General features: G+C 61.1%; 53 protein-coding genes and 2 pseudogenes (1 of these 55 cut by a window edge). 31 read left to right on the top strand and 24 right to left on the bottom strand.

All coding sequences use genetic code 11. The features are described from left to right. Together ACZYOF_RS13625 and ACZYOF_RS13620 are read left to right on the top strand one after the other, a co-directional pair. On the top strand, positions 1–437 hold the 3' portion of the coding sequence (locus tag ACZYOF_RS13625; RefSeq protein WP_463716076.1) for a flavin monoamine oxidase family protein. Its footprint begins 1,039 nt before the window's first position; only the last 437 of its 1,476 coding nucleotides appear in the window; its start codon lies off the left edge, out of view; it ends in the stop codon at positions 435–437. 171 nt (positions 438–608) lie between these two features. After that, the gene (locus ACZYOF_RS13620; protein WP_463716075.1) at positions 609–2,300 is read left to right on the top strand and encodes an arylsulfatase; all 1,692 of its coding nucleotides are present in this window, start codon (positions 609–611) and stop codon (positions 2,298–2,300) included. Positions 2,301–2,522: 222 nt separating this feature from the next. Here ACZYOF_RS13620 and ACZYOF_RS13615 read toward each other — a convergent pair whose 3' ends face one another. The 3 genes from ACZYOF_RS13615 to ACZYOF_RS13605 all read right to left on the bottom strand — a co-directional run bounded on the left by ACZYOF_RS13615 (position 2,523) and on the right by ACZYOF_RS13605 (position 5,436). After that, positions 2,523–3,452: a 5'-methylthioadenosine/S-adenosylhomocysteine nucleosidase gene (locus tag ACZYOF_RS13615; protein ID WP_463716074.1), complete on the bottom strand. Its 930-nt coding sequence runs from the start codon at positions 3,450–3,452 to the stop codon at positions 2,523–2,525. Positions 3,453–3,656: 204 nt separating this feature from the next. Beyond that, on the bottom strand, positions 3,657–4,427 hold the full coding sequence (gene mddA / locus ACZYOF_RS13610; protein WP_463716073.1) for a methanethiol S-methyltransferase: 771 nt from the start codon (positions 4,425–4,427) through the stop codon (positions 3,657–3,659). Positions 4,428–4,770: 343 nt separating this feature from the next. Next, positions 4,771–5,436, bottom strand: coding sequence for a TetR/AcrR family transcriptional regulator (locus tag ACZYOF_RS13605; RefSeq protein WP_463716072.1), 666 nt, complete (start codon positions 5,434–5,436; stop codon positions 4,771–4,773). 97 nt (positions 5,437–5,533) lie between these two features. Here ACZYOF_RS13605 and ACZYOF_RS13600 point away from each other — a divergent pair, with 97 nt between their 5' ends. After that, positions 5,534–6,178, top strand: a complete 645-nt coding sequence (locus ACZYOF_RS13600; protein ID WP_463716071.1) for a glutathione binding-like protein — start codon at positions 5,534–5,536, stop codon at positions 6,176–6,178. 113 nt (positions 6,179–6,291) lie between these two features. Here ACZYOF_RS13600 and ACZYOF_RS13595 read toward each other — a convergent pair whose 3' ends face one another. From ACZYOF_RS13595 to ACZYOF_RS13575, 5 genes are all read right to left on the bottom strand, one after another. After that, positions 6,292–6,702 carry a YbgC/FadM family acyl-CoA thioesterase gene (locus ACZYOF_RS13595; RefSeq protein WP_463716070.1) on the bottom strand — a complete coding sequence of 137 codons (411 nt, stop codon included), beginning with the start codon at positions 6,700–6,702 and terminating at the stop codon, positions 6,292–6,294. A 20-nt stretch (positions 6,703–6,722) separates the two neighbouring features. Beyond that, positions 6,723–7,298, bottom strand: a complete 576-nt coding sequence (ybgC, locus tag ACZYOF_RS13590) for a tol-pal system-associated acyl-CoA thioesterase (protein WP_463716069.1) — start codon at positions 7,296–7,298, stop codon at positions 6,723–6,725. 175 nt (positions 7,299–7,473) lie between these two features. Further along, positions 7,474–7,617, bottom strand: coding sequence for a hypothetical protein (locus ACZYOF_RS13585; RefSeq protein ID WP_165421032.1), 144 nt, complete (start codon positions 7,615–7,617; stop codon positions 7,474–7,476). A 413-nt stretch (positions 7,618–8,030) separates the two neighbouring features. Beyond that, complete coding sequence (locus tag ACZYOF_RS13580; RefSeq protein ID WP_283813513.1) at positions 8,031–8,267, bottom strand: NYN domain-containing protein; 237 nt, start codon at positions 8,265–8,267, stop codon at positions 8,031–8,033. A 104-nt stretch (positions 8,268–8,371) separates the two neighbouring features. Further along, positions 8,372–8,857: a helix-turn-helix domain-containing protein gene (locus tag ACZYOF_RS13575; RefSeq protein ID WP_463716068.1), complete on the bottom strand. Its 486-nt coding sequence runs from the start codon at positions 8,855–8,857 to the stop codon at positions 8,372–8,374. A gap of 436 nt (positions 8,858–9,293) precedes the next feature. Between ACZYOF_RS13575 and ACZYOF_RS13570 the strand changes: the two genes are divergently transcribed. Continuing rightward, a complete protein-coding gene (locus ACZYOF_RS13570; RefSeq protein ID WP_130577851.1) occupies positions 9,294–9,923 on the top strand; it encodes a response regulator transcription factor in 630 nt (209 codons plus the stop codon). An 83-nt stretch (positions 9,924–10,006) separates the two neighbouring features. Further along, a complete protein-coding gene (locus ACZYOF_RS13565) occupies positions 10,007–10,390 on the top strand; it encodes a response regulator transcription factor (RefSeq protein WP_130577844.1) in 384 nt (127 codons plus the stop codon). A 23-nt stretch (positions 10,391–10,413) separates the two neighbouring features. Here ACZYOF_RS13565 and ACZYOF_RS13560 read toward each other — a convergent pair whose 3' ends face one another. After that, entirely contained in the window at positions 10,414–13,101 is a 2,688-nt protein-coding gene (locus ACZYOF_RS13560) for a LuxR C-terminal-related transcriptional regulator (RefSeq protein WP_463716067.1), read from the bottom strand. 323 nt (positions 13,102–13,424) lie between these two features. Between ACZYOF_RS13560 and ACZYOF_RS13555 the strand changes: the two genes are divergently transcribed. From ACZYOF_RS13555 to ACZYOF_RS13505, 11 genes are all read left to right on the top strand, one after another. Beyond that, positions 13,425–13,721 carry a helix-turn-helix domain-containing protein gene (locus ACZYOF_RS13555; protein ID WP_165421029.1) on the top strand — a complete coding sequence of 99 codons (297 nt, stop codon included), beginning with the start codon at positions 13,425–13,427 and terminating at the stop codon, positions 13,719–13,721. 170 nt (positions 13,722–13,891) lie between these two features. Beyond that, complete coding sequence (locus ACZYOF_RS13550) at positions 13,892–14,794, top strand: helix-turn-helix transcriptional regulator (RefSeq protein ID WP_463716066.1); 903 nt, start codon at positions 13,892–13,894, stop codon at positions 14,792–14,794. A gap of 153 nt (positions 14,795–14,947) precedes the next feature. Continuing rightward, positions 14,948–15,853 carry a helix-turn-helix domain-containing protein gene (locus ACZYOF_RS13545; RefSeq protein WP_463716065.1) on the top strand — a complete coding sequence of 302 codons (906 nt, stop codon included), beginning with the start codon at positions 14,948–14,950 and terminating at the stop codon, positions 15,851–15,853. A gap of 106 nt (positions 15,854–15,959) precedes the next feature. After that, positions 15,960–16,868: a helix-turn-helix domain-containing protein gene (locus tag ACZYOF_RS13540; RefSeq protein ID WP_463716064.1), complete on the top strand. Its 909-nt coding sequence runs from the start codon at positions 15,960–15,962 to the stop codon at positions 16,866–16,868. 74 nt (positions 16,869–16,942) lie between these two features. Continuing rightward, positions 16,943–19,375, top strand: a complete 2,433-nt coding sequence (locus tag ACZYOF_RS13535; RefSeq protein ID WP_463716063.1) for a PAS domain-containing protein — start codon at positions 16,943–16,945, stop codon at positions 19,373–19,375. A 175-nt stretch (positions 19,376–19,550) separates the two neighbouring features. Next, positions 19,551–20,480, top strand: coding sequence for a 3-hydroxyacyl-CoA dehydrogenase (locus ACZYOF_RS13530; RefSeq protein ID WP_463716062.1), 930 nt, complete (start codon positions 19,551–19,553; stop codon positions 20,478–20,480). Then, entirely contained in the window at positions 20,368–21,447 is a 1,080-nt protein-coding gene (locus ACZYOF_RS13525) for a 3-hydroxyacyl-CoA dehydrogenase NAD-binding domain-containing protein (protein ID WP_463716061.1), read from the top strand. The genes ACZYOF_RS13530 and ACZYOF_RS13525 overlap by 113 nt, the downstream gene beginning before the upstream one ends. Before the next feature lie 250 nt (positions 21,448–21,697). Continuing rightward, the gene (locus ACZYOF_RS13520) at positions 21,698–22,915 is read left to right on the top strand and encodes an acyl-CoA dehydrogenase family protein (RefSeq protein ID WP_282527484.1); all 1,218 of its coding nucleotides are present in this window, start codon (positions 21,698–21,700) and stop codon (positions 22,913–22,915) included. A 65-nt stretch (positions 22,916–22,980) separates the two neighbouring features. Continuing rightward, complete coding sequence (locus ACZYOF_RS13515; protein WP_463716060.1) at positions 22,981–23,775, top strand: enoyl-CoA hydratase-related protein; 795 nt, start codon at positions 22,981–22,983, stop codon at positions 23,773–23,775. A gap of 25 nt (positions 23,776–23,800) precedes the next feature. After that, positions 23,801–24,742: an alpha/beta fold hydrolase gene (locus tag ACZYOF_RS13510; RefSeq protein WP_463716059.1), complete on the top strand. Its 942-nt coding sequence runs from the start codon at positions 23,801–23,803 to the stop codon at positions 24,740–24,742. 11 nt (positions 24,743–24,753) lie between these two features. Next, entirely contained in the window at positions 24,754–25,989 is a 1,236-nt protein-coding gene (locus ACZYOF_RS13505) for a CaiB/BaiF CoA transferase family protein (RefSeq protein WP_463716058.1), read from the top strand. Positions 25,990–26,104: 115 nt separating this feature from the next. Here the strand turns inward: ACZYOF_RS13505 and ACZYOF_RS13500 are convergent, their stop codons facing one another. From ACZYOF_RS13500 to ACZYOF_RS13480, 5 genes are read right to left on the bottom strand one after another with little or no spacing between them, the layout of a single operon-like run. Beyond that, positions 26,105–26,554 carry a hypothetical protein gene (locus tag ACZYOF_RS13500; RefSeq protein ID WP_130577832.1) on the bottom strand — a complete coding sequence of 150 codons (450 nt, stop codon included), beginning with the start codon at positions 26,552–26,554 and terminating at the stop codon, positions 26,105–26,107. A 10-nt stretch (positions 26,555–26,564) separates the two neighbouring features. Further along, the gene (locus tag ACZYOF_RS13495; RefSeq protein WP_463716057.1) at positions 26,565–27,746 is read right to left on the bottom strand and encodes an ABC transporter permease; all 1,182 of its coding nucleotides are present in this window, start codon (positions 27,744–27,746) and stop codon (positions 26,565–26,567) included. Next, positions 27,743–28,930, bottom strand: coding sequence for an ABC transporter permease (locus ACZYOF_RS13490; protein ID WP_463716056.1), 1,188 nt, complete (start codon positions 28,928–28,930; stop codon positions 27,743–27,745). Before ACZYOF_RS13490 ends, ACZYOF_RS13495 begins: the two co-directional genes overlap by 4 nt. Before the next feature lies 1 nt (position 28,931). Further along, complete coding sequence (locus ACZYOF_RS13485; RefSeq protein WP_463716055.1) at positions 28,932–29,930, bottom strand: HlyD family secretion protein; 999 nt, start codon at positions 29,928–29,930, stop codon at positions 28,932–28,934. Then, the gene (locus ACZYOF_RS13480) at positions 29,927–31,282 is read right to left on the bottom strand and encodes an NAD(P)/FAD-dependent oxidoreductase (RefSeq protein ID WP_463716054.1); all 1,356 of its coding nucleotides are present in this window, start codon (positions 31,280–31,282) and stop codon (positions 29,927–29,929) included. Before ACZYOF_RS13480 ends, ACZYOF_RS13485 begins: the two co-directional genes overlap by 4 nt. Positions 31,283–31,606: 324 nt before the next feature. Here ACZYOF_RS13480 and ACZYOF_RS13475 point away from each other — a divergent pair, with 324 nt between their 5' ends. After that, the gene (locus ACZYOF_RS13475; protein WP_463716053.1) at positions 31,607–32,950 is read left to right on the top strand and encodes an adenylate/guanylate cyclase domain-containing protein; all 1,344 of its coding nucleotides are present in this window, start codon (positions 31,607–31,609) and stop codon (positions 32,948–32,950) included. Positions 32,951–32,979: 29 nt separating this feature from the next. Here ACZYOF_RS13475 and ACZYOF_RS13470 read toward each other — a convergent pair whose 3' ends face one another. From ACZYOF_RS13470 to ACZYOF_RS13450, 5 genes are all read right to left on the bottom strand, one after another. Further along, the gene (locus tag ACZYOF_RS13470) at positions 32,980–34,197 is read right to left on the bottom strand and encodes an acyl-CoA dehydrogenase family protein (protein WP_463716052.1); all 1,218 of its coding nucleotides are present in this window, start codon (positions 34,195–34,197) and stop codon (positions 32,980–32,982) included. Between the two features lie 107 nt (positions 34,198–34,304). Further along, on the bottom strand, positions 34,305–35,225 hold the full coding sequence (gene phaZ / locus ACZYOF_RS13465; RefSeq protein WP_463716051.1) for a poly(3-hydroxyalkanoate) depolymerase: 921 nt from the start codon (positions 35,223–35,225) through the stop codon (positions 34,305–34,307). After that, positions 35,218–36,921 carry an alpha/beta fold hydrolase gene (locus tag ACZYOF_RS13460; RefSeq protein ID WP_463716050.1) on the bottom strand — a complete coding sequence of 568 codons (1,704 nt, stop codon included), beginning with the start codon at positions 36,919–36,921 and terminating at the stop codon, positions 35,218–35,220. The genes phaZ and ACZYOF_RS13460 overlap by 8 nt, the downstream gene beginning before the upstream one ends. Beyond that, a complete protein-coding gene (locus ACZYOF_RS13455) occupies positions 36,918–37,397 on the bottom strand; it encodes a MaoC family dehydratase (protein WP_130577824.1) in 480 nt (159 codons plus the stop codon). The genes ACZYOF_RS13460 and ACZYOF_RS13455 overlap by 4 nt, the downstream gene beginning before the upstream one ends. Before the next feature lie 37 nt (positions 37,398–37,434). Beyond that, complete coding sequence (locus ACZYOF_RS13450; RefSeq protein ID WP_463716049.1) at positions 37,435–39,087, bottom strand: fatty acid--CoA ligase; 1,653 nt, start codon at positions 39,085–39,087, stop codon at positions 37,435–37,437. A gap of 271 nt (positions 39,088–39,358) precedes the next feature. Here ACZYOF_RS13450 and ACZYOF_RS13445 point away from each other — a divergent pair, with 271 nt between their 5' ends. The 9 genes from ACZYOF_RS13445 to ccoS are packed head-to-tail and all read left to right on the top strand — an operon-like array spanning position 39,359 to position 46,547. Continuing rightward, the gene (locus tag ACZYOF_RS13445; RefSeq protein ID WP_463716048.1) at positions 39,359–39,619 is read left to right on the top strand and encodes a hypothetical protein; all 261 of its coding nucleotides are present in this window, start codon (positions 39,359–39,361) and stop codon (positions 39,617–39,619) included. After that, positions 39,616–41,271, top strand: a complete 1,656-nt coding sequence (gene ccoN / locus ACZYOF_RS13440) for a cytochrome-c oxidase, cbb3-type subunit I (protein ID WP_463716047.1) — start codon at positions 39,616–39,618, stop codon at positions 41,269–41,271. Before ACZYOF_RS13445 ends, ccoN begins: the two co-directional genes overlap by 4 nt. A 6-nt stretch (positions 41,272–41,277) precedes the next feature. Continuing rightward, entirely contained in the window at positions 41,278–42,021 is a 744-nt protein-coding gene (gene ccoO, locus ACZYOF_RS13435) for a cytochrome-c oxidase, cbb3-type subunit II (RefSeq protein WP_282527469.1), read from the top strand. Next, complete coding sequence (locus ACZYOF_RS13430; protein WP_130577820.1) at positions 42,018–42,188, top strand: cbb3-type cytochrome c oxidase subunit 3; 171 nt, start codon at positions 42,018–42,020, stop codon at positions 42,186–42,188. Before ccoO ends, ACZYOF_RS13430 begins: the two co-directional genes overlap by 4 nt. Continuing rightward, positions 42,179–43,063, top strand: a complete 885-nt coding sequence (gene ccoP, locus ACZYOF_RS13425; RefSeq protein ID WP_463716046.1) for a cytochrome-c oxidase, cbb3-type subunit III — start codon at positions 42,179–42,181, stop codon at positions 43,061–43,063. Before ACZYOF_RS13430 ends, ccoP begins: the two co-directional genes overlap by 10 nt. Then, positions 43,060–43,314 (top strand): hypothetical protein, encoded by a 255-nt coding sequence (locus tag ACZYOF_RS13420; RefSeq protein ID WP_130577819.1) that lies wholly within the window; start codon positions 43,060–43,062, stop codon positions 43,312–43,314. Before ccoP ends, ACZYOF_RS13420 begins: the two co-directional genes overlap by 4 nt. Further along, a complete protein-coding gene (locus tag ACZYOF_RS13415) occupies positions 43,311–44,105 on the top strand; it encodes a DUF2189 domain-containing protein (protein ID WP_463716045.1) in 795 nt (264 codons plus the stop codon). Before ACZYOF_RS13420 ends, ACZYOF_RS13415 begins: the two co-directional genes overlap by 4 nt. 28 nt (positions 44,106–44,133) lie before the next feature. Further along, on the top strand, positions 44,134–46,395 hold the full coding sequence (locus ACZYOF_RS13410) for a heavy metal translocating P-type ATPase (protein ID WP_463716044.1): 2,262 nt from the start codon (positions 44,134–44,136) through the stop codon (positions 46,393–46,395). Then, entirely contained in the window at positions 46,392–46,547 is a 156-nt protein-coding gene (gene ccoS, locus ACZYOF_RS13405; protein WP_130577816.1) for a cbb3-type cytochrome oxidase assembly protein CcoS, read from the top strand. Before ACZYOF_RS13410 ends, ccoS begins: the two co-directional genes overlap by 4 nt. 115 nt (positions 46,548–46,662) lie before the next feature. Here the strand turns inward: ccoS and ACZYOF_RS13400 are convergent. Continuing rightward, a pseudogene (locus tag ACZYOF_RS13400) lies at positions 46,663–47,001 on the bottom strand (efflux RND transporter permease subunit); the annotation flags it as partial. Here ACZYOF_RS13400 and ACZYOF_RS13395 point away from each other — a divergent pair. Next, the gene (locus ACZYOF_RS13395) at positions 46,996–47,625 is read left to right on the top strand and encodes a TolC family protein (RefSeq protein WP_463716043.1); all 630 of its coding nucleotides are present in this window, start codon (positions 46,996–46,998) and stop codon (positions 47,623–47,625) included. The pseudogene ACZYOF_RS13400 and the gene ACZYOF_RS13395 sit on opposite strands and share 6 nt — an antisense overlap. Positions 47,626–48,531: 906 nt before the next feature. Next, positions 48,532–49,584 carry an MBL fold metallo-hydrolase gene (locus ACZYOF_RS13390; protein WP_463716042.1) on the top strand — a complete coding sequence of 351 codons (1,053 nt, stop codon included), beginning with the start codon at positions 48,532–48,534 and terminating at the stop codon, positions 49,582–49,584. A gap of 376 nt (positions 49,585–49,960) precedes the next feature. On the opposite strand, the gene ACZYOF_RS13385 is transcribed toward ACZYOF_RS13390, so the two are convergent. The 4 genes and pseudogenes from ACZYOF_RS13385 to ACZYOF_RS13370 form a co-directional block, all read right to left on the bottom strand. After that, on the bottom strand, positions 49,961–50,560 hold the full coding sequence (locus ACZYOF_RS13385; RefSeq protein ID WP_245475776.1) for a HoxN/HupN/NixA family nickel/cobalt transporter: 600 nt from the start codon (positions 50,558–50,560) through the stop codon (positions 49,961–49,963). A gap of 217 nt (positions 50,561–50,777) precedes the next feature. Continuing rightward, positions 50,778–51,005 (bottom strand): annotated as a pseudogene (locus tag ACZYOF_RS13380) (DUF1007 family protein); the annotation flags it as partial. A 565-nt stretch (positions 51,006–51,570) separates the two neighbouring features. After that, positions 51,571–51,783 (bottom strand): hypothetical protein, encoded by a 213-nt coding sequence (locus ACZYOF_RS13375; RefSeq protein WP_130577811.1) that lies wholly within the window; start codon positions 51,781–51,783, stop codon positions 51,571–51,573. Positions 51,784–51,794: 11 nt separating this feature from the next. After that, positions 51,795–52,766 carry a CobW family GTP-binding protein gene (locus ACZYOF_RS13370; RefSeq protein ID WP_130577847.1) on the bottom strand — a complete coding sequence of 324 codons (972 nt, stop codon included), beginning with the start codon at positions 52,764–52,766 and terminating at the stop codon, positions 51,795–51,797. 306 nt (positions 52,767–53,072) lie between these two features. Here ACZYOF_RS13370 and ACZYOF_RS13365 point away from each other — a divergent pair, with 306 nt between their 5' ends. The 3 genes from ACZYOF_RS13365 to ACZYOF_RS13355 form a co-directional block, all read left to right on the top strand. Continuing rightward, on the top strand, positions 53,073–54,068 hold the full coding sequence (locus ACZYOF_RS13365) for a hypothetical protein (RefSeq protein ID WP_463716041.1): 996 nt from the start codon (positions 53,073–53,075) through the stop codon (positions 54,066–54,068). 331 nt (positions 54,069–54,399) lie between these two features. Continuing rightward, complete coding sequence (locus ACZYOF_RS13360; protein WP_394567286.1) at positions 54,400–54,828, top strand: DUF2946 family protein; 429 nt, start codon at positions 54,400–54,402, stop codon at positions 54,826–54,828. Positions 54,829–54,952: 124 nt separating this feature from the next. After that, the coding region (locus ACZYOF_RS13355; RefSeq protein WP_463716040.1) for a TonB-dependent receptor at positions 54,953–57,310 on the top strand (2,358 nt) is incomplete at its 3' end.

The following is a 57,310-nucleotide window of genomic DNA, read 5'->3' as shown; positions in this document are numbered from 1 at the left end:
AGCCTGACCGGCCAGCAGGCGCGACAGGCCACCTGACCATGGGCTATTTCGATCGTCCGCAGCTCGATTACTGGGCCGGCTTGCGGCGCCTGGAGCAGCCGGCCGCCAGCGGATTCACCGTGCTCGATCCTGATGGCCCCGTGGCGACAGAAGTCCGCCGCCAGATCGGTGTCGTGCACGGGCTCGATCAGCCCATGCCAGCACCGCTGTCGGTCGGCTTCATGAACTGGGAAGAAGATCCGTACGGTGGCGCCTGGCACACCTGGAATCAGGGCGTGAAGAGCTGGGAGCTCATGAAGACAATCGCGGCGCCGGTGCCGGGAATGGCGCTGCACATCGTCGGCGAGGCCTGGTCGACCAACCAGGGATGGGTGGAGGGAGCGCTGGAGACTGCGGAGGCCGTGGTGGGCGCCTTGACGCGCATACCCGCAAACTGAGGCCCCTACCTCGGGATGCGATCTGCCGGAAGTGCATAGTCGCGGTCAGGCCACCTTTAATAGGCTGAAGAGCAAGAGGCGGAAGGCTCGCTCGGATGCGCTCGCTGCACGGTGCGCTCCGAGAGGTGTTATGTATTGCAATCGACATCAGTTCGAGGAAGGGAACAGGTCATGAGTATCCGAAGGACCCTTTGGATCGGCGTACTTGCGCTGTTCGCAGCCGTGTTGGTGGCGGCCGCACCACCGGCGGCCGCGCAGCAGCAACGGCCGCCGAACATTCTTGTCATCATGGGAGACGATGTCGGCTGGTTCAACGTCGGCGCGTATCACCGCGGAATGATGTCCGGCAAGACGCCAAACCTCGACAAGCTGGCGTCCGAAGGCATGATGTTCACCGACTACTACGCCGAAGCGAGCTGCACAGCAGGGCGCGCCAACTTCATCACTGGCGAGTTACCAATCCGCACGGGGCTAACGACTGTCGGTCAGGCTGGTGCCGATGTTGGCATCCCGGACCAAGCCGTGACACTCGCCACCGTGCTCAAATCGCTCGGCTACGCAACGGGGCAGTTCGGCAAGAACCACCTCGGCGATCTCAACAAATATCTGCCGACGGTGCACGGCTTCGACGAATTCTTCGGATATCTATATCACCTCGACGCGATGTCTGATCCGTACTGGTACTCGTTCCCCGCCAACCAGGACTACTACGACAAGTATGGCCCGCGCAGCCTGATCCACAGCTACGCGACGGATAATGACGACCCCACCGAGATGCCGCGCTGGGGCAAGATCGGCAAGCAAAGGATCGTCGACGAGGGGCCGCTGCCGCCGTTCCCCGACATGTCGAACGTCCCGAATATGCATGATCTGCCGTTCCTGAAGCCGAAGTACGACATGACCACCTTCGACGAGGTGTTGGTCAAATCGTCCAGTGACTTCATGGATAAGGCCAAGCGCGACGGCAAACCTTTCTTCGTCTGGCACAACACGACGCGCATGCACGTCTGGACGTTCCTGTCGAAGAAGTACAGCGCGATGCAGAACAACGACACGAACTACGGTCTCGAGGAAGCCGGCATGGCGCAGCTCGACGACAGCGTGGGCGCCCTGCTCAAGCATATCGATGACATCGGCGAAACCAACAACACCATTGTCATCTTCACAACGGACAACGGCGCCGAGGTGTTCACCTGGCCGGATGGCGGCATGACCCCGTTCAAGGCCACCAAGGGGACCAGCTATGAGGGCGGCTTCCGCGTGCCGGCCATCATTCGCTGGCCGGGCCGCATCAAGCCGGGGTTGGTCGAGAATGGAATCGTCTCTGGGCTCGACTGGTTCCCGACACTTACCGCTGCGGCGGGAAACCCGAACATTACCGACCAGCTTCTCAAGGGCGTGACGCTGGAAGGCCGCACCTACAAGAACCACCTCGACGGTTACAATCAGATGGATCTGCTGACGGGCAGGGGTCCCTCCGTCCGCCATGAGATCTTCTATTTCGCCGGTCCGCTTCTCGGTGCGCTTCGCCACGATAACTTCAAGTTTCAGTTCTTCCAGCAGCCACACGGGTGGCCGGGCGAGAAGGACACCACCGATATGCCGACCATGGTCAACATCCGCCAAGACCCGTTTGAGCGGACGCCGTCAATCCGCGGCGAAAGCCTGAACAATATGGGCGGAGGTTACATGAATGATTTCATGGCCCGCGAATTCTGGCGCTTCGTGCTTGTTCAGCAAGAGGTTGCCAAATTGGCGCAAACGGCCATCGACTACCCTCCGATGCAGGCGCCGGCGAGCTTCAACCTTGAGGCCGTGAAGAGAGAGGTCGAAGAAAAGATTAAGGCTTATCGGGGCCAGTAGTCGGCCCTATTCTTCAACACGCGGGCGCTCTCCAGAGAGCGCCCGATAGGTCTGCAGGTATCACCACCACGACGTTGCGCGGCAGGCCTGGCTTCTGGGTAAAGGTCGGCGATGCCGAAGTCATGATGCGGTCATGAGAAAAAAATGAGATGAGACCGCGAGCACGTCTCGCGCATGGTTGGCGAGAGCCCGCATTCCTCCCTGCGCAGCTACAGGTCTATGTTATTTGCTCGCTTCGCCAGGGCGGCGCTCAGAAGGCTCTTGAGCTGGGAGAGCGTGGAGAAATGCTTTGACCACGGTGGCGGCGTTGTCCGAAGCCAGGTGTTCGAGCTCATTCTCCGTGTTTTCGCCGGCATCGCCGCCGGCCAGATCCGACAAGCCTCGGAAGGCTATGAAGGGGATGTGGTTCGAATAGGCCACGTGGGCGACTGGCGCACTTTCATTGTCGACGAGGTTGGCCTTGAAGGTGTCATAGATCCACTTGCGGAATTCGGCATTGTCAATGAACGCCGGGCCGGAGACGCCGGCGCCTCCGATGACGACACGGGGATGTGTGGCTCCGCAGACAGCCGGCTTTAAGCAGGCCTTCAGCTCGACTTTCGTCGCGACCGAACGCGCGGTCTCCAGCATGGTCGGATCGACGTCAAACCAGAAGCGCTTTTCCGGCTCGCGCTCACCCGGATGAGCAATTCCTACCGCACGGGGGAAGATCATGCCGTAGTTCGGCAGCGTCTTGCCGAGCCAGTTCGGTATCGACCAGCCGGCCCCGGCTTTCCGGGCAAAGACGGATTCGAGATATTCAGACCAGCGGTCGGCCACGACGACATCCCCTGCTGAAAGACTGGGGTTGATGCCGCCGGCAATTCCGGAGAAGACGATGCGCCTGATCTTGAAATGATCAATTGCGCCCTGCGTGGTCATGGCAGCGTTGACCATTGACACGCCGCTGAGGAAAAGAACGACATCTTTGCCCTCGAGTTGACCCACGATGTAAGTCACATCCGCTATGATCTCCGTCCGGGTCGCGCTCATTGCATTTTTGAGCGCGAGCCATTCGGGGGTATATGCCGAAATGATGGCGATCCGCGGCGTAGGATCCACCTGTTCCGCCGCGGCTGCACGATCCGTCAGCAGAGTCAATGAGGCCAGCAAGAGTGGTGCAAGCCATAAAGCATTCCGCCATCGTGGCCGACTGGTGGATGCTTTCCTATCCGATCTCGAAGAGAGTTTTTTCACGGGAGCGCTACGGACAAGTCTGGAGGCAGCATGAAGGGAGAATGACGACCCGCGGCGGCTCTCACATCGAGCGACGCGGGTACGTCTTGTTCTGCTTTGGTCGCGGATATCTCCGGGGCCTCAGCGGTCGCTGGCGTTAGGCTCGGTTGTATAGCGATCGGCTTTGAAGGAGCGAGGCCAGGGCACCAGCATCGCGACTCGCCCCCGGTACTGCCGATACTGATCGCCAAACAACGCAATCAGATCGCGCTCCTCCAGGCTGGCGCCAATGAAGATGTAGGCTGTTGCGACGGCTGCGAATAGAAAGTGCCCAGCCGTCATTGTTGGCGTCGACCAGAACGCGATGATGAAGCCTAGATAGAGTGGATGGCGTACCAGTCTGTACAAAAATGGAGTCTTGAAACGAGAGCCGACAGCGCTGGCGGCTGGATTTGCGAACACCTGTTTCAGTCCGAACAGCTCAAAGTGGTTTATCTGGAAGCTGGCGAACAGCACGATGAACCAGCCGAACAGTGCCAGCCCTTGCAGCCCCATGGCGGCGGTCGGATCCGCAACGCTCCAGATTATCGCGGGAATCGGGCGCCATTGCCAAGCCAGCAAGATCAGGGCCAGACTGGCGAGAAGGACATACACGCTTCGCTCGATTGCATTTGGAATGAACCGGGTCCACCACTGCTTGAATGACCTGCGGGCCATCACGCTGTGCTGGAGAGCGAAGAGCGACAAGAGCAGAAGATTGATGATCACCGCCTCGAGCGTTGGCGTGGCGGGCCCTGAGTCGATGCCTTTCGGCACGACCGCGCCGAAGACGAAGCCGATCATATAAAGAATTGTGCCCACGAAGATTGCATAGGCGATCAGTCCGAAACAGATTGAGACAATTCGGGCCATTTTTGCTCCTTTTTCAGAGGGGGAGATGTTCGATCATCTCGCACCGTGACCGAGTAATCAGCGCAAGCAGGAGTGTTCTGACCGGGTAGCTCGTCATCTTCACCTGCTCGCATCGCCAACGATGGAGAGGTGCGGTGACGGCGCTGTTTCATTTCTGTTTTAAAGGGTTGCAGACGTAATATTGGTCGTCGCACACCTTCTATTCTAACACGTTTTCTGCGCAATAAGTCTACGCGATCTACGTAAACTTGATCGCTATGCGAACCGGCGTCCACCCTCGGATCAGGTCCGAGGGCATGCCTCGCTCGAAAACACTCTGGGACGACGATGGACTATGCGACGCTTAGCGGCACATCACGTCGATGGCACCGTTGACGAGGGCTTCCAATTCCTTGCGCGAGACACGAGCGCGCGCGCGCAGCGCGATGGTGTGGAGCGTGGCGGAGGCGAGTTGCGCGAGCGCGGTAACGTCAGCCGCCGGCGATAGCTCGCCCTTTTCCTTACCGCGGCGGAAGCACGAGGCAAAAGCCTTGTCGAGCTCGACGAAGCCGTCGAGCGCCAAAGCGCGGATCTCGGGATCGGCGACCGCGTCGGAGGCTGCCGTCACCACCGTGAAGCAGCCGCGCGGAGAATCGCCGGAAAGATAGATATCGAGCGCCACCGCATAGATGCGCATCAGCCTTTCGCGGATCGGCAACTCCTCCCGGAAGATGTCGACCATCGCAGCGCGCGCATCATCGCGGTAGCGCCGATAGCTCTTGATGTAGAGCTCGCGCTTGTCGCCGAATGCTCCATAGAGGCTCGGCCGGTTCATGCCGGTCGCGGCACTGAGGTCGTCGAGCGAGGTTGCGGCAAAGCCGCGCTTGCGGAACAGGTCGAGCGCCTTGCCGAGCGCGACATCGGGCTCATAGGCGCGCGGCCGGCCGCGCCGCTTCGGCTCCGCGGCATCAGCCTTTTTGTCAGCCGATGGTTTGGCAGCAGATGGCAGCTTCTTCTTTTTTTGTACCATTTCACAGAAAATTCCTTGACCGAAACTATACTATGCAGAACAGTACAAAAATCAACACGAGGCCCGGCTGCCGGGCCGACCCGCCAAGGAGGCACCCATGGAGCTTTATTTCTCGCCGCTCGCCTGCTCGATGGCGACCCGCATCGCGCTGTATGAAGCGGGCGCAAGCGCCGACTATCTCGAGGTCGATCCGAAAACCAAGGCGGTGCTGAAGGACGGCTCGGATTTCACAGAGGTCAATCCGCTTGGCCTGGTGCCGACGCTCCGCACCGATGACGGCGCAGTGCTGACCGAGAACGCCGCGATCCTGCAATATGTCGCGGACCGCTTCCCGCAGGCGAATCTCGGCAGCGGCGCCGGCATGGAGCGCAGCCGGCTGCATCAGTGGCTCTGCTTCATCGGCACTGAACTGCACAAGGGCCTGTTCGTGACGCTGTTGGACACGAAGGCGCCGCAGGACGCGAAGACCTATGTGGTGGAGAAGAACCTTTCGCGGCTCGACTATCTCGAGAACTATCTGAAGGGGCGCGAATACCTGCTCGACCATTTCAGCGTGGCGGATGCCTATCTCGTCACCGTCATCAACTGGACCATGGCGACGCCGCCGGTCGAACTGGCAAAATGGCCGGCGTTGAAGGCCTACTATGAGCGCCTGCGCGCACGGCCTTCCGTGGCAAAAGCAATCGCGGAGGAGTTCGAGCTCTACAAGGCCGAGATCGCGCGCCACAAGGCGGCGGCGTAACACGCACCCGTAGCCCGGATGGAGCGAAGCGTAATCCGGGGTTGTCGCAAACGCGGATACGGCAGTCCCGGATTGCGCTTCGCTCCATCCGGGCTGCAAGGTTGGTGCTGCGATCAAGCCACATCGGCCTTCAACAACAGCCGCAGCGCTTTCGAAATCGGCTGCGCCTTGCCCTCACTAATGAAGGCGACGCGCACCTGCGCTTTGACCAGCACGTCCTCGCCGCGCCGCACTTCCTGCGCCAGCGTGATCGAGGCGCCCTTCACCGCGACCGGCCAGGTCACGACGTCGAGCACATCGTCCATCCGCGCGGGCCTTAGGAAGTCGAGCTCCATCGAGCGCACGACGAACACAAAGCCCGGCGTCTCCACCTCGGTCTCCGCGAACAGCGCATGCTGCTCGGCGCCCATCAGCCGCAAATGGTTGGTACGGCCGCGCTCCATGAAGCGCAGATAATTGGCGTGATAGACGATGCCGGAAAACACTGGTTTGACGATGTCGCAATTGGGTCGATGGACGGCCAACGCGTGAACGAGGAGCAGATTTATCTATGCCCCTCCATAGCAAGCCGCAGCGCCTTGGGAATGCGCTGCGCTTTTCCGCCTGCGATAAACGCCACGCGTACACGCGCCGTGACTAGGAGATCGTCTCCGCGCCTGCATTCCTGCAGCAAGGCAATTGACGCGCCTCTCACTTCTTGTGGGAGCGTGACGACATCAAGCACGTCGTCCAAAACCGCAGGCTTTAGAAAATCGATTGTCATCGAACGGACGACGAAGGCAAAGCCGGGAGCATCGTTCCACGCTTCTTCGAGCAGCGCTTGCTGATTGGTTCCGAGCAGGCGCAAGTAATTCGTTCTGCCGCGTTCCATGAACCGCAAAAAATTTGCATGATAAACAATCTTGCCAGAATCGGTATCTTCAAAATAGACGCGGACCTGCATGTGATGGCGTCCGCCACGAATTTCGCCGTCAAGAGAGGCTGTCACGGTGCGGTTCCTTTGTTGCGCTTTCGGGAACAATTGTCTTGCACAGAGGTGCTTTTCTGAGCAAGCGCCAAAAATCTTGAACTTGGCTCCTGCAGCCGGAAGCTCCAGCGCCCCGCCGGGTGAATGCAGCATGCAGTGCGCCCGTCATTAATAGCGTCGCCGGGCTGCTCCCGCACCACAAGAAGAACCGTCTGAACGGCACGCACTACCAAAGTCCCCGCTGTCTGGGTTAATGCTCTGGATTGCTGCGTGGGCCCCGTAGCGTCGAACCACGAAGGATCGACACATCCCTTGCCGGCTCCGCTGCTCAATCAGGCGAAACGCCACTCGCCTGCCCTGCGAGCTCGGCCTTGTCGATCTCGGCCTCGCTCACCGCGGCCGCTCCTTGGGAGTGCGCAGCGTCCTGGTAGCCGGCGAGCTCTGCCGCACTCCCACCGTCTAGCGGCAACACCTCACAGTTGTCTATATCGCTGACGGGCAAGACCATAGTCGAAGCGGATTGCGCACGAGGGCAACTGTGTTGAGGCGAAGCTGCTTGCCCCCGATCGATACCGCGCCAAATCGGCGGCGAAGGTGTGACCCCCGTCTTCAAAGGTCTACGGGAAGATCTGTGATGAGATGGTGTTACTACAGCGTCGCCATTAATCCTAACGATCGCGTCGCGAGCGTCGCAGCGAAGAAAGAACGCCGCCCCACTCAGCGAACCAAGATAGCTCGCAAGGTCCAAACGGTTCACTTCACCCTTAGGGAGTGGACCCATCACCAGCGACCGGCTAGATTTCGCAGTCGGCTTGCCGGTTGGTAATCGTATGCGGGTCGCCGACCTATACCTTGATCACGTTAAGCAATAATCATCCGCACGCACTAACAGCGAAGGTTTTCGAGATGCGGGTCGAGGTTGATGAAATTTGACGCCGCGTCTCGAAGCTCTCGCGCACAATGCCCCCAGAACACGACTTCGACCTTAAATCCATCCTCAGCGAGTTCAAGCAGCGTCGGCACATAATCCCTGTCACCAGCAACGAGAACGAAAAGATCCTCGTCCTTTTCTCCTTGCTTGTAGGCATCCTTCGTCATCTTGGTCGCTATGGCGGTATCGATCCGTCCGGGAGTATCTCGACACTCTGGAAGCCGGGATCATGCTCAAATGGAGGGTCAAGCGGGATAACGATCCGAAGTCATCACGCTCTAACGACGGCAAGGCCTCACGGTATCGACCAGCGATAGTCGCGCGGTGACATGCCGACGTGCTGGCGAAAGCGCCGCGCACAATGGCTTTGGTCGGAAAAGCCGGCCGCCAGCGCGATCTCAGAGAGTGACAGATCCGTCTCCGACAAGAGCTCCATCGTCCGCTCCACTCGGCGGCGAACCAGATAGTCGTGTGGAGTAAGGCCCACGGACTGCTTAAAGGCGCGGACGAAATAGCAAACTGAAAGATTTGCGAGTTTGGCCAGCGCTTCGACGCTGATCCGCTGCTCGATGTGCGCATCAATGTATTCGCGCACCCTCCGCAACACCCTTGGGGGCAGGCCGCCCCGGACATGGGGACCGGAAGGAAGGGCGATTGCCATGTCAGCCGAGCCAACCGTGAAAAGTCGCAACGACGAGACCTCCGGACATCCATCTGTAGCCGGCGCTTGCAACCTCCACACTGAAGACTCGTTTCTTCGTTCATCCAGCGCTTTGAACATCTCGCGTTCCCCTGTTAGATCTTTTCTTGCCACTTCTGTAGCGAATACGAGAGACCAGCCGTTCTGCGAAGGTCGGCCCATTGTTGAGCGTGTGGGCGAGGATGATTAACTCGCCACCCGGCGCCAATCGTGCATGGGTCTGATTGTCTCACACCTTGGTGTGAGTACGGGTGATCCTGCCACCCTCGTTCTTGCAAACGATCGGGGCGGTGGCGCCAATCGAATGATCAATTCGAACAAGACTTGCATGTTTCATACAAAATGCTTGCGGAGCGATCGGGCGATGCCCTCGCTGGTCGCCCCCTCATTGTGGACGGGCGGCCGGAGATTCGATGACGCCGCACGCTTTTCTGGCCATCGATCATACTTTCGTGTGATGATGCCGATGGCCGGCATCATGGTATTGAGTGTGATCCTCCTGCCGGGTGGATTTGAGATGCCCCAGGTGTCAGACGAGCCCCCTCTCGTTCACATCGTCGATGACGACGACTCGCTGCGCGCTGGACTTGCCAGCCTGCTTCGCACGGTCGGGTTGACTGCACGGACCTATGGTTCAACCCAGGAATTTCTGAGCGCGGAGCGACCGGAACAACCCGGCTGCATTGTGCTCGATATCCGCCTGCCGGGGGCGAGCGGACTGGATTTCCAGGAAGAGCTTACGACGCTCGGGATACGCTTGCCGGTGGTACTGATGACCGGCCATGGCGACATTCCAATGACCGTCCGCGCCATGAAGGCGGGCGCGGTCGATTTCCTTCCAAAACCGTTCCGTGACCAGGACATGATCGACGCGGTAACCGCCGCCATCAATCGCAATCGGTTGCAGCGCGCGAGCGAAAGCCAAGCGGTTGCCGTCGTCGATCGCTATGCGATGCTTTCGCCACGGGAGCGCGAAGTCATGGCATTGGTCACCGCCGGCAAGATGAACAAGCAAATCGCCGCAGATCTCCGTCTGAGCGAAGTGACGGTCAAGATCCATCGCGGCGCCGCAATGCGAAAGATGGGCGCCCGTTCGCTGGCCGACCTTGTTCGAATGGCGGACGCACTGAAGAGCCGATCAGATTGAGGGAAGCTCCGGAGAACGATCAAGCAACAGCGCGCAATGCCGGGTGGAGATTGGCTTGAGGTCGGCTCGATAGGGGCTGCAGCATGGCGAACGGACATCTCATTTCGATCGTGGACGATGATCCGTCCATGCGCGACGCACTCGCGAGCCTCATCCGATCGCTTGGCCACGATGTTCGTGCGTTCGCCTCCGCCGAAGAGTTCCTCGCGTCCCACGAGCTCGAGCGGTTTTCCTGCGCAATCACCGACATCCAGATGCCCGGGATGAATGGCTTCGAACTCAAACGGCAGCTCAGCTTACATCATGGCGCCGTGCCCGTCATTATGATCACCGCGCGCGCCGAGCCGGATCTCGAAGAAAGGGCGATGTCGAGCGGGGCCGCCTCTTTCCTCCGCAAGCCTTTTGAAGCAGAAACTCTGGTCGGTTGCCTCGCACAGGCGCTGGAAGGTTGGCCTAACGCGCATTAGAGCATGATGACTTTTCTTCTGCACTAAATCGCACCGGCTTCACGCGCAATGGCCGCAGCCTGCGTACGCTTGCGCGTTCCGAGCTTCTCGTAGATGCGCCGCAGGTGCGTTTCGATTGTGTTTTCGGTCAAGAACAGGTCTCGGGCGATCGCCTTGTTCGAGCTTCCTTTCCAGATCAATCGCAAAATCTGTACCTCGCGGGTGGTAAGCCGAACCGCGTTTCCCGTTACCTCAGCCCTGCGATCTCGAAGCGCCGTCGTCGTCATCGCGGCAATTGGCTCCTTGAGCTCGCGCAACAAACCGACCGTGCGCGGCTCCCTCATGACGGCAGAACGAACCACAAGCGGCTCAGTCGCCCAGCTCTCGTCGGCGAGTACCCGCACCATCCCGCCGTCCGCAGCGCGCATCACCGCCTCATCGAACGCCGCGCTGGCCTCACGTCGTCGGCCGCCTGATTCGAGCGCTTGCGCCTCAAGAAACAACAGCCGCAACGCCCGGCGTCGACGTCCGGCTGCCTCGGCGCGCTGCCGCTCGGCGCGGATTTCCGGAACCGTCTCATTGCTATCGCCTGTCGCCTGCCGAAGGCGCAGTCCGGCAATCATGACGTCGTCGATTTCGCCGGCGTGCGGATTGAACGCGCCAAGGCTGTCCCAGAGAGCCGCGTCGCTGCCGGCGGCGAGCGCGCGGCGCGCACCTTCATTATTGTTGCTCCGCAACGATGCGTAGGAGCGCTCGAGCCATGCAGCGGCAGTCAGGCGGCGAAGGCCGCGGCGAGCACCGATCTCACCGAGCTGCACCAGCAGCGACTGGCCGTCATCGCCGTGTCCGCGTAAGAAGTGCAGTCGCGCCGCAATACGATGCAGCACGATCAAGTGATCCGGCATGCCGGTCTCGATCACGATCGGCATGTAGTCATCGACAAGCGCCTGACAGGCGTCGAGCGCATTGGCTTCATAGAGACACTCCGCAAGGTAGGTCGCGACGACGGCGCCGGCGCCGCCATAGCGTTCGCCGCCCGCGATGGCCCGGTTGAACGCACGTTCAAGTGTTGCGCGCGCGGCCGCGACCTGCCCGAGATTAAGTTCGATGGCCGCGGCGAAGCACGCGCTATAACTCAAGACATACAGCGCATCGATCGGTTCGCAGGCCTCGCGCGCCTGCGCGAGCGCGCGCTGCGCCTCATCGTAGCGCCCGAGCGCAAGATGGCAGAAAGCGCTCGCATTGCTGGCGAGCCCCGCCGTGAACCGGCCGAAATGCGACGATCTGTTGCGCAATTCATCAACGGCTCGAAGCAAGTCGGGAATGCCGTCGGTCCAGCCGAGCATCATGAGGCGCATGGCAACGATCTCATCATCGCCATCCGTTCCAACCTCATCAGCCCGTTCAATGACGTCCATGTATCGTCTGGCAGCATCATAGCGATGGGCAAAGATCGCCGCGAAGGCCGCGGCCCGCAGCAGCGCCGGCCGGCGGTAGACTTCGGCGTCGGGCAGCAGTGCAATGGCGTGTGCGGTGTCCGCCACCCGGCCGGAATGAAGATTGTCCATGGCCGATGCTGCGAGCAGATCGGCGGCGAACATGTGATCCTTTGCCGACAGCGCATGTGTAATGGCTTCGTTCATGAAACCATGGGCGGAGGTCCAGCAGGCCGCGCGCCGATGCAACGGCTGCAACTCGCCCTGTCTCTCCTGCGCCATGCGAACACGCAGGAAATCCGCAAATAACGGATGATAGCGATACCAGCGCTCCTCCGCGTCGATCGGAACGAGGAGAAGATTGTCGCGCACGATCTGCGCGATCATCTCATTGCTATCGCCTCGCTCCAGCGCAGCGTCACACAACTCAGCACAAAATTGGCCAAGAACGGCGGAACGCAGCAGGAAATCGCGTTGCGGGCCCGGTCGACTGTCGAGCACTTCCTGCGCCAGATACTCGGCGACACTTGCGCTCGCGCCCGAAATAGCCCGCAGCGCATCGGATCCGTATCTGCCGTTCACAGCAATTGCCGCGAGCTGCAGCGCGGCGGGCCACCCTTCCGTGTGCTGTTGCAGCGCCCGGATTGCTGCAACGCCGATGTTTTGACGTTCAAGAAACGTCTGGGTCTCCTCCGGTGTAAAACGCAATTCCGCCTGGTCAAGTTCAAGAAGCTGGCCATACGCGCGCAGCCGGCCGAGCGCCAAAGGCGGCTTCGTGCGGCTGGCGAGAACGACGCGATGATGCATGTCAAGATCAGCCAGCAGACGCTGCAAGAAGGCCCAGACGCTCTCATCAACGATTAGTTCGAGATCGTCAAAAAACAGGGCGATTGGAGCGTCGGAGAGCGATAGTCGTTCGATCAGGTCAGCTGCCCTGCCCTGTACCGGATTCGCATTTGTCGCGGGCGTTTCCATGGACGGGCTGGCGACAGGCTCCCCGAACGCCGTCTGAATTGCCCCCTTCAACGATTGCAGGAAGCGACCGAGCTGATTGTCAGCCCGCTCCACCTGCAGCCAGACCGTAGCGATGCCACGCGCCTGGAAGCGCCGCCGCAATTGCTGCATCAGCGTGCTTTTTCCAAAACCGGTCGGGGCGCAGATCAGCGTCAGCTGCGCGACGCTTTCGCCAATCAGGCCCAGCAGGTGCGCCCGCTCGACCATCGTGGCCGGCGCTCGCGGGGGCGAAAAGCGAGCGCCTCGCAGGCCTGTCGTGTGACTTGCCTGGGGTAACGACATCCGGCGCTCCCAGCTTGATGCAGAGGAGCCTTGATGCTGCGATGGCAGATTTCCGCTGTCAATACAGACGCTTGCGTCCGTGACTGCACAATTCACGGTTCTCCGTGATGTTTGCGCTGCACCCTGGTCGCTACCTCCCGCCCCGGTGCCCCGCAAAGCGGGGGCAGCCGACGGGAGATAATGGAAAATGGTCCGCCACCACGCGACCGCGCAGCAACCTTTGAACAACGCGATTCGCAACGCCGAACGGAATAGCCATGCCTGCGCGCCGCGATAGATCGTCTGCGTCGCGAGCGCTCGACGACCGCCGTTTGCGGCGCGTCATGCAATTCATCGCGGCCAACCTGCATAACACTATCCGTCTCAAGGACTTGGCGGAGGTTGCGAGCCTGAGCCCGTTTCACTTCTCCAGGGCTTTTCGCAAAGCCACAGGAGAATCCCCGCATCGCTTCCTGCGCGAATGCCGCCTCGAGAAGGCAAAGGAATTGCTGGCCGACGGAGCCGCAACGATTGCGGAAATCTCCCTGATCTGCAGCTTTTCCTCACAGTCGAGCTTTACCCGCGCTTTCACCCGCGCCTTCGGCCTGGCGCCGGGCAAATATCGCCGAAAGACCCAGTAACCAAGGGCAGCGAAAATCAGCAAGATCGGTAAAGACACCAATGGTATAAAACTGCCTAAATGGTGGATGCCGTCGCGCGTCCGCCGGGACGGAGCTTGGCTCACGGGGCTTCGCTCATGGTCCGTAAATCAGCGGCTCTGAACGCCTGACGACAACTCGGTTGGTCGAGCATGGAAGAGAGCAGCGCTTACGGCCAATCTTTCGGAGAACGCCTGAGGGCGCAAGCCACCTCGTTTGTTCGCTCGTTGCGCAACACCAATATCGCCGCAACCGAGGTCCGCGCCGACAATCCGCCACATGGCCTGTCCGCGCCCCTTACGCGCGAAGATGCGTTCTTGGTGGCGGTTATACTGCGGGACTATCCAGTCCATGAGTATTTCGAGGACGGCCGAATTGCGGGAGTAACATCGCTCAGGACCGGTGAGACGGTACTGTACGATGTGAAGCGCAACCCGCAGTTCTATATCAATAATCCATTCCACAGCATTCATTTCTATTTTCCGCGTGTCGCGTTGAACCTGATCGCGGAAGGTGAGGACGCGCAGAAGGTCGAGGAATTGCGGTATCAACCCGGTGCCGGTGTCGACGATCCCATTCTGCGGGCATTGGTCGGCTCTCTGGTGCCGGCTTTCGAGCATCCCGAACAAGCAAGCCGCCTTTTTGTCGAGCATGTCACATTGGCGGTTGGCATTCATGTCGCCAAGACATATGGGGATGTGCGTTCAGTCGCCACGACCTCGCGCGGCGGATTGGCGCCTTGGCAGATGAAGCGCGCCGAGGACACGCTGGGGGCTAACTTGGAGGGCGACGTCTCTCTGGCCGACCTGGCAAACGATTGCGGCTTGTCGGCAAGTCATTTTTCCCGGGCGTTTCGGCAATCCACCGGCCTCTCGCCACATCGGTGGCTCCTGCAGCGCCGCGTCAACCAGGCAAAAAGTTTGCTGTCCGAGCGCAAAATGTCGCTCTCAGAGATCGCGCTCGCCTGCGGATTCGCCGATCAGAGTCACTTCACGCGCGTCTTTACACGTCTTGTCGGAATTGGTCCTGGTGCCTGGCGTCGAAACCGCGACTAATGTCTATTAGAACGACAAAGATCGTTGTCGTTCGCCGTCGCAGGCAGTATCGTGCGCCCTACAAGAATCCGTACGCCTATTTCAAACAGAGCGCCTTGCCGCGCAAGCTTAACCTTCTAGCCGGCAAAGCAACTCAAGCAGCTGAGACTTGGGATGCAAAAGAGCAGCGGTTACGGGGACAGATTTGGTGAGCGCTTGCGGGCCAAGGCTACCGCATTCGTTTCGCGTTCACTGCGCAATACCAGTATCGCGGTTACAGAGCTGCGCTCGGACAACCCTGAACATGGCATATCTGCACCGCTTGTTCGTGAAGATGCCTATTTGATCGGCTATCATTTTGTCGACTATCCCATTCACGAATATTTTGAAGACGAGCGCACCACTCCCCTCACCTCTCTCAGAGCCGGCCAGACCACGCTGTACGATCTCAAGCGCAGTCCGCAATTCACCATCAACAAGGCCTGCCACTGCGTTCATTTCTATTTTCCACGTAGTGCACTCAACATCATTGCCGATAACGCAGAGGCGCGGCGCATTCACGAACTTCACTATCAGCCCGGCGTCGGGGTCGATGATCCCATCATACGCGCGCTGACTTCCTCGCTCGTTCCGGCTTTCGAGCATCCTGATCAAGCCAGCCGTATCTTTGTGGATCACGTCACGCTCGCGGTCGGCATTCACGTGGCCAAGATGTATGGCGGCATGGTTTCGCAAATCCGGCCAACGCGCGGCGGATTGGCACCCTGGCAGTTGAAACGGGCCGAAGAGACGCTCGCCGCTAGTCTTCAGGGCGACATCTCGTTGGCGGATTTGGCAAATGATTGCGGCATATCGGCAAGTCATTTTGCCCGCGCATTTCGGCAATCGACCGGTCTATCACCCCACCAATGGCTTCAGCAGAAACGCGTGGACGAGGCCAAGGTCCTGCTGCGCGAGAGACGGCTGTCACTGTCGGAAGTCGCCCTTGCCTGCGGTTTCGCTGATCAAAGCCACTTTACCCGGGTCTTCTCCCGCTTGACCGGTGTCAGCCCCGGCGTGTGGCGCCGAAATCTAGACTAACGTCTTAGATTTCTCATGGTCGAAACGGTCAAAGCCTGCACGAATCTGACAATCGTTTTTCTGCAGGGCGGTGCAAATAGCGGCATCGCTTGCAGAAAGGTCTCACATGACGGACCAAGGCGGCGCCTATGGCCAGCGGCTCGCAGATGCCTTCCAGCTCAAGCGAGCGCCCGCATTCGTGACGCGCTCCCTCCAAAAGTCGAAGATCGCCGTCACCGAGATCAAGTGTGATATCGCCAACCACGGCCTCACAGCGCCGATCCCCTATGAGGACGCCTTTCTGATCACGGTGCAGCTTCAGGACTGCCCACAACACGATCTCTTCATCGACAACCGGCAGGTGCCGACCAGCTATTTGCGAGCGGGAAGCGTCAGCATCTACGACTTGCGCTCCAATCCGATCGCCAACGGCATCAGCACCTTTCATTCACTGCATTTCTACGTCCCGCGGGCCGCTCTCGATGTCATCGCCGATATGGAAGGCTGTGGTCGGGTAGACGAATTCGCCAATGAGCCCGGCGTTGGCGTGGAGGATGCCGTGCTCAGCGGACTGGGGACAGCCCTGCTGCCGGCATTCCAGCGCCCCAAGGAAGCCAACCAAGTTTTCATCGACCATCTGGCGATTGCGGCGACGGCGCATACGCTGAAGACCTATGGCGTCGGCAGCTGTGTAATTCCTTGCACGCTCGCGGGTCTGGCGCCATGGCAAGAGCGGCGCGCCAAGGAGGTTCTAAGCTCCCGATTGGACGGCGAGATCTTTGTGTCCGACCTTGCCAGCGAGTGCGGACTTCCCACCGGCGCTTTTCTGCGAGCCTTCCGTCAAACCACCGGGGTCAGCCCATACCGCTGGCTGCTCCAGCATCAGGTCGAGCACGCCAAGTTCCTGCTGCGGAGAAATCGGCAAGCCGATCTGGATCAACTGGCTCTCGCGTGCGGGTTCGCCAGCGAAGCTCACCTGGTGCGCGTATTCAAGGGCGTAACCGGTGTGCATCCCGAGGCATGGAGGCAGGGATAGGACGTCGACGGAGCTGACCAGCGTGCATCGCCGGTAGTCTCCGGGATTCCGTCGAACATTGATGAGCAACAGCCATGCAGCATCTAAGGCAGTCAGACACAGCGGTCGAGTACGAGCCGACGAGCGCCGAGCATAGGCCTGTGCCAACAAGCTTCCTCTCGGAATTCATAGCGGCTCTCCTCAACACGAAGCCAAATCCTGACGTCATCCTCCCGAGAACAAGACCTACGTTCAACGAGCATATTCGCTACCTTGCGAGGCTCTGGACGGTCGGCATCGTGCTGATGACCGCGGCAACCTGGGGAATGGTGCGGCTCCAGATTTTCGACCGCCCGGGAACCGCAATACTCGCCTATTTGCTCATCATCATCGTACTTTCGCTGATGGACAGTTTCGTCACTTCCGCGCTCTTCTCGCTGATTGCGGTCGGCTGCCTAAACTACTTCTTCATGGTACCCCTCTATTCCTTCGAGATCACGAGTACGCAGGACGCGGTGGCCCTTGTCGCATTCGTGGTGACGTCGTTTGCGATCACCACGCTCGTCAGGAGAGCACGCCGCTTCGGCGAGGCACAGCACGCGCAGGCGCATCTCCTCGACCTGACACCGGACGCCATCCTGGTCGTCGATGTCAATCGCGTCATCACTTACTGGAACCGCGGCGCCGAACGGCTGTTCGGCTGGACCCGGGAGGAAGCGCTCGGCAAGACCGTGCACTTGCTCTTGAAGACCGTCTATCCTGCCCCCTTGCAGGAGATCGTCGAGACCGCCAACCGCGACGGCCGTTGGGAGGGCGAATTGGTGCAGTTGACGCGCGACGGCGCCGAGGTCGTGGTTTCCAGCAAATGGACAGTGCGGCGTGACACACGGGGAAACTTGATCGGCACGCTCCAAAGCAATACCGATATCACAGCCCGCAAGCGCGCCGAGGAAGCGCTCTTGAAAAGTCAGGCGGCCTATCTATCGGAAGCGCAGCGATTGAGCCACACCGGCAGTTTCGGCTGGAACGTCACGACCGGCGAACTGACCTGGTCGGCGGAGAGTTTCAGGATATTCGGATTTGATAGCGAAGCAAAACCGACCCTCGAGCTCGTCTTCCAGCGCGTCCATCCCGACGACCGTATACTGGTCCGCACGCAGCTTGAGCGAGCGGCCACCCACGAGGAGCCGCTCGATTTCGAACATCGGCTGCTGATGCCGAATGGCTCAGTGAAGACGCTGCATGTCGTCGCCCGCCCCTCACTGGAGGAACGCGGACATCCGAAGCTGGTCGGCGCCGTCATGGACGTAACTTCGCACAAGGTCGCCTATTCGGCCTTGGAGCAAAGCGAGCAACGCTATCGCCTTCTTTTCAAATTCATGCCGATCTCATTATGGAGGGTTGATGCCGGGGCCGCGTGCGAGATGCTTGATGAACTCAGGGCCGCCGGCGTCACTGACTTCCCGGCGTACCTGGACGCACATCCCGAATGGATAATGAAAGCGATGCACGCATTCAAAACCGAGGAAGTTAACGACGCATGCGTACGTTTGCTGGGCGCCAACGACGCACAGGACTTGTTGGGACCAATAACCCCATTTTGGCAGCCCAAATACTTGCGGCGCCTTCTCGAGAGCCGATTTCGAAATGAATCATTCTTCGAGGAAAAAATGCAGTTCGTCACGCTGGACGGCCGGCTAATCGACGTGCTTTTCACTGCAGTGCGCACCGGTTTCGGCTTCTCAATTTCGGGACTGGTCGATTTGACCGAGCTCGTCAAAGCGCAGGAGACACTTGAGCGATTGCAGATCGAGTTCGCGCATGCCGCCCGGGTCTCGACGCTTGGCGAATTGACCGCCTCGATCGCCCATGAGCTCAACCAGCCGCTCGGAGCGATAGCGACCAATTGCTCGGCGGGTCTCAGATGGCTCAACCGCCCCCAGCCGGATTTGGACGAGGTCCGTACGTTGATCCAACGCAGTCTTTCGGATGCCCGGCGGGCGGCCGACATTATCGCCCGCGTGCGCGAGATGGCCGCGCGCCGCGCGCCCGCGCGCGTGCTCGTATCCCCGCACGCCATTATCCTGGAAGCGCTGCAGTTCCTTCGGCATGAAGTCGAGTGGCGCGGCGTTACCGTGTCACACAGCTTCTTGCCCGCGGCGCCGCATGTGCTGGCGGATCGGACCTTGCTGCATCAGGTCATTGTCAATCTTGCCGTCAACGCCATGCAGGCCATGGCGCAGGTCGGCGCAGCAGAGCGCAGGATCACCGTGCGGACCGCCTCGCTTGACGGCGCGTCGCTGTGCTGCAGCGTCGAGGACAGCGGTCCCGGAATCGAACCGGATCACCAGCCCCGCTTGTTCGAGAGCTTCTTCACGACCAAGGAGGGAGGCATGGGAATGGGATTGTCCATCTGCCGCTCGATCATTGAGGCCCATGGCGGGCGAATCGAAGCCGACAATGGCAGCATCCACGGTGGCGCCCGATTCTCCTTCACGTTGCCGGCGGCGAATGGAACCCTGCAATAGGGTTTCGGTAAGCCGCGAGCATTCAGTACGCAAGGCTGTGGTCCAGAGAAAAAGCAAAACCATTCCAGAGGTGGCAATCCCATCCAATAAGGCGAGCGGCACTTGAGCCATTGTAGCCGCCGACAACCGGTCGAACCCGATCGGTTGTCGGACGCATTAGCTGCAGAGGTGACACATGCCCGACGCCGTCTCGAAACCAGTGCCACACCCCGGCGCGCAGGCCGCCACCCCTCGGTTGTTTGTGCTCGAATTGAATGCCGGCTGCATTCATTCGATGAACGTAGATGGTTCGAACAAGAAGACCATTGTGACTGGCTGCCGGTTTCCGGACGGCATTGTCGTAGATGTCGAAGCGGGCCACATCTACTGGACCAACATGGGCGTTCCAAGCCTGAACGACGGCTCGATCGAGCGCGCTGATCTCGATGGCAGGAACCGCAAGACCATCGTCGCCGAAGGCGACACTCATACCCCCAAGCAGATCATTCTCGACAAGCAAGCCGGCAAACTATACTGGTGCGATCGCGAGGGCATGCGCGTCATGCGGGCCAATCTCGACGGCTCGCAATTGGAGACGCTGATCGAAGCGGGCCACGGCGACGCGGACCGGCGTGACCAGACCCGGTGGTGCGTCGGGCTCACCATCGACCCCAGGCACAACAATATCTACTGGACGCAGAAGGGCCCAGACAATGGCGGCCAGGGCCGCATCTTCTGCGCCAACGTGGAAATTCCGAAAGGCGAGACGGCCGAGAAGCGTTCCGACGTCAAGGTGTTCTTCGATGGCCTGCCGGAGCCGATCGACCTCGAGCTCGATCTGAAGAGCCGCCTCCTGTACTGGACCGATCGTGGCGACGCGCCGCGTGGCAACACCGTCAGTCGGGCCTCGATCGACCACAAGCCCGCCGAGCCCGAGATCGTGTTGAATCATCTGATGGAAGCGATCGGCATTGCGCTGGACGTCCCGCACGATCGGATCTTCGTGACCGATTTTGCCGGATCGCTCTACTCGTCTCGGCTCGACGGCTCGGCCGAGCGAAATTTCCTCTACGCCCAGGGCAATCTCACCGGCATCGCCTATGCCGAAATCCCCCAGGAGAATTGATATGCCGGAGCACAAGCCCATTCGCCGGGTGGCCATCATAGGAACGGGCGTCATTGGCGCGAGCTGGACCGCCCTCTTCCTTGCGAACGGCCTCGAGGTTGTGGCGACCGACGTTGCCCCGGACGCGGAAGCGGCTCTCAGGCGCTTTGTTGCAACGGCCTGGCCGGCGCTGCAGCGATTAGGCCTTGCGCCCGGCGCAACGGAGAGCAGGCTGACTTTCACCGCAGCACTCGCGAACGCGGTGAGGGACGCTGATCTCGTTCAGGAGAACGGCCCGGAAAAAATCGATTTCAAACGAACGCTGTATAAGCAGCTCGACGAGCTCCTGCCCGCCGATGCGATCATCGCCTCGAGCTCGTCGGGGCTGACCATGAGCGAGATCCAGTCGGCCTGCGAGTTGCATCCAGAGCGCTGCGTGATCGGGCATCCCTTCAATCCGCCTCATCTAGTCCCGCTCGTTGAGATCGTTGGCGGCGTCAGGACTTCAGAGGACACCATACGCCGCGCCGCGGAGTTCTATACGTCCATCGGCAAGCGGACGATCCGTCTCAACAAAGAAGTGCCCGGCCACGTCGCGAACCGACTGCAAGCCGCGCTGGCGCGGGAGGTCTATCACCTTGTTGCTGACGGGGTCGTCAGCGTCGCCGACGTCGACACCGCGTTGAGCTGGGGGCCAGGCCTGCGTTGGGGCATTATGGGCCAAGTGCTTCTCAATCATCTCGGCGGCGGCCAGGGTGGCATCGAGCATTTCTTCAAACAGTTCACCGGTCCGATGACGGCCTGGTGGAAGGTGCTGGGCTCGCCGGAGCTTACCCCTGAGGTTCAGCAAAAGCTGATCGACGGCGTTCACGCCGAAGTCGGTTCACGCTCTATCGACGAGCTGGCTGCGGAGCGCGACGAAATCCTGCTCGGGCTTATCGAAATGCGCAACAAGGCCAGCAAGGCAAATCAGGCAAAGGTCGCCTAATCGCCAAACGTTCGATCGGACCGCACGCGCCTCCAAAACCTCAGTCCTTGGAGGCGAATTCACGACGGCGCGGCGACGAATTCGCACTTCGCCGCTCCCGCTACAACGAAGCAAAAACGTCCCTGGAACGGCAAGCGGCTTCAAGAACGCGGACGGCGCTCCCGGCAAATTCGGCGGCGAGACCAATCAGCGCGCTCGACGCTTCGCTCAGGCTTTCGCGCTTCAAACCGTCCCGCCAAGGAGATTCAACATGGCCACAGCCACTGCAGCCCGCAAACCGGACGCGAAGGCACTGCCAGTGCCGGACGGCGATTTCTACCAACTTGTCGAGCTCCTGAACGCCGACGAGTTGGCGCTTGTCAAGAAGGTGCGGGCCTACATGGATACGAAGGTCAAGCCGATCATCAACAAATATTGGTCCGACGACGCCTTCCCGTTCGAACTGTTGCCGTCATTCAAGGAGCTCGGCATCGGCGGGCTTGGCTACGAAGGCTATGGATGCGCCGGCGGCAGCCAGAAGCAGTTCGGCTTCGTGGCAATGGAGTTGGCACGGGTCGATCCGTCGATCTGTACCTTCTTCGGTGTCCACAGTGGCCTTGCGATGGGCTCGATCTATCTCGACGGTTCCGAAGAGCAGAAGCAGAAATGGCTGCCGCAGATGGCTCGTTTCGAGAAGATCGGCTGCTTCGGCCTGACCGAGCCCTTGATCGGCTCCGGTGCGAGCGGCGGCCTGACCACGACCGCGAAGCGCGACGGCGATTCCTGGGTCCTGAACGGCCAGAAGCGCTGGATCGGCAACGCGCCATGGTGCGATCTCTCCATCATCTGGGCCCGCGACCTCGGCGATAACCAGGTGAAGGGCTTTATCGTGGAGAACAAGAGCTCGCCCGGCTTCAGCGTCGAGAAGATCGAACACAAGGTCGCGCTCAAGGTTGTCCAGAACGGCCAGATCACGCTGACGGACGTGCGCGTGCCAGAAGCTAGCCGGCTGCAGGGCGGCAACTCCTTCCGCGACACCGCCCGCGTATTGCGCATGACCCGCTACATGGTCGGGTGGGCATCGACCGGTGCGCAGATGGGCGCATTTGAGAACACCCTCGCCTACACCCAGAGCCGTCTCCAGTTCGGCAAGCCCATCGCCTCGTTCCAGCTGGTGCAGGATCTGCTGGCCAAGATGCTCGGCAACCTTACCGCTTGCCAATGCATGATGCTCCGGCTGGCCCAGCTCGACGACGAAGGCAAGCTCGGCGACCACCATGCGGCGCTGGCCAAAGCCTTCTGCACGGCGAAAGCTCGCGAAACCGTCGCGTGGGGGCGCGAACTTTTGGGCGGCAACGGCATCGTCGCGGACTACAACGTGGCGCGCTTCTTTGCCGACGTCGAGGCGCTCTACTCCTACGAAGGAACCTACCAGATGCAGAATCTGATCGTCGGCAAGGCGATCACCGGCATCAGCGCCTTCATCTAACCGCGCCGCAGAACGGGCGAGAGGTCACGCCCTCCGCCCATCCCGTTCCGGACGAGGAGACAGTAATGGCAGATACGTTGGCGCTGGCGAACGTGCTCTACGACAAGAAGAACGGCATCGCCTACGTGACCCTCAATCGCCCAAAAGTGCTCAATGCCCTGAACATGCCGACCTGGATCGACCTGCAGAGAGCGTTTGAGGACGCAAAGGCTGACGCATCCGTGCACGGCGTGATCCTCACAGGCGCCGGCGACAAGGCCTTCATCGCCGGGGCCGATATCAGCGAACTCGCCCATGTCGACGCCTATGAGGCGGAGGAATCCAGCCGCTTCGGTCAGGATGTGCTGAACCTGATCGAAAATCTCGGCAAGCCCGTGATCGCGGCGATCAATGGCTTCGCGCTTGGCGGTGGTTGCGAAACAGCGATGGCCTGCACCATCCGGATCGCGGCCGAGCATGCCAAGTTCGGACAACCCGAAGTCAAGCTCGGCCTGTTACCCGGCGGCGGCGGCACGCAACGTTTGCCCCGGCTGGTCGGCAAGGGCCGGGCTCTGCAGCTCATCCTGACCGGGGAAACGATTTCGGCGCAGGAAGCATACCGCATCGGGTTGGTGAACGAGGTTGTGCCGGCGACTGAGGTGATCGCGCGCGCCGAAGCGATCTTGAAGCAGATCGCCGCCAACGCGCCGATCGCCGTGAAATTCTCACTGGAAGCAGCTCACAAGGGCCTCGAGACAAGCCAGAGGGAGGGATTTGCGCTGGAGGCCTCCTATTTCGGCATCTGCGCCGCGACCGAGGACAAGAAGGAAGGCACTGCCGCTTTCCTCGAGAAGCGCGTGCCGCAGTTTCATGGTCGTTGAAGCGCGAGTGGCTGAAAGGCGTGTCATGGCAGTCTCCAAAACATCCGCGAGTCCAAGCGCCGAATTTCAGCTCACCAGTGCCGACGGATTATGCGTAGCCTGCGCGCGCTGGGACAGCCGCGGGCCGACCCGGGGTGTGATCCAGATCGCGCACGGCATGGGCGAACATCTGAGGCGCTACGTCGACACCATCGATGTTCTGGTTTCGATGGGCCTTACAGTCTACGGCAACGATCACCGCGGTCATGGACTCACCGCCCGCTCGGCCGCACAGTTAGGAGATTTTGGCGAAGGCGGCTTCGAGCTGCTGGTGGCGGATATGGTGCGCCTCAGCGAGGTTGCCAGGAACGAGCATCCCGACCTGCCCCTGCTCCTGTTTGGCCACAGCATGGGCTCCTTCGCGGCGCAGCGCTATACGATCGATCACAGCCATAAAATCGATGGTCTCATCCTTTCGGGGTCAGGGGCGCTCGACGGGCTGGCGCGACTGGCGAGTTCGGCGCCACCCGGAGCGAACCTGCTCAACGCCGCATTTGAGCCGGCGCGCACGCCGTTCGACTGGCTGAGCCGCGATGAGCTCGTTGTCGACGCGTTCATCGATGACCCCCTGTGTTTTGCGGCCCTACAGCCAGATTCGCTTGCGTCCTTTCTTGGTTCGGCTCCCACGCTCTGCGATCCCGTCGCCTTGTCAAAGATACGCTGCGACCTACCGGTGTACCTGTTTTCCGGCAGCGAAGATCCCGTCGGCCAACACCTCGATGGCGTCAGACTCCTGGTGGAGCGCTACCGCGCCGCCGGCCTGCACGACATCGCCTTCGATGCCTATCCGGGCGGACGCCACGAGATGCTCAACGAAACCAATCGCCGCGAAGTCCAGACGCGGCTAACCGGATGGATTTCCCGCGTGCTGGACCGCCCGGCCGCCGATGACACCCGTCATTCGATCGCGCACGAACTGCAACGCTGAGGAGACAGCAAATGTCCACTGACAACATTTTCTCGGGACTGAAGGTTGTGGATCTGGCGAGTTTCATCGCCGGCCCGGGAGCCGCCGTCATCCTCTCCGACTTCGGCGCTGACGTCATCAAGGTCGAGCCGCCAGGCGGCGATACCTGGCGCATCGGCTACAAGATCCCGCCGCAGCCGCGTGCCAAGGACAACTATCCCTGGCATCTGAACAATCGCAACAAGCGGAGCGTGACGCTGGACCTGAAATCACCGCACGCGGCTGAGATTCTCGAGCGGCTGGTCAAATGGGCTGACGTGCTGATCGTCAACACCCCTCACCCCGCGCGCAAACGGTTGAAGCTCAACTATGAGGATGTCACGGCGTGGAATCCCCGCCTGATCTATGCCGACATTACCGGCTATGGTGACAAAGGGCCGGACGCCGACCTGCCCGGATTTGACATCACCGCCTATTGGGCGCGAAGCGGCCTGCTCTCCCTCACCCGCGATGCCGGCGCGCCGCCGACCTTGCCGGTCTCCGGCAGCGGCGATCACACCACCGCCGTGAGCCTCTACTCGGCTATCGTGACTGCGCTGTACCGACGTGAGCGGACGGGGCAAGGCTCCTACGTGACGACGTCGCTGCTCGCCTCGGGTGTCTGGGCCTGCGGTGTCTCGGTCCAGGCGGCACTGTGTGATGCCCAGTTCTATCCGTTGCACGATCGCAAGAGCCCACCGAACGCGATCTTCAATGTCTATCAGGCCTCCGACGAGGCCTGGTTCCTGATCGTGCTGACGCCTGACAAATGGCCTGCCTTCGCGACCGCTGTCGGCCGCCCCGATCTTTTGTCCGACGCCCGCTTCTCGGATGCCGCAAAGCTGGTGGCAAATGCGGCACAGCTTTCGGCAATCCTCGACGAGGTGTTCCGTTCGCAACCGATGTCGCATTGGCACGACGTTTTCGATCACAGCCACATCACTTTCGGTGTGGTGCGGGCGCCTTACGAGGTCGTCAAGGATCCGCAGCTGCACGAGAACGACATCGTCGTTCCGCTCGAGGGCGCTGGCGGCAATCTGACGTTCACCGTCAGCAGTCCGCTGCAGATCCACGGCGTGACGAAGGTCGCGGCCAGGCGCGCGCCGGAGCTCGGCGAGCACAATGCCGATATTCTCAAGGAGTTGGGCTATGACGACAGCCGGATCGAGGGACTGCTCGTCAGCGGCGCCGTGCCACGCCCTCAGGAGCATAAGCCCTCGGCTGCCTAGCGACGGCTATTGATGCTTGACTTCAAGACACTGCGACCGGGCCTTTGCTTTGCCCGCTCGCTGGTCGCGGCCGAATGAAGCCATTCGCGGCTTGAAATCAACCAGCTCAGAAACGTCAGAAACGCCGGGCATCCAGCTCCTCGAACTCCATGCGGCAGGCCACGCTGAACTCGTGCAACAGGTCGATCGCGCCATGCTTCGCCATCTCGCGAAGCTCGACGAAAGTCCGGTCAGGCTCGAGGTAAGTGTCGAGGATCTTCCTCGCGATGTGCTCGCCGCAGTGGACGACGCGTTCACTCGATAGCACCCGCATCCTTCCAAGCTTGCCGTAGAGACCGACCAGGCCCGGTATGTCGGCCTCATCGTGCTGGAGCGCATCGATATAGCATTTCGAGGCTTGCTCGATGAACTCCCGGTAAAGGTCCTGACGGCGGCTCTGCTCATGCGACAGCCATTGCGCGCGAAGCTGGAGCCGCTGGGTCAGCAAGTTCGCGATCAGACTGGTCATCCCGCCGACGGCGGTCCCGGTCAGGGCAGCGAGCGCGGAAATGATCGAGGCGTCCATTGCGATGTCCTCAGCCGGGGACGGGAAGCGGCGCACGGCGCCGCCTGATAAACTCGATGATCACGGCGATGCAGGCATAGACGGCTACGAGCAGCCAAAGACCCAGGAATTCGCGGTGGACGTCGGACAGGCTGGCGCCGAGCTGGGCGACGTCGACCAGGCCATCGATCGCAAGCGTGCTTGGCAATAGCTGCGACAATAGCCTGACCGGCGCGGGCATCACTTCGGCGGGCCAGGCAAAGCCCGCAAGGAAGAAGAACGGCAGCCCAATCGCTGCGAAGACGAGCTGAACCGCCAGCGGATTGCGGAAGGTCGCAGCGACCACCAAGCCGAGACCTCCGACCGCGAGCGTGAACGGCACCGCGAAGGCCAAAATGGTCGCGACCGAACCGAGGCGTGGAATCCCGTAAAGATATGGCAGGCCAATCAGGTAGGTCGCAACGATCAGCGCGTGGATCGCAAGATAGGCGAGCAGCTTGCCTGCTACGGTCGCGATCGTTTCAAAGGCGAGGTCGCTGACGCGTCTTCGCGCAGCTCCAGCCAAGATCACCTGCGCTCCCGGCAAGGTGCCGAGCAAGCCAACGCCGATCAGCAACGTCTGCTGCAGGATCAGCACGAAGGCGGCAGGCAGGATATAGGTGGCGTAACCGCCCTGCGGGTTGAACAGCGGAACCGGAATGAAAGGCATTGGATCGGTCACCGCGGCCGCAACCGGCGGATCGACGCCGAGCCCGACCAAGCGCACGATCTCGAAATTGGTTCCGAGCGTACGCGACACCGCCATCACCGCGCCGTTCATGCGCTGATACATCAGGAAATAGCTGGCGTCCGCGTAGAGTGCGATCGGTGACGATCGGCCATGCAGCAGGTCCCGCTCGAAATGCTGTGGAATGAGGAGGATCCCGAAAATCGAGCGGTCATAGACCTCGCGCTCGGCCGTCGGAACGTCCGGGAGAACCCTGGCCACTGCGACATCGGGCGTCGCGTCGACCAGCCTCGCCAGCTCGCGGCTGGTCTGGGTGCGGTCCTGATCGACGACCGCGATCGGAACCTTGCGCAGGGCCTCGTTCAGATAGGGCTGCGGGTAGAACAGCGCGTAGACGGCGGCCGCGAGCACTACGACCGAAAATACCGGCCGCAGCGAGAATATCCGGCCGATTTCATTGCGAAACACGGTGAGGAACATCTTCATGCCGCGCGCTCCGGAATAGATCGGCGCATGATCCTTACCCTTATGGCGGTGAGGCTGATAAGCACGGCAACCAAGCCGGTCAGTACCAGCGCCGGCTTCCACGAGAGATCGAGCGGCGTTCCTCGGATGGTCTGGTCGATCCGGGCCATCAAGTACCAGGTGCCCGGCAACAGCTCGCCATAGCCATAAGCGAAAGCGTTCATGCCAAGCCGCGGAAAGCCGATGCCCATGAATCCGAAGGCCGGCGCCGTTAACAGCGTGGCGATGCTCACCGCCGCGGCCACCGGCCGAAGCAAGAGCGCGAGCAGCGCTCCGATGAACTGGCACGCCAGGACGAAGACAATCCCGGCAATCACGAGCACTGCTGGATCGCCTCTCAGCGGCAGCTCCAGGTATTTGAACAGCACGAAATCGGCGATCCCGAGCATCGACAGGAATAGGATCGTATACGGAAGCATCTTTCCAAACATCGCCGGCAAGAGTCCTCCGCCCAAGCGTCGCAATATCGCAAAGCGATGACGTGTCTCGACATCAATGCCGACGGCATAGGCCATCGTAGTCACGACGACGGTCTGCAGCACCGCCGGCAACAGCGCAGCGAGCAGGAAATGCACATAGTTCAGGGTCGAATTGAACAGCGCATGGGTCTGCAGCGGGATCGGCGTGATCGCGGCCTGCGCCTCCTCCACCGGCTGCCCTTCCGCGGTCCTGAGCGAGATCCGGATCCCCGCGGCGACAGTCGGTATGGCGCTATTGACGCCCCGCAAGACCAGATTGCCGACCGTAAATGTCTGGGTGTTGTAGAAGAGAACGACTTCCGGACGATGGCCGGCGAAAACGTCGCGCTCCAGATTGCGCGGCAGCATCAGGAGGCCGCGGATCTTGCGCGCGACGATCAGGTGTCGCCCCTCCGACAGTTCGGCGACACGAAGCACGGCGGCGGTGTCGGGCGTGGCATCGACCGCGCGGATGACGGAACGGGAGAGTTCGGACCCGTCGAGATCAAGAACCGCGATCGGCAGCCGCGTGGCAATCCCCGCGCTCAGGATAGCCGTCAACAGCAGCATCAGGCCGAGCGGCACGACGACGGTGAGCATGAGGAGCAGCGGACGCCGCCGCAACCAGGCGAGCTCCCGCCAAAATACCAGCGAAAATCCCGGCTGCTGGTGGTCGCGACGCTGCATCTCAGCGCACCCGCGCTTGCCACGCCGCAATCGCGCTCATGCCTGGCCGTAGCCCGTCAACCGGCTGCAACGGCTTGGCCCGCACCTCGAAGGTCCGGAGGTCGAAGTCGCCGGTCGCGCGCGTTGCCCGCCAAGTCGCGTATTGGCCCTGCACATTGATCATCGTGACGCGCACCGGAATGACCTGCGATTTCAGCGCGGGTACCGTGACCTCGAACTTGTCGTCGATTTTCAGTCCAGCGAGCAAGTCCTCACGAAGGTTGAAGGTGAACCAGAGATCTCCCATGTCGATCAGCGAGAACAGCGGCGCGCCGGCGCTGAAGTTTTCGCCGAGCTCGGCGACGCGGCTGGTGACCTGGCCGGACGCTGGCGCTCGCAACGTCAATTCCGAGACGTCGACCTCGCGCTGGTTCAGGCTCGCCTCGGCCTGCTTCACCTGTGCTGCCGCCAGCGCCTTCTCCTCGTCGCTGGCTCCCTTGGTGGCAAGGTCAAGCGCAGCCTTGGCCGCCTCGCGCCGGCGTGTTGCGGTTTCCAGGTTCCGCGTTGCCTCGTCCACGCGCTGCTGCGGCGTCGAACCGCTGCTGATCAGGCTCGTCTGCCGGTCGAAGACTTCCTTGCTGAGCACGACATCGGCATCGGCCGCGGCGAGATCCGCCTTGCGGGCGGCGATCGTCTCCGGCCGCGTGCTGTAGACCCGATCGAAATCCGCCGCGGCAACCGCAAGGGCCGCGCGTGCGGCAATGAGGGAGGCTTTCAGCTGAGGACTGTCCAGCTCCGCGAGCAAGGCGCCCCGCTGGACCGTGTCGCCGACATCGACGCGGAGGTCAGCGACCCGTCCATTGACGCGGGGGCTGACGTCCACGCGGTTGGCCGAAACCTCGCCTTGCACGGTCAATGGCGGTGGCCGCGTCGCAAACCAGAGAAACGTGCCCAGACCGAGCAGCACACCGGCGAGAACAATCCAACGGACGGCTCTTAGTGCGGTAGATGAAGCGTTCATGATCCGGTTTTCTGCTTGATGAGGTCGACGGCACGAGGCGCTTCCGCAATCAATCGCGAACTGCGTTGACCGGTCAGATATGACCAGAACCATTGCGTCTGCACCCTGAACCGATTCTGAAGCTGCGGCAGTGCGAGCACATGGAGGACAGCCCACACGATCCACGTCGCAAAGCCACTGGTCCGCAGGCGACCAGCCTCCAGAATCGCAAAATTCTTGCCGACCACCGCCATGTTGCCTTTGCTGCGGTAGAGGAACGGACGGCCATCCTTCCGTCCTTTGACGCGATTAGCGATCAATCGCCCGACAAACCGGCCCTGCTGGATTGCGGCCTGCGCGACGCCGGGCACGGCGTGGCCGTCCTGGGTGAGCGAGCTCGCATCCCCGGCGACGAACACGTCACCCGCCTCCTGGATCTCCATGAAGGGCCCGACCAGAGCCCGCCCGGCCCGGTCGGTCTTGGTGCCGAGCATTTTCACGACCGGCGAGGCTGCTACTCCCGCCGTCCACAGCACGGTCGCGCTGGCAATGCGTTCCCCGCTGGCGATGACGCCCTGCTCGTCGACCGTCTCGACCTTCAGCCCGGTCCTGACCTCGACCCCTAGCCTGGTGAGACGCCGCACGACCTTCTTTGACAGCGGCTCGGCAAAGCTCGGCAGGATACGGCTGCCGCCGTCGAGCAGGATGATCCGGCTGTTCGCCGGATCGATGCTGCGAAAATTGTTGCGTAGCGTGATCGAGACCATCTGCGCGATTGACGCAGCAAGCTCGACGCCGGTCGGGCCGGCTCCAACCAGCACGAACGTCATCTGGCGGGCGCATTCCGTTTCATTTTCGGTAGCCTCGGCCAATTCAAAGGCGCTGAGAATCTTGGTGCGGATGGTTTCGGCGTCATTGAGGCTCTTGAGACCGGGTGCATGCAGCGCGAACTCGTCATGACCGAAATAACTCGGACGCATTCCTGTAGCGACGATGAGATAATCGAAACCGAGCTTGCGGGTGCCAAGTCGTGGATAGATCACTTCGACCACGCGAGCGCTCAGGCTGACGCCGGTAACCTCGGCGAGCACCACGTTGAGATTTTTCTGCTTGGCCTCGAGCTGACGGATCGGCGTCGCGATCTCGGAAGGCGCCAGGACCGCGGTCGCGACCTGGTAGAGGAGCGGCTGAAAGATGTGATGATTCCGCCGATCGATCAGGATGACTTCGACGTCGGCCTTCCTCAACGCGCGCGCCGCCGCAATCCCGGCAAATCCGCCGCCGATGATCACGACACGCTTCCGCGTCAGTGAGGATGATGCGGACGCCGATCCCCTCTCGCGCGGAAGTTTCTCGGTCACAACGGTGGTCATCGGCGTATCTGACGATCTCTTGCTGAAGCCCGCCTACGGACCCAAGGGGCATAGAGCGACCTGCCAGGCCGTTCTTGAACGGGGTTGCGAAGCCTAGAACATCCTTGCCGCATTCGAATTGGTCACTTTTCTCGGGATTACGAAGGTCAAAACCGTCGCGCCTGGTTCGTGGAAACACAGCAAGAGCGTTCCGCCGCCGTCAAACCGATGCAAGCACCGGGCGTGCGCTTTCTCCAAACGGTGACAATGAGCTTCTCGGCGAATCCTTTGCTGGCGGCCTTCGGCCAGCGGCGCGGTTTTTGATTGTTCGCGGAGAGCAAGGGATTGAGCAAGCAGGGAGCTGATGCCGTGCATTGCGTGACCAACTCTCACGGAACGACGATCCAGGCGGCCGATGGACAGACATTGCTCGAGGCGTCAATCCAGAACCGGATTCCGCACCACCACCAGTGCGGCGGCCAAGCACGCTGTACGACCTGCCGGGTCAGGATCCTCGATGGCCTCACGCATGTCTCAGCCCGCACGCCGCTCGAGGAGCGCGTCGCATCGGAGCGCGGGTGGGATGAGTTTACGCGCCTCGCCTGTCAGACCAGGGTACACGGCGACCTCGTCGCGCGCCGGCTCCTGCAGAGCCCGCAGGACATCGTGGTCCTTGACCTCGATGAACTGGGCGCGCCTTCCGGCGTCGAGGAGCGGGAACTGGAAGTAGCCGTCCTCTTTTGCGACATCCGCAACTTCACCAGTCAGACGGAAAAGAGCTTACCCTACGACGTCGTCTATTTCCTGAACGGCCACTTCGCGGCCGCGGCGGAAGTCGTGCTGAACAACAATGGATTCATCGACAAATACATTGGCGATGGTCTGCTTGCGATTTTTGGCATCCGCGGTGAGCGGCCGGCGGTCGCGTGCCGGAATGCCGTTCGTGCGGCGATCGCGATGCAAGACGCCGCACAGCGGCTCTCCCCGATGTTCGAACGCGATCTCAACATCTCGCTTCGTCTCGGCATCGGCGTGCATTTCGGACCGGTCATCCTGGGCCGAATCGGTCATCCAGGAAAGCGGCCGATCACCGTCATCGGCAACACCGTGAACGTTGCCAGCCGAATCGAGCGCATGACCAAGCAACTCAATTCTTCGATACTCCTGAGCGGCAGCATTGTCGCCGAGCTGCCCGGCGCCCTTCGAGTTGGCGCGAGCCACAAGCTACAGCTCAAAGGCATGTCGGAAGACACCGTGCTTTACCATTGCGACGGATTCACGAACCCCGATCCCGCTCTCCTGGTCCAGTCATCGTTCCACCGGATCGCTCCGCGCTTGGTCGCGTTCGGCGAACGCTTCTACCGCATTCTGTTCGAGGCCAATCCGGAACTTCGCCCTTTGTTCAAGAGCGACCTCGCACTCCAGAGACGGATGCTGGTGTCGATGCTGAGTTCTCTCGTCAAAGGACTGAACCGGATAACCGAGATCGAGGGCGGCGTGCGCGCCCTGGGAACGCGTCACTGCCACTATGGGGCAATTTCGACCGATTACGACAAGGTTGCCAATGCACTGCTCTTGACGCTCGCAGAATTCCTTGGCGACGAGTTCACGCCGGAGATTCGCGCCGCCTGGATCGCTGTTTACGGCACGATTTCGGAACTGATGATGGCTGGCGCGGAGGTCCAATAGTGGGCACGCGCTATGCAAACCCTATCTCGTCATACGAAAGCGCTCAATCCGGTGATGGACTTGCCGACGATCAAGGTGTTCATCTCCCTGGTCCCCTCATAGGAGTAGATTGCCTCCGCATCGGCCACGAAGCGCCCGATGTGGTTCTCCAGGAGGATGCCGTTGCCGCCGAGCAGCTCGCGGGCATAGCCGACCGTCTCGCGGCACTTCACAGTGCAGAACGCTTTTGCGAGCGAGGCGTGCTCGTCCTGCATCACGCCCTCATCCTGCAACTGCCCGAGTCGCAGCATCATCGCCTGGGTCGATGTGACATTGCCGAGCATGCGCACCAGGAGATCCTGAACGAGCTGGAAGCCGCCGATCGGCCTGCCGAACTGCATTCGCTCGGTGGCGTAACGCAGCGCATGCTCGTAGGCGCCCATCTGGCAGCCCACGGCGAACCACGCCACCCCGGTGCGGGTCATTCTCAAGACCTTTGCCGTGTCCTTGAACGTGTTGGCGTTCTGCAGGCGATCCGCCTCGGGAACGCGGCAGTCCTTCAGGGTGATCAGCCCGTTCTGAACGACCCGCAAAGCCATCTTGGTCCTTATCTTCTCGACCGAGAAGCCCGGATTGTCCTTTCCGACGACGAAGCCCTTGACCTGGTTTGAGCCCTCCTCACGCGCCCAGATCACGTTGATGTCGGCGAAGGTGGCGTTGCCGATCCATTTCTTCTGGCCGTTGAGGATCCAGCTGTCGCCCTCACGGCGGCAGGACGTCATCATTCCGCCCGATGTTGCTGAGCCTACCAATGGCTCGGTCAAACCGAAGGAGCCGATTGAATCGAAGCGCATCATGGCCGGCAGCCAACGCTGCTTCTGCTCCTCGTCGCCGCACAGATAGATCGATCCCGCCGACAGCCCGGTGTGCACCCCCCAGAACGTCGCGACCGACGCATCCACGCGCGCCAGCTCCATCGCGACAAAGCCGTTCAACAGCCAGCTGCCTCCGGCCGCCCCATACCCCTGGTAGCCGATGCCACCTATGCCGATTTCGGCCATCTTGGGAATGATCGCGAACGGAAATTCATCACGACCCCAATAGTCCTCGATCACAAGCGCGACCACGCCTTCCGTGAAGGCGCGAACGCGCCCAAGCAACGCACGCTCCTCATTGTTCAGCACGCTTGCGATCCTGTAGAAGTCGCCGTCAATCGGCGGCGGTACGTAACCCGGTTTCTCCGTCAGCTTTGCCTGCGCGTTCGCCATGGGGTCCTCCCTGGAATGAATGGTGAGGTCGCATCCGTCATGATTTCCTCCCTTCTCGCTGTGCCTAGGTTATGCGCGTTCGCCATCCGGTTTCGGCAAGAGATGTCTCATTCGGCCGCCCCTTTGCGAAAGCGGACACGCTCCGGCTCGCCCCGTTCGCGCTCGTCGGCCAGAAATTCCTCGATAAGGGCCGCGGTTTCCCCCGGCTTCGTCACCATAAGCAAATGTCCGTCGTCGATCATGCGGAGTTCGGCGTTCGGGATCAGCCGCGCCATTATTTGGCCGTTGATCGGCGGGACCAGCGGATCGTCGCTGCCCATCAGAACGAGCGTTCTCTGCGGCAACGACCAGAGCCATGGCAGGCTCGTCCATCCGACCATGGCGAGAAGCTGATAAAGGTAGCCCAAGTTGCGTGCGCCGTGCATCGCTTCCGCATGGGGGCGGATCAAGGACGGGTCCTTGCGAAACGCGCCGCCGTAGATGTCCGGCGCGATCCTGCTCAAGTATTCCTTGTCGACATAGCGGCGCGGCGTCGCCATCATCCACAGCACCGAAGGGCGCGCCGGCACCATGATGGCCCCTGGCGCGGTCGCGGCGAGCACCAGTCGCCGGCACAGCTTTGGATATTGATGCGCGAATTGCTGCGCGATGCCGCCTCCCCAGGACACGCCGGCCACGTCGATCTCATCGTAACCGAGCTCCGCGACGAGGTCGGCGGCGAGCCGCGCGAGCGTCGACGGGCGATACGGCAGCAGAGGTCGCGGCGATCCGCCAACGCCGGGCACGTCAAAGATGATCGCTGTCGTTCTGGTGAGCGCCTCAAGGAACGGCCTCGCCAGCTCCCAGTTTGCCCCTATTCCGTTGAACAGCAGAAGCGGTCGGCTGTCGCCGCTCCCACGCTTGATCGCAACCCGCAATGACTGCGCGCCAATCGTAATTTGTCGGACCTCAATCTCGTTCGGATTCATAACGGTCGAGCCCGGCTTCCGGCTGCTCGATTGGTCGGCGCTGGTGCGGTCGTCAGTCAAAGACGTAGGTCCCCGGCGCGGGTCCAAGGACGGGATGGCGTTCACTGCCAAGCGACGCGGGCGCGCTCACCTCCTCGCCCGAGCGCGGATGGAGCCAGTCCCGCCAATCGAGCCACCAGCTTCCCTTCCGCTTCTCGGCCCTCGCAAGGAAAGCGTCAGGGCCGGCCGGATTGACCGGCCCGATCATGAATGAAGCCTTCGGATTGGTCGGCGGATTGAGCAGGCTCTGCAGATGACCGCTGTTCGACAGCACGAAGGTTGTCGCGTCGCCCATGATCTGCGCGGTCCTGTGGACCCCCTTCCACGGCGTGATGTGGTCAGTCACTCCAGCGATAACGTAGCTGTCGGCCTTCACCTTGCTCATGTCGATGGTCTTGCCGCTCAGCGTGAGCTTGCCGGCGCTGACGAACGGATTGGTGAAATAGAGATCGAGGTAATCACGGTGCAGGCGGGCTGGAAGACGGGTTGTATCAGCATTCCAGTACAGGATATCGAAGGCCGGCGGCTGGTTGCCCAGCAGGTAATTGTTCACCCAGTAATTCCAGATCAGGTCGTTGGGCCGCATCCAGGCGAACATCCGCGCGAGATCGTGGCCGTCGACGATTCCGCGAAGGCGGGAGCTCTCCTTGGCGGCCCGCATCGTCTCCGGCGTCATCAGGCAACCGAACGCACTCTCCTCGGCGGTGTTCGGATCGAGCAGGCAGACTGCCAGGACCATGTTCCTGATTTTCAGCTCCGCCGCGCTGCCCAGCGTCGCAAGATACGCCGTCGCGGTGATCCCGCCGGAGCAGGATCCCATCATCGAGATATCGTCGCAGCCGGTGACCTCGCGCGCTGCGTCAACAGCTCCGTCAAGCGCGGCCACATAGGTGTCCAGACCCCAGTCGCGGTTGGCCGCGGTCGGATTGCGCCAGCTTACGCAGAAGGTTTGAATTCCGCTCTCGAGCAGGAAGCGAACCATGCTCTTGTCGGGCGAAAGATCGAGCGCGTAATATTTGTTGATCTGTGGAGGGGTGACGACCAGCGGTCGCTTCCAGACCTTCTCTGTTGTCGGCGCGTACTGGATGAGCTCCAGCAATTCGTTGCGGAATATGACCGCGCCCGGCGTCGTCGCGAGGTTTTTGCCAACCTCGAAGGCGGTTTGATCCACCATCGACGGCATGCCGCCATTCCTGGCGAGGTCATCGAGATAGTTCTTCAGCCCGTGCAATAGGCTTTGGCCGCCCGTATCGACGAATTTTCGAACTGCCGCCGGATTGGTCAGGATTGCGTTGGTCGGAGCGACGGCGTCAACCAGGATCTCCGTGATCAAATGTGCCCGCGCCTTGTCGATCTGGCTGAGGCTCGTCTTGTCGACGAAGCCGTTGACCGCGTCGCCCCAGGCAAGATAGGCCCTCAGTAGTCCGCTATGCAGCGCACTCTCCTTCCAGGTGGGATCAGAGAACCGCCTGTCGCCCGCCTTCGGCGTCCGCTCGGATTTGCCGGCGACGATCGAGCCCAGCTCACCCAGGAAGGAAAGCCACTGTTCGGTGGCGACTTTCGGCTCGTTGACAACCGCCTTGAACAGGATACCCGCGCTTTCGACCAGATCCTGCCCCTGAATGCCAACAAGGGGATTGAGCGCCAGCGTATTTCTGGACGCTTCCTCGGATATCCCCGGCGTCGGCGATATCTGCTCGCGCTTCTCCGCACTCATTGTTGTCCTGCTCCCTTCGCGGGAATCAGTAGCGCCAGCGTCTCGGCAATCAGGGCCGGCTTCTCCGATCCCTCCACTTCCAGCGTGTTTTGAGTCTTCATGATCACCTGCCCACCCTCTCTCGGCTCGATCCCGGCGAGAACGACGCGCAGCCTGACGCGCGCGCCGGCGGGCACCGGCGCGAGAAAGCGGACCTTGTCGATGCCGTAGTTCAGGCCGGCGGCAGCATCCTTCGGGATGACACCGACCTCCATCGCCAGCGGAGCGACCATCGAGAGCGTCAGATAGCCGTGCGCGATCGGACCGCGGAAGGGACTTTCCTGCCTCGCCCTCTCGACGTCGACATGGATCCACTGATTATCGCCGGTACAGGATGCAAAGGTATCGATCCGTGCCTGATCAATCGTGACCCAATCGGAAAGACCAAGCTCCTGTCCAACGCGTTCGCCGAGAGCGGCAAGTGTGAGGTTGCTCATCTGTCAACTCCTCGATGCGCTGATGGATGCCGAGCGGTTACATGTCGCCGTACTTCTCGCGCAGCACCTTCTTGTCGATCTTGCCGACACTCGTCTTGGGAATGCTGTTGATGAAAAGGATCTTCTCGGGGATTCCATATTTCGAGATGACGCCCCTGTCGGCGAACACCTTCAGGTGGGCCTTCACGGCAACATCCGTCGCCCCGCCTGCACCGGTTGTTTCCTTCACCACCAGCGCCAGCGGCCGCTCACCCCAGCGGTCATCCTTGACGCCGATCACGGCGGCCTCCAAGACGCCGGGACACTGCGTGATCAAGTCTTCGATCTGCAGAGACGACACCCATTCACCGCCGGTCTTGATGACGTCCTTGAGGCGGTCGGTGATGTGCACATAGCCACCGGGGCTCACCACGGCGATGTCGTTGGTATGCAGATAGCCACCGGCCCAAAGCTGCTCGGAACCTTCGGGATTGTCGAAATAGCCCTGCGTCAGCCAGGGAGAGCGGAGCACGATCTCTCCCGCCGACTTCCCGTCATGGGGGACATCCTTCATGTCCTCATCGACGATACGAAGGTTGACCAGCGGCGCCGCCATTCCCGCCTTGGTCCGGAACTCTATCTCCTGGTCCGGATCGCCGCTGAGGTCTCTCGACATGACGTGAGCCACCGCGGCAATCGGGCCGGTCTCGGACATGCCGTAGCCGGCAAAGATATCGACCCCCGCGGCCATAGCCTGTTTGGCCAATGCCTTCGGCAAGGCCGAGCCGCCCACGACCATCTTCAGGCCCGCAAGATCGGTCTTCGCCGCCGCTGCGGCGTTGAGCAGCATTTGCAGGATCGTGGGGACGCCATGGGTGAAGGTAACGCCTTCGCTCTTGATCAGCTTCAGCAGCATCGCCGGATCATAACGTCCGGGATAGACCTGCTTGACGCCCGCAACCGTCGCCGCCCAGGGGAAGCCCCAGGCATGGACGTGGAACATCGGTGTCATGGGCATGTAGACATCGTCGCGCGAGAACCGGCCTTGCCGGGTCGCCATGCCAAAGAACGCGAGTTCGCAGAGCGAATGCAGCACAAGCTGCCGATGGCTGTAATAGACCCCCTTCGGCAAGCCGGTCGTGCCGGTCGTGTAGAAGGTGGTCGCCTGGGTGTTCTCGTCGAAATCCGGAAAATCGTAGTCCGGCAAGGTCGCAGCCAACAGGTCCTCATATTCCCCGACAAAGGTAAGGCTCCCTGTTTCCGGCGCGCGCCGGTCCGACATCACGACCAGCGTCTTGACCTTCGGCAACTGCGGCATCAGGCCTTCGAGGAGGCCGACGAAGTCGTCATTGACGAGGAGCGTCGAGGCGCCGGCGTGATTGATCGTATAGGCAACCTGTTCAGGCGAGAGGCGGACGTTGACCGTCTGCAGCACCGCCCCCATCATCGGGATCGCAAAGAAGGCTTCGAGGAAACGGTTGCTGTCCCAGTCAAGAACGCCGACCGTATCGCCGGGCTTGACGCCTAGCTTGCTCAGGGCCGAGGCGAGCCGGCTGACCCGCTCGCCGACCTGTCGATAGGTGAGACGTCTTCGGTCGCAATAAACGATCTCCTGATCCGGCGACTGCAGTAGCGGCGTGTGCAATAACTGCTTGAAGATGAGCGGATATTGATAGGCGGATTTAGCGACCTGAATCAGCCTTCCGACCATGGCGGCCTCCCTCGAACTTGTTTCTCCCTTCGGCCCTTGCGACGTCCGCTCTTTCGATCGCGCGGATCGCCGGGTCTACCGTTTGCTGCGCGACCGTCCACGCACGATATTGGCCTGAAGCGTCGCGTGACGCTCGGCATTTGTGAAGGTCCGAAACGGCCATCGACCGGGTCTGAACCGGACAGTCTGCCGTTATCTCCGGCAGAGGTCTTTACCGATCTTGCTCCCTTTGCGGGACGACCGCCAGCGTCGTCCTCCCGATAATCCATTTTTGCTGCTACGCACCAACAACGCCGAACCCACACGGTTTGGGCTCTCCGAAGAGCCGCTTGCCGCGATCGATTTCAAGGAGAAAGGAGGATTTGCGGCTTGGACCATCGAGCCAAATGTGCACGCGGTCACCGATCCAAAGCTCGGCAGAACGCAGCAAAGACGTTCTCGAATCGGCAAGCGGCTTCGCGAAACCGGCGGTCACGTCAGCCAAATTCGTGGCGCATCTTCCTCAAGAACTGCGCGGGGGCAGCCGCCATGATCGCCCAGCTTACCTTAATCGAACGGCAGTACGCGATCATGATCAGCGCGGCCGTGGCGGTCTGTGGCGCCCTGATGATCCTGGTCGGACGCGATGACGCGATGGGCATTCACGGCGCCCTTGTTTTCCTTGCGGGCATTCTCACGATCTTTCGCATCGGCGAAAGCTACTTCGCGCCGGCGCCATCCGACGAGCGGCTTGCGCACTACTACGATGATCCCAGCAAGGTCGCCATCGTCCTTGCGATGATCTGGGCCGTGGTTGGGCTTGCGGTCGGCGACTGGGTTGCCTGGCAGCTTGTCGAGCCCGACCTGACGTTTGGGGTCGCCTGGTCGAGCTTTGGCCGGCTGCGGCCGGTCCACACCACGTCCGTGATCTTCGGCTTCGGCGGCAACGCGCTGATCGCGACGTCGTTCTACGTGCTGCAGCGCACCTCACGCGCCCGCCTCCCGGACCAGGTGAGCCCGTGGTTCGTGGTGTACGGCTACAACCTGTTCTGCCTGCTCGCCGTCACCGGCTACATGATGGGTATCACCCAGTCCAAGGAATACGCCGAGCCTGAATGGTACACCGACCTTTGGCTGGTAGTGGTGTGGGTCGTGTACTTCCTGGTCTACTTGCGCACGCTGGCGCGGCGCAAGGAGCCGCACATCTACGTCTCCAACTGGTACTACATGGCGTTCATCCTGGTGGTGGCGATCCTGCACATCGTCAACAATCTGGCTGTTCCGGTCTCGCTCGGCCACGCCAAGAGCTACTCGGCTTTTTCGGGTGTTCAGGACGCCATGACGCAATGGTGGTACGGACACAACGCCGTCGCGTTCTTCCTTACCGCCGGCTTCCTCGGCATGATGTACTACTTCCTCCCGATGCGGGCGGGTCGTCCGATCTTCTCCTACCGGATGTCCATCATCAGCTTCTGGGGCATCACATTCTTCTACATGTGGGCCGGATCGCATCACCTGCACTACACTGCGCTGCCGCAGTGGGTGCAGACGCTCGGCATGACCTTTTCGCTGATGCTCCTCATCCCCTCATGGGCGTCCGCCGGCAACGTGCTGCTGACGCTGAACGGCGCCTGGGACAAGGTGCGCGACGACGCCACGCTGCGCTTCATGATGGTGGCGGGAGTGTTCTACGGCCTCACCACCCTCGAAGGATCGTTCATGGCGATCCGCTCGGTGAATTCGCTCTCGCACTACACCGACTGGACCATCGGCCATGTCCACGCCGGCGCGCTTGGCTGGGTCGCGATGATCACCTTCGGATCGATCTATGCCACGGTACCCTGGCTCTGGAAACGCGAGCAGATGTATTCGCCAAAGCTCGTCGAAGCGCATTTCTGGCTCGCGCTGGCCGGGACCGTCATCTACGTGTTCGCGATGTGGAATTCGGGCATCGTCCAGGGACTGATGTGGCGGACCTACAATGAGAGCGGCACGCTCGCCTTTTCCTTCATCGACACGCTGGTCGCTATGCATCCGTACTACATCGCGCGCGCGGTCGGCGGCCTGTTGTTCCTGATCGGCGGCTGCGTCGGCGCCTACAACATCTGGATGACCATCAAGGTGCCCAGCGCGGTGACGGACCTGGCCGCCGACATTCCGCAACCGGCCGTGGTCGGCGGCGGCGCCCTGCGGGCCGCGGAGTGAAACGCCATGTCGTTCTTCGGATTGCATTACCGGCTGGAAAGCAAGGCGATCGGTCTGACGCTCGGTATCATCGTCGTCGCGAGCATCGGCGGTCTGGTCGAGATTGCGCCGCTCTTCACCATTCACCAGACCGTGGAAGACGCTCCCGACATGCGGCTCTACACGCCGCTCGAGCTCGCCGGCCGCAATATCTACATCCGCGAAGGCTGCTACGCCTGCCATTCGCAGATGATCCGCACGCTTCGTGACGAGGTCGACCGCTACGGCCCGTATTCGCTCGCGGTCGAATCCAAGTACGACCATCCGATGTTGTGGGGTTCGAAGCGCACCGGGCCGGACTTGGCGCGGGTCGGAGAGAAATATTCCGACCAGTGGCACGTCGCTCACCTCAACAATCCGCGCGACGTGGTGCCGGTCTCGGTGATGCCGGCCTACGGATGGTTGCTCATGACCGAACTGCGCATTGACGATCTCGGCCTTCACCTGAAAGCCCAGCGCGCGGTCGGCGTACCCTACACCGAAGAGATGATCGCCAATGCCGCGCTTGACGCCTACGCGCAGTCCAATCCGGATTCGCCGTTAGCGGACGGCGTGACCAAGCGGTACGGCAAGGCCACCACGATGCGCGCATTCGACGGCCGACCCAGCTACCTGACCGAAATGGACGCGCTCGTTGCCTATCTTCAGGTCCTCGGCCGGCTGACTGACGCTGCGCATAAATCGGTTGCACAAGCAGGGGCAGGCCAATGATCGTCGAACATGCATTGCTCGTCGGCATCTCAAAATCGTTCGGGCTGTTCTACCTGATCGCGCTGTCAGTCGCGGTGGTGATTTATGCGATGTGGCCGTCGAACAAGAAGCGTTTCGATGATGCCGCGCAATCCATCTTTCGCGATGAGGCGGGACCATGGCGGTAGAGCAACCAGATCGCGACAGCTATACTGGCTATCTCACGACCGGCCATGAATGGAACGGCTTGAGGGAGTTGAACACGCCGGTCCCGCGCGTGCTCTATTTCTTCCTGAGTTTGGCTTTCCTGTTCTCGGTCGGCTACTGGGTGCTGATGCCGGCCTGGCCGCTCGGCGTGACCTACACCAAGGGGCTGCTCGGCATCGATCAGCGAAAGCTTGTCGCAGCCTCCTTGCAGGAGGCCGCGGTCGAACGCAGCGTCTGGACGAAGAGGATCGAGACTGAGGATTTTGCGGCGATCCAGTCCGATCCGCCTCTGATGGAGATCGTACGGGGCACCGGTCGCGCCCTCTTCGGCAACAATTGCGCCGTATGCCACGGCGTTGACGCCAAGGGAGGCCCGGGCTTTCCGAACCTGACGACGAGCTCTTGGTTATGGGGCGACAAGCCCGAAGATATCTTCAATACCATTCGCGTCGGCATCAACTCGGCTCACCCCGACACACATGTCTCGCAAATGCCGGCCTTCGGCCGCGATCAGATGCTGCCTCGCCAGGACGTCGTCAATGTGGTCGGCTTTGTCTATTTCTTGTCGCATCCAGGCGCGAAGGACGTCGATCCCGCCAAGGTAGAGGCTGGCAAAGCGATCTTCTCCGCCAATTGCGTCGCCTGTCACGGTCCTGATGCCAAGGGCAATCCGGAGGTCGGCGCGCCCAACCTGACCGACAGTTTCTGGATCTATGGCGGCGATTTCGAAACCATCCATAGCACGGTCTGGGGCGGCCGCCAGGGACACATGCCGACCTGGGAAAACCGATTGTCCAAACTCGATCGCAAGATCCTGACGCTCTACCTCGTCGACAAGAGGATGGCTGGCCAATGAACGAACTCGCCATCGACCGACGCAGTGCCAGCAGGGCGAACATCTGCGTGTGGGTTGTAGTCGTGTGCGGCGTGATCGCCGTCCTGGCCGCCAACACCCACCTCATCTATGTCGCATCGACCTCGCAGCCGGCCTGCGTCAGCCATCTCCGTCAGGGCGACGCCCGTGATGCGCCCGACCTGTACTACGCGGCCAAATCGTCCTGCTCGCCGCCCGCCATCCGCACATCTGCAGAAGGACACGAGCGATGACGATGCTTCCTTCGGTCGCGCCGCCGCTCTCGACGGCCAACCAATGGGTCCGACCATTGACGACGGCCGATCCTTTCAAATGGTTGGCACAAGGCTGGCGGGATTTCGTGACGCAGATGCCGCTGAGCCTGGCCTATGGGGTGATCATTCTTGCGATCTCGGTCGGGCTGGTGGCGGGCCTGGTTGCCCTCAAGCGCGACTACATCCTGTTTCCGCTCTTGGCGGGCTTCATGGTGATCGGCCCGATCTTGGCCGTCGGGCTCTACGAGAAGAGTCGCCGGATCGAAGAAGGCCTGCCGCTACGTTGGCAAAACATCTTCTTCGTCAGGCCGCGTTCCGGCGGTCAGATCCTGTTCACCGGCGTATTGCTCTGCCTGTTGATGATCGTGTGGATCCGTGCGGCCGTGCTGATCTATGCCCTGTTCTTCGGCATGGTGGCATTTCCGGGCCTCGATCGCATCGCGTCGATGCTGTTCACCACCGGCATCGGCTGGGCGATGCTGATCGTCGGTACCGCCGTCGGCGGCCTGTTCGCGGCGTTCTCCTTCGCGATCAGCGCCTTTTCGATTCCGATGCTGCTCGACCAGCGCATCGATGCGTTCACCGCGATGGGCTCCAGCATGGCGCTGGTCTGGAACAATTTGCGGGTCCTCTTGATCTGGGCGGCCATCGTGCTTGCTTTGTTTCTGGCAAGCCTTGCCACAGGCATGCTGGGGCTCGTCGTGATCTATCCGCTGCTCGGTCACGCCACCTGGCACGCCTATCGCGCCGCGCAACCGGAAACGGAGTGACTTCCCGCGGAACGACGGAGCCGATCCCATGAGTTGCTGCGCACCCGGCGCTGAACTCTATCTGCATCAGGTCATAACCCCGGATGACGAGATCCTGCTCGCGAGCCAGGCGGTCCACGACGGGCTGCGTCAGACCGACTTGTCGGTGCCCGAAATCCATTGCGGCGGATGCCTGCAGCAGATCGAGGTGGCGCTCAGCAAGCTCGAGGGCGTAGCGAAAGCGCGGGCCAATCTGTCGACACGGCGGGTCACCGTCCTTTGGCGCGGAGACTCCCCTCCACCAATCATACGGGCGCTGAACGCCATCGGCTATAAGGCTCACGTCCACGATGTCGGCGCTGGCAAAAAGGACGCGGTGTTGGTCCACCTGCTGCGCGCGCTGGCGGTCACAGGCTTCGCCTCCAGCAACATCATGCTCCTGTCGGTATCGGTCTGGGCTGGCGCGGAAGCGCAAACTCGCGATCTCTTCCACTGGATTTCGGCGTTGATCGCCTTTCCGACGCTCATCTATTCCGGCCGGATTTTCTTCCGCTCGGCCTGGCGCAGCCTGAAGCAGGGCCGGACCAATATGGACGTCCCGATCTCGATCGGCGTCCTGCTCACCTTCGCTATGAGCCTGTACGAAACCATCCATCATGGTCCCTACGCTTATTTCGACGCTGCGGTGTCGCTTCTGTTCTTCCTTCTGATCGGCCGGACGCTGGACTATGTGATGCGAGAGCGGGCGCGGCAGGCGGTCGGCGGACTGGCGCGTTTGTCGGCGCGCGGCGCACTGGTTTTGCGACCGGACGGCACGCAAGCCTATCTGGCGATCGAGCAGATTGTGCCGGGAATGACGATCCTGCTCGCCGCCGGCGAACGCGTCCCCGTCAATGCACGCGTGATCAAGGGTACGTCCGAGCTCGACTACTCCCTGGTGTCGGGCGAGAGCGCGCCGCAGCCCGCGGCCGAAGGCACAGAACTGCAGGCCGGCATCCTCAATCTGATCGGGCCGCTGACCATCGTCGCGACCGCGACGATGGATCAGTCGTTCCTCGCCGAGATGAAGCGGATGATGGAAGCGGCGGAAACCGGCCGATCGGCCTATCGCCGGATCGCCGACCGCGCCGCGCAACTCTATGCGCCGCTCGTTCACTCCGTCGCGTTTCTGACGTTCCTTGGCTGGATGATCGCCTCCGGCGACGCCCACCGCGCTATCGCCATCGCGATCGCCGTCTTGATTATCACCTGCCCCTGCGCGCTTGGCCTTGCTGTTCCGATGGTCCATGTCGTTGCCGCCCGGCGGCTGTTCGACAAGGGCATCATGATCAAGGACGGCAGTGCGCTGGAAAAGCTTGCCGACGTCGACGTTGTGGTCTTCGACAAGACGGGGACGTTGACCGCCGGCCAGCCACGGCTCACGACACAGGGCGACACTGCACCCGATAGGCTCGCCCTGGCCGCCGCGCTCGCCATGCACTCTCGCCATCCCTATTCGCAGGCGTTGGCCGCCCTAGGGAACGATCGCCGACAGATCACCTTCGATGCGGTGTCAGAGCATCCGGGCTTCGGTCTCGAAGCGCGGCGCGGTACCGATGTCTACCGATTGGGACGGCCGCAGTGGGCAGTTGCGGACAGACCTTCCTGCGAGAGACACCACGACGCAGCCATCGCGCTGGCGATCAACGGTAAAGGCATGACCTATTTCTGCCTCGACGACACATTGCGCCCTGGCGCAGAAGAAACTGTCGCCGAACTGAGGAAATCAGGAGCTTTTGTGGAAATCCTGTCTGGCGACAGGGACCAGCGCGTACGAGGAATCGCCAAGCGGCTGGGCCTGACCTGGACCGCTGATGCCCGACCGGAAGACAAGATCCAGCACATTTCAGCACTGAAGCAGGCCGGCAACAAGGTACTGATGGTCGGCGACGGTCTGAACGACGCGCCCGCGCTGCGGGCGGCCGACGTCTCGATGGCGCCAGCGTCGGCGTCAGATATCGGCCGCAACGCCGCCGACCTCGTGTTCCTGCGCGACAGCCTTCAGTCCGTCCCGCAGGCGATCGCGATTTCCCGCGCGACCGGTGCGCTGGTTCGGCAAAATTTCATACTTGCGATCGCCTATAACATCGTGGCGATCCCGCTCGCCGTGTTCGGCGGAGTTACGCCGCTGCTGGCGGCCGTCGCAATGTCGCTGTCATCAGTCACGGTCGTGGCCAATGCGTTGCGTCTCGATGTCCGGGTGTCGAAACGACGCGAGCGAAGAGACATCCGCCGCCCGGAAGCGCCTTTCATACTCGGGGCATTGAAATGATCGACTTCTTCTTTCTCGTGCCGATCGCCATTGGTCTCGGTCTCGCTGGTCTCGCCTCCTTCATGTGGACGCTGAAGAGCGGCCAATATGACGACCTCGAAGGCGCAGCCCAGCGCATCCTGTTCGAGGGACATGAAGGGCCTGAACGTTAGCGGCCACAGTCGCTTGCGTAAGTAAATCGAGGCGACCGCCGGAAAAGCTTACGCGCTGTTGCAGATTGAGCGCCGCCTGAGTGAGCGCGAAGTAATAGTCGACCCCATAGTCGAATACGACGCGAACGAACGACAAGCCATAAAACGAATTTGAGCGGATGACATTGACGCCGGGAGTCGCGGAGAGGCCGACCTCCATCGGGATGGTGTAGTAGCGTTCCATCTCCTCGGCCGACAGGCCCGGTGCCTGTGCGGTAATTTCGAGGATCACGGGCGCCGGATTGGGGTAGGCTTCGATGTTCAGCTTGGTGTAGGCGAACAGCCCCGCGCCGATGAACACCAACAGGCCGAGCAGAACGATCGGGCGGCGCGTCAAGCCGAATGCAAGTATTCCTCTCAGCACCGACGTCCCTCTCAATCTCTCTGCGTTCGCGCGGCGGAAGAACAATTGCATTCGGCGGGCGCCCTTGTCGGCGTCGCGATCGCCAACATGCTCCCGAATTTCATGATCAACGGGACCCGCGGCTACACGTCGCTGGAACTCGCCAACCTGATCTCCCCCGCCAATTTGTTCTGGACGGTGGGCGCAAATGCTGCGCACACCATCTTCGACGGATTCACGTTGCTTCACGAACAGCGTGCGGCGCAAGCTACTTTCGAGCAGGCGGCGTGGACCTATCGTACCACGGTCGTCGGAGCTCTGCAGAATGTCGCCGATGCTCCGCACGCCTCGCGAAACGATGCCGATGCACTCAAGGCCGCGCGCGATTTCGAGCGCGCCGCCAAGATCAGCTTCGATCTGGCGCGCCAGCGAATGGAAACGGGCGATGCCAATGTCCTTGTGCTCCTCACCGCGCAGACGACCTATTTGCAGGCGCTGATCCAGGTGGTCCAAGCAGGAGCAAACCGTCTGTCAGACACAGCAGCCCTCTATGTGGCGCTGGGTGGCGGATGGTGGAACCGCGAAGGCCCGCCAGCATTTGAGCAAAAGTTTGATACGGCGACGGCGACGACCCAACCAATTGGAAGCGAGCAGAAGCAGGGTTTCTGGCCGGGGTTCGGACCCCCACCGCCGTGACACGACCTTTGTGAGCGGCCGGGGGGTCTAGTCAGTGGAGCGCTACCGTCTTTCCCCACACCAACCGAACCTACGATACCTTATCCAATCTTCTGCATGACGGTTCGTGAGCCCAGAGCGAGTTCGGCTTTACGCTCTGAAGGCGAATGTTGAAAGGTCGTGAATCTCACTATCGGCAAAAGCCAACAAAATCGCGGAATTCGAAAAGGGGGTATCTTGTCAGCGTAGAACCGTTGCCCTCCGAAGGCAAAGGTCACACGCTCTAATCGTGTCGGGTGCGCCAATTTCCTCTATTTTTACAGCGCGATATGCGCGCGCGAACCGAAACTCCAGCTTCGCCACGTTCGAGCCAGTAAGCAGATGTGAAGGAAAATCGTCGGCAAGTTCAGATAGCTTGGCAGCTGACGACGTCAGTCGGAAGTTCGCCAGTCTAAGCCCAGCGATCGTTTCGATAAGCGGTCGGAGTAGCGCTCGCAGGCCGCCGCTCACGCTCGTCCGAGTTGGACACGGCGACACGACAAGATCCGCATGTTCTTGAGTTCTAACGCGCGCATTACGACCTTGCGCGGCTCCGTGCGATTGCATCTCGCTATCCTGATTGGTGACTGTCTATTTGCAGCAAGTCGAAACTGCGCTTGGCCTCGCCGAGGCAGAATGAGACTCGCCACGGTGGCAAGCGCGGGATAGGATGCCCCTAATCCTCGGTGTGCGGGCTGCCAGACGCTGGTGTGTTCGGCACCCCAACGCCTCCGCCCTGGAGTGCGTTTCCACGTGACGCCTTGCGGCAGCAGAGGTCACGCAGGGGAGGATTTGATCATGTTAATTTGCCAGTGCAATGCGATTCATCGACGCGACGTGGTGTGCGGTGGCGGTGCTGTCCTGTTCAGCGCTATTGTGGCGACGTTGATGGGCGGCGCGAAGCCAGTGCGCGCGGAAACGATTGCCGGCAAGGTGCCCGAGATTGACCGTGTGGCGGTATGCGTGGTGGTCGACAGCTATCAATTCGCTGTCGCGCCGAGCCGGAAGGTTTCTGATGTCGAGATCGAACACTTCGGCTGGGGCATCGGCGGTGGCAAGCCGCCGGGCAAAACGCTGATCAGTGAGTTCGGACTGTCGATGCACGTCGAGTCGCAGCGCGGCACTGAAACACGAAATGTCCTGATGGATTTCGGCTTCACACCGGACGCGCTGGTCAACAACGCCAATCTCGTAGGCATCGATCCGGCCGCGCTTGACGCCCTTGTCTTGAGCCACGGTCATTACGATCATTTTGGCGGCCTCGCCGGCTTTTTACGGCAAAACAACAGCAAGCTGAAAGCCAAGCTGCCGATTTACGTCGGCGGCGAGGAGGCATTCTGCTCGCGCGAATGGACAGCTCCGCCGGTACGCGGCGACTTCGGAGCCTTGGATCGCAAGGCACTGGAAGACGCCAATGTTGCGGTCACATACGCAGAAGAACCGGCCCTCATCGCCGACCACGGCTTCACCACCGGCCACATCGGCCAGGCGAGCTTTGAGAAATTGCTGTCGCCCAGCGCCATGAAGATCGGCGTCGACCACGGCTTTGGCTGCTATGCCGAGCGGCTTCCGGAGGACGAACGGACGAAGGCAGTCATCCCGGACCAGTTCCGGCATGAGATCGCGACAGCATTCAATCTAAAAGGCCGCGGATTGATCGTATTGACGTCCTGCAGTCATCGCGGGGTGATCAACGCGATCAAGCAGGCACAGGCGGCTTCGGGCATCAACAAGGTTTATGCCGTGATTGGCGGGTTCCACCTTGCGCCTTACAAGGAAGACTATGTGCGCGACACGATCGCTGCGCTGAAGAGCATGGAAATCGAGTACGTAATTCCACTGCACTGCACTGGTGAGCCATTCTACGAAATGGCCAAAGCCGAGATGCCGAACAAGCTGCTGCGCTCCTATACGGGGACACGCTTCATCTTCGCGGCCTGAGCAAGGAATGGCACCACGATAGCCATAGCGTCTGCGGTCCGCGAATGAATGCATTCGCTGGCCGCAGCGCATGCTTGTGCCGCTCCATCATCGTGCGGCGAAACAATAGTGCCCATCTTCATCGGCCGTGTCGCGCCAATTTGGCTTTATTTTACAGCGCGATATGCGCGTCCGCACCGAAACTGTAACTCGGCCTCACTTGCTCGAGTAAGCAATTCGATCAAATCGTCGCCCAATGTGCTCACAGGCTGGCACTTAGACCGACGCGGGGTGGATAGCAGAGGCGTCACCTCGGGGATCGGCGCGATGACGGAGACTATCATTGCGGAATGCAAGCACGCCGATGAGCGACAGCTCCAGGTTCTTGCGGCGCACTCTACCCGGTGAACATCCAGAGTCGCTCGCTGGCCATGTAACCCGCCAGGAGCAATGTCCCAAAGGCGACGATAAGTGCTGCGGCGCCGGCCTCGATCGCGCGCATCGCGAGCATGCCGGGCCCGGCCCGCGTCCGGACCATGCGCCATGCATCCATCGAGCTGCATTGGCCGCCGCGCATGGCGATCGCGCCAAGGCGCGGAGCGCCAAGCTGGAAGGTCTTGCCGCCATAACCCGAGGCGACGCTTAGGACAGACGCATCGGCCCACCTCAGTTCGCGGAAGGCGATGAGAAAACCACGGCTTTTGACGTAGAGAAGCCGCAGGCCGATCAGGATGACGAGGCCATAGCTGACGATCTCGACGACGTGGACGGCGAGGCCGATCACCTTGGCCGTCGCGCCAAGTAGAGCCGCGGCTATGGCCACGACAAGAATGGCAACAACGGATTGGATGCCAGCGGACGCGAATGACAGGACAACGCCGCGGCGCCAGGTCTCTTCATTGGCGACGAGATAGGAAGAAATGACGGCCTTGCGGTGTCCTGGGCCCACAGCATGAAAGACGCCATAGAGAAACGAGATGCCGAACAGACCCCACATCGCGGCTCCATCTTCCTTGCTCGCCCGGATGAAGCCCGACAGCGAACGGTAGAAGGCGGCCTGCTCGGCGAAAATCCAGCCGCTGACGCCCGAAGCGGAGATGCCGCTGCTGCAGGATGCGGCGCACCAAACGGCGCGCTCCAGACCGACACGATGCCGCCTGCAAATGCGATAAGGATCGCCACGAGGGCAGTGGCGGAGACGGCGCGCGGTCTGGTCATGGGCACTTCACCAGCATCTTGTTCGCGAAAGTTTCTCCGTAGGTGCTGGAGGCATCGAGCGGATCGCTATTGAGCTGAGTGAGCCGCAACTGTTCCGCCGGCTGGTGCGGCAGATCGTAAGTCAGATTGCATTGCGGCGCGCCGCTCAAGGAAACCGGCTTATCCTTGGCAAATTCGAAATCCACGAAGATCGTGGGATCGTAGACCTCAATCTGCATGACCTTTGCCGTGGCGGCCGCTTTACATGTCCTGCGGCAAAGACGGAAGGGGCGGCAAAGGCCTCAGACGGCGGGGGCGCGAGGGCCAGGAATGCCGCGTGACGCTGTTGAAACACCCGATCGGAAACTGGATTGAACGCACGATCAGTCTCAGCGAATTGCGGCAGATGCAGATTTACCGAAGCATCCGGTAATGAAGAGTTCGACAGCAGCAAGCCCGAGAAGCAGATTGGGCAATTGTCATCGTGATCGGCCAGCCGCGCCGGCAGCTGCGTTACGGCTTGCCGTGGTGGCCCAGCGTGCCTGAGGCTCTCGACATTGGTGCGGCCGAAGCCTGAAAAGGCGAGATCGTGCTTGTGGACGTGCGCGAACGACAACGCGAACTGCAGCATCAGCGCCGCCAGCGCGAGACAGGCTCCGCATGGCCGGGTGAAGGCCCGCGCCGAGATCGATTTCGCCCCTGCCAAGGAGCGGTTCCCCTTCTCGCGTTCCTAGCCAGAAACTACAGCCATCGGCCGAACGCGCAATGGCCGCGTCGTTTGGCGATCATTAATGGACGAGGAAAACATGGCTATCGAGCGGCGATGAACGGCCGGTCATACGCATTATTTCTGCTCGAGGACCCTTTCAACCCGGTCGCCTTACCCTTGCCGGCTCGGTCATTGGGCCACGCGTCAACCGCATCGGCCGGTGGAAAGATGCTCTCATATATCGCGCGGGCTTCGCGAATGAGGCGAAGCCGCTCGAGTTCGGATTTCGAAACGAATCCTACGATCTTGCCCATCTGCACTCCCTTTAGGCGTAGCAAGCCTCAAAGCCTTGCCTGAGCAGGTCCTTCGGAAGGTCACGCCCGATGAAAACAAGGCGTGTCTGGCGCGGCTCCTGCTCCTTCCAGGGACGCTGACTTCCGCCTTCAATGAGCATGTGCACGCCCTGAACGACAAACCGACGATCGTCATCCTCCATGGATGCGATGCCCTTCATGCGCAGGATGTCCGTTCCGTAGCGCTGGGTGACATCTTGAATCCAGGACACGAACCTGCCGGGCTTCATCGGTCGATCGGCGACTAGGGAGATGCTGCCGATCCCGTCGTCATGTTCGTGCTCGTGCGCTTCGGAGAGGAATGCCGGCTCGACTTCGAGAATGCGCTCGAGATTGAAGGCGTCTGGTCCCAGGACCTGGGCGAGATCGATACCACAGCGCTCCGTTCGGTGAATCTTCGCATAAGGGTTGATGTTTCTGATGCGACGTTCGACCGTTGCGAGGCCGCCCGCATCGACAAGGTCGACCTTGTTGACGAGAACGATGTCGGCGAACGCAAGTTGCTCCTGCGCTTCCGGCGCTCGGCCAATCTGTTCGAGGACATGCCTGGCATCCGCGACGGTGATGATGGCGTCGAGCTTCGTCTTGCGGCGGACATCCTCGTCGACAAAGAAGGTCTGCGCCACCGGCGCGGGATCTGCGAGCCCCGTGGTCTCGATCACAATGCCGTCGAAGCCGCGGCTGCGCCGCATCAACCCCGCGATAATGCGAATGAGGTCGCCGCGGACCGTGCAGCAGATGCAGCCGTTGTTCATCTCGAAAATCTCCTCGTCCACGTCGACGATGAGATCGTTGTCGATGCCGACCTCTCCGAATTCGTTCACGATCACCGCAAAGCGCTTGCCGTGCGTCTCGGATAGAATGCGGTTCAGCAGCGTGGTCTTCCCAGAGCCGAGATAGCCGGTCAGAACCGTGACGGGAATCTGGGGTGCAGCATCGGCCATGGTGTTGTTATCTCCTTGCGTTTCGTGGGGGCGGCGCTTTTCGCCATATCGTCGATCGCTGATCCGCGCATGGTCGGGTTCGGGCCGGGATCGAGCGGAAGGAGGCGTTAGCAACTTGATGCGAAATGCCCCCTGAGCTCATTGCGATCCGAAACGTCATGTTATAACATTACATGTGATCGGGAGAAGGCGCAAGGGACCGTGCAGTAGCTCGCTGTCCCGCCGCGAGAGCCCGCGCTAACTGTTGGATACACTGCGATGCTTGAACTTGCGTGAACAAGGATTGGAAACAGGAGAATTGATCCGGTGCGGTTACGATCCATCCTTCTGATCTTCAGCCTCTTGATCATCGTAATCGCCTTATTGGCGTCGCCGCGGTCTTTTGCCGCGCAGCAACCGTTGAACGTTCCGGCTTGGCTGAGGGCCCATGTCGGCGAAGGCGAAGGTCAAATCACAGAAGTGGTGTTGCAGAGGGCGCGTGCGCTTTACCAGCAAAAAGTGAACCAAGGCGCGGTGAAGAATCCCTGCTACTTCGCGATGGACGCGACGCGTCCCAACGATTTAGGCGAAGGCAAATTGGCGCGCCGGTTCTACGTTATCTGCGAATCCGAGCGATCGTTTCGTGCAATTTCGTCGGGTCACGGCGGCGGTCGCGATTTGAAAGGCGTCGCGGATTTCGCGAACGGAAGACGCTGCGCGAAGAACTTCGGCAACGCGATGGATTCAACTCTGACGACTGGCGGGGCCTATGTAACAGGCGAGACGACGATGTCCTTCAAAGGCTACTACCGTGTTTCGGCGAAACAAGACGCGGTTCTGATACGCTCGTTTGTTCAGTTTGATGGCGGGGGCGAGACGGCAAATGCCCGACAGCGCGAGATCGGCGGGCATCCGGCCGAGTTGTTGAGGAACGTCTGTCTTCGAAAGGATCCACGCAGTCCGTACGCAAACCGCGACGGTTACGTTCCCTTTGGAACACTAGAGGATTACGCTGGCGGCCGCAGCAACGGCTGCACCAGTTGGTCGCCATTGGACGCCGGCCAAATCATCGCGATGGTGAAGGATAATCCGACGACGCTTTACATCTATCCTGACTCTGCCGACATCGAAGCCGTCGCGCGAGCAGTTGCGGCCGGCCGGTCGCTATCCGGCGTGGGACTATATTGGAACGCCTCCTGTTTGAACGAAATCCGGGCTCCAAAATTTTGGCCAAAGGAAACCCTCGAGCCGATCCTGGCTCGATACAAGAAGGATCATCCGGCACCAGCGCAACGGCCAACGCCGATTTGCAAGGCACAGTGAAATCTTCTCGCTTGTGCCTTGTCGCTCGCACTGGCTATCCCGCAAATCTCCGGCATAACTGCGACAGCTCAAGAGGGCCCGCTGGTTTAGACGCTGGCCGGCGCAAGTACCCCGACTTCCACCTGTGAAGTTGGAAACCGATGTCGCTACGCGGGCACAGACAACACCGCTGCCAGGCTCGGGTGCCAAGTCCGCGAGATGTGATTCTTTTCCTGAGGTCGCGCTAATTAGGCGGTCCGGAGACGATCATCACCGGTCCCCGTCGAATAACTTAGGTCTTCGCCCGACGGCTGGTCGATTTTCGACCGCAAGGCCAATTTTCGACCCTTTGATGTTACGACAAGCTTGGATAAGATCGGCTTCGAGCGAAGGGCATTGCTTCCGGATGCGTTGGTTTCGGAAACATAATAGGCACGGTTCATGGCTTGCGCTGATCGCGCTCGTCATCAACCTGACGCTGGCCTTCGGTCACGTTCACGGCTTCGCCGGGAAAGTGCCCGAGCGCTCCGGCGTGCTGATTGCCGCCATAGCGGGCGCCGATGGCGGCCAGAATCGTCATAGCCCGTCAGACAGCCATCCCGACTATCTCTGTCCAATCTGCATGGCCACTGCGGTCATGGGCAACGGCCTAGCGCCAACTCCGCCAGCGCTGCTCGTGGAATTTGCTGATGCGAGGATCGATCATCCGATCGATCATTTCCGCTTCTTGCTACAACCGCCGCGGGCCGCGTTTGAATCACGCGGACCTCCGATTTCCTGACATCGCTGCTTCGATCCCGCTGGCGCCGCGCCATGGGGGCGCGCCGCGAGCCGGGGCCGAAGCTCCTTCCGTACGACGACGCTTTTGCGTCGCGGGCAGGCGTTCAGTCAGGAAACATTCCTTCATGGGCACTCCGTTTCTCTTTCGCACCTTCCGCGGCATTTTGCTGTCGGCATCGTCGCTCACGCTCGTGGTGGCATCGGGTGCAGCCGCGCTCGCCCAAGCCCCCAGCCCGGCCCCCCAGGGGACGAGTTCGACGCCGCAGCCGAGTGCCTCCCCGTCCGCGCAACCTTCGCCGCAGCCGGAAAGCTCGGCCACGCCGGCGCCCTCAGAGTCACCGGCCAATTCGCCGACCCCGCAATCAACGCCGGCCGTGCAGGCCGCGCCTCCGGGAGCCAACGTTCTGCCCGAGACCCGGGTCGCCGCGCCTGTCGAGCGGCGGCGGCCGCGAACGCCGCCGCCAAGGCAGGTCGTGCGTAATCCACCGTCGACAGCGACGGCCGTGCCAAGCGCGGAACAGGCCCAAGCTGCGGCGAATCGCCAAGTCGTCCAGCAGACCCAGACCTTCGACCAGCGGCGCGACAACGTCATCATGCCCAAGGTTGGCACGACGAACTATCAACTTAGCCAGAGGGATATCGAGAACTTCCCGCAGGGAAACGCCGCTCCGCTCAAAGATGTCGTGCTGCAATTTCCGGGTGTCTATCAGGATTCGACGAGCTCGGGCGATTTTCACGTTCGCAATGAGCATGCTAACGTTCAGTACCGGATCAATGGGATTCTGCTGCCCGATGGCGTGTCGGGCTTCTCGCAGCTTCTTGAGACCTCCTTCATCGGCAGCATAGGACTGATCACCGGCGCGCTGCCGGCCCAATATGGCCTGCATACGGCTGGCATCCTCGACATCACGACCAAGAGCGGAGCGGCGCTCTCCGGCGGCAGCGTCAGTATCTACGGCGGCAGCCGCCAGACCATTACACCGAGCTTCGAATATGGCGGGGTTGAGGGCAACACCGACTATTACGTCACCGGCCGCTATTTGAGCACCGGCCTCGGCCTCCAGAATCCCATAGCTACCCTCAACGCCATTCACGATCATTCGGAACAGGGCAGGTTCTTCGCCTATACGTCCACGGTGCTTGATCCGACGGCGCGCGTGGTCACCATTTCAGGTTTCAGCGAGACCCGTTATCAGATTCCCAACAATCCCGGACAGCCGGGTAATGTGGGAGGCTTTTGCGGCGGTCCTTTCGATCCCGCGAACCCCTGCCTCAACCCGGATGGCATCCCCAACCCGAATGCTCCCCCCTATACAGCCTTCGGCAAAAGTAGCTTCGATTCGGCCACCCTCAATGAAAATCAATATGAGAAGAACGCCTACAACGTCATTGCCTGGCAGAAGTCGGAGGGCAATTTCGATGCCCAGCTCGCGTATTATTCGCGTTATAGCGATGTTCACTTCGTTCCCGACCCGGTGGGCGATCTCTTCATCAACAATGTCGCATCCGATGTTTATCGCAGTTCCTTCCTGAACGGCGTGTCGGGCGATTTCGCGTACCGCTTGAACGATGCGCACACTCTTCGCGCCGGCTTCTACACCAACGGCGAGCAGAGCCAGATCGCAACCGTAAGCACCGTCGAGCCGCTAGACCCGAACGATCCGAGCGGCCTGACGGCGATCGACAGGCCCTTCAACATTCTCGATAGCAGCAAATTGTTTGGCTGGCAGCTCGGGGCCTACGCCCAGGACGAATGGCGGCTGACCCACGAACTCACGTTAAATTACGGCCTGCGGTTCGATCAAATCTACCAGTACGTCGACGCGAACCAGCTCAGCCCGCGCGCGAGCCTGACCTACAAGCCATGGTGGTCGACCGTCCTGCACATCGGTTACATGCGAACGTTCGAACCGCCACAACAAGTGCTTGGTCGAACGATTCCGACCCAGATCTTTAATGGCACTACCGCGGGCACCCCAATCATCACCCCCGATCAGGCGGCCGTGCTGCCCGGCCAGGTGGCCGGCTTTCCTCTCCAGAATGTCGGTGCGATCCAACCCGAACGGGCGAATGTGTACGACGCGGGCTTCACGCAGCAACTGCTGCCGCAATGTCCGACGACACCAGGCGCAACACCCTCCAAAGCGCCGGTCGCAGCCGCAAACTGTCCGACCCTCGAACTCGGCGGCAGCATCTACTACAAGACCGCCAGGGACCTCCTCGACGATGGCCAGTTCGGCCAGGCCTACGTGCTCACCGCGTTCAACTATGACAAAGCCGAGAATTACGGTGCCGAACTGAAACTAAGATTCAGGTATGGCGGCTTCTCTGCTGACACCAGTTGGGCGTGGGGGGTCGGTGCCGTCCGAAAAGCGGTTGGAATTGAAAGTGGCGTAGTCTCCGGGGTGATCAACCTCGAATCACCCGGCGTTGACGCGCCGGGCTGGAGACCACGCCATGACAAGCGTTACCACGAAGGCTTT

The organism is Bradyrhizobium sp. LeoA1Lang (genome assembly GCF_055413685.1).
This window is presented reverse-complemented; position numbering and strand designations above follow the sequence as displayed.

Excerpts from the sequence above, each read along its gene's own strand:
- ACZYOF_RS13620 (WP_463716075.1), top strand. The coding sequence starts at position 609 with ATGAGTATCCGAAGGACCCTTTGGATCGGCGTACTTGCGCTGTTCGCA.
- ACZYOF_RS13375 (WP_130577811.1), bottom strand. The coding sequence starts at position 51,783 with ATGGGCAAGATCGTAGGATTCGTTTCGAAATCCGAACTCGAGCGGCTT.
- ACZYOF_RS13460 (WP_463716050.1), bottom strand. The coding sequence starts at position 36,921 with ATGAGTGCGGAGAAGCGCGAGCAGATATCGCCGACGCCGGGGATATCC.
- ACZYOF_RS13565 (WP_130577844.1), top strand. The coding sequence starts at position 10,007 with ATGGCGAACGGACATCTCATTTCGATCGTGGACGATGATCCGTCCATG.
- ACZYOF_RS13570 (WP_130577851.1), top strand. The coding sequence starts at position 9,294 with ATGCCCCAGGTGTCAGACGAGCCCCCTCTCGTTCACATCGTCGATGAC.
- ACZYOF_RS13510 (WP_463716059.1), top strand. The coding sequence starts at position 23,801 with ATGGCAGTCTCCAAAACATCCGCGAGTCCAAGCGCCGAATTTCAGCTC.
- ccoO (WP_282527469.1), top strand. The coding sequence starts at position 41,278 with ATGTCGTTCTTCGGATTGCATTACCGGCTGGAAAGCAAGGCGATCGGT.
- ACZYOF_RS13385 (WP_245475776.1), bottom strand. The coding sequence starts at position 50,560 with ATGTGGGGTCTGTTCGGCATCTCGTTTCTCTATGGCGTCTTTCATGCT.
- ACZYOF_RS13420 (WP_130577819.1), top strand. The coding sequence starts at position 43,060 with ATGAACGAACTCGCCATCGACCGACGCAGTGCCAGCAGGGCGAACATC.
- ACZYOF_RS13415 (WP_463716045.1), top strand. The coding sequence starts at position 43,311 with ATGACGATGCTTCCTTCGGTCGCGCCGCCGCTCTCGACGGCCAACCAA.
- ACZYOF_RS13600 (WP_463716071.1), top strand. The coding sequence starts at position 5,534 with ATGGAGCTTTATTTCTCGCCGCTCGCCTGCTCGATGGCGACCCGCATC.
- ccoP (WP_463716046.1), top strand. The coding sequence starts at position 42,179 with ATGGCGGTAGAGCAACCAGATCGCGACAGCTATACTGGCTATCTCACG.
- ACZYOF_RS13485 (WP_463716055.1), bottom strand. The coding sequence starts at position 29,930 with ATGAACGCTTCATCTACCGCACTAAGAGCCGTCCGTTGGATTGTTCTC.
- ACZYOF_RS13560 (WP_463716067.1), bottom strand. The coding sequence starts at position 13,101 with ATGTCGTTACCCCAGGCAAGTCACACGACAGGCCTGCGAGGCGCTCGC.
- ACZYOF_RS13605 (WP_463716072.1), bottom strand. The coding sequence starts at position 5,436 with ATGGTACAAAAAAAGAAGAAGCTGCCATCTGCTGCCAAACCATCGGCT.
- ACZYOF_RS13370 (WP_130577847.1), bottom strand. The coding sequence starts at position 52,766 with ATGGCCGATGCTGCACCCCAGATTCCCGTCACGGTTCTGACCGGCTAT.
- ACZYOF_RS13515 (WP_463716060.1), top strand. The coding sequence starts at position 22,981 with ATGGCAGATACGTTGGCGCTGGCGAACGTGCTCTACGACAAGAAGAAC.
- ACZYOF_RS13390 (WP_463716042.1), top strand. The coding sequence starts at position 48,532 with ATGGGCGGCGCGAAGCCAGTGCGCGCGGAAACGATTGCCGGCAAGGTG.
- ACZYOF_RS13530 (WP_463716062.1), top strand. The coding sequence starts at position 19,551 with ATGCCCGACGCCGTCTCGAAACCAGTGCCACACCCCGGCGCGCAGGCC.
- ACZYOF_RS13555 (WP_165421029.1), top strand. The coding sequence starts at position 13,425 with ATGCAATTCATCGCGGCCAACCTGCATAACACTATCCGTCTCAAGGAC.
- ccoS (WP_130577816.1), top strand. The coding sequence starts at position 46,392 with ATGATCGACTTCTTCTTTCTCGTGCCGATCGCCATTGGTCTCGGTCTC.
- ACZYOF_RS13490 (WP_463716056.1), bottom strand. The coding sequence starts at position 28,930 with ATGCAGCGTCGCGACCACCAGCAGCCGGGATTTTCGCTGGTATTTTGG.
- ACZYOF_RS13450 (WP_463716049.1), bottom strand. The coding sequence starts at position 39,087 with ATGGTCGGAAGGCTGATTCAGGTCGCTAAATCCGCCTATCAATATCCG.
- ACZYOF_RS13550 (WP_463716066.1), top strand. The coding sequence starts at position 13,892 with ATGGAAGAGAGCAGCGCTTACGGCCAATCTTTCGGAGAACGCCTGAGG.
- ACZYOF_RS13495 (WP_463716057.1), bottom strand. The coding sequence starts at position 27,746 with ATGAAGATGTTCCTCACCGTGTTTCGCAATGAAATCGGCCGGATATTC.
- ccoN (WP_463716047.1), top strand. The coding sequence starts at position 39,616 with ATGATCGCCCAGCTTACCTTAATCGAACGGCAGTACGCGATCATGATC.
- ACZYOF_RS13520 (WP_282527484.1), top strand. The coding sequence starts at position 21,698 with ATGGCCACAGCCACTGCAGCCCGCAAACCGGACGCGAAGGCACTGCCA.
- ybgC (WP_463716069.1), bottom strand. The coding sequence starts at position 7,298 with ATGCTGCATTCACCCGGCGGGGCGCTGGAGCTTCCGGCTGCAGGAGCC.
- ACZYOF_RS13540 (WP_463716064.1), top strand. The coding sequence starts at position 15,960 with ATGACGGACCAAGGCGGCGCCTATGGCCAGCGGCTCGCAGATGCCTTC.
- ACZYOF_RS13410 (WP_463716044.1), top strand. The coding sequence starts at position 44,134 with ATGAGTTGCTGCGCACCCGGCGCTGAACTCTATCTGCATCAGGTCATA.
- ACZYOF_RS13500 (WP_130577832.1), bottom strand. The coding sequence starts at position 26,554 with ATGGACGCCTCGATCATTTCCGCGCTCGCTGCCCTGACCGGGACCGCC.
- mddA (WP_463716073.1), bottom strand. The coding sequence starts at position 4,427 with ATGGCCCGAATTGTCTCAATCTGTTTCGGACTGATCGCCTATGCAATC.
- ACZYOF_RS13535 (WP_463716063.1), top strand. The coding sequence starts at position 16,943 with ATGCAGCATCTAAGGCAGTCAGACACAGCGGTCGAGTACGAGCCGACG.
- ACZYOF_RS13455 (WP_130577824.1), bottom strand. The coding sequence starts at position 37,397 with ATGAGCAACCTCACACTTGCCGCTCTCGGCGAACGCGTTGGACAGGAG.
- ACZYOF_RS13470 (WP_463716052.1), bottom strand. The coding sequence starts at position 34,197 with ATGGCGAACGCGCAGGCAAAGCTGACGGAGAAACCGGGTTACGTACCG.
- ACZYOF_RS13480 (WP_463716054.1), bottom strand. The coding sequence starts at position 31,282 with ATGACCACCGTTGTGACCGAGAAACTTCCGCGCGAGAGGGGATCGGCG.
- ACZYOF_RS13430 (WP_130577820.1), top strand. The coding sequence starts at position 42,018 with ATGATCGTCGAACATGCATTGCTCGTCGGCATCTCAAAATCGTTCGGG.
- ACZYOF_RS13575 (WP_463716068.1), bottom strand. The coding sequence starts at position 8,857 with ATGTTCAAAGCGCTGGATGAACGAAGAAACGAGTCTTCAGTGTGGAGG.
- ACZYOF_RS13545 (WP_463716065.1), top strand. The coding sequence starts at position 14,948 with ATGCAAAAGAGCAGCGGTTACGGGGACAGATTTGGTGAGCGCTTGCGG.
- ACZYOF_RS13505 (WP_463716058.1), top strand. The coding sequence starts at position 24,754 with ATGTCCACTGACAACATTTTCTCGGGACTGAAGGTTGTGGATCTGGCG.
- ACZYOF_RS13360 (WP_394567286.1), top strand. The coding sequence starts at position 54,400 with ATGTTACGACAAGCTTGGATAAGATCGGCTTCGAGCGAAGGGCATTGC.